This is a genomic window from Amycolatopsis sp. SB7-3, from assembly GCF_041021335.1.
GTDB lineage: Bacteria > Actinomycetota > Actinomycetes > Mycobacteriales > Pseudonocardiaceae > Amycolatopsis > Amycolatopsis japonica.
This window is the reverse complement of record NZ_JBFPJQ010000003.1, coordinates 52,897-108,297: the sequence shown is the minus strand read 5'-3', so window position 1 is coordinate 108,297 and position 55,401 is coordinate 52,897. Positions and strand designations below refer to the sequence as shown.

Sequence of the window (55,401 nt, the reverse complement as noted above, 5' to 3'; positions counted from 1 at the left end):
GGCGGCGATCTGCGGAGCCGGGAGCTGCACGCCGAGGTGGCCCGGCGGCGCGTCTACCTCCACACCGCGAGGTGGACGTCGCTGGGCCTTTCGCTGCTCGAAGCGATGCATCTGGGCATGCCGGTCGTGGCACTCGCGACCACCGAAGCGGTACTCGCGGTCCCGCCGGACGCCGGCGCCGTCTCGACGGACGTCGAGGCGTTGGCGAGGGCATATCGCGAGCTCATCCACGAACCCGATTTCGCCGTGCTGGCGGGGAAAACCGCGCGCGAGTTCGCGTTGAGCCACTACGGGCTCGACGCGTTCCTCAGCCGCTGGAACGCCCTGCTGGCCGAAGTGACCGCTTGATTCCGCCGCAGGCGGAGGGAAGGAGCCCGATGAGGATCGCGATGGTTTCCGAGCACGCGAGCCCGCTCGCCGCCATGGGCGGAGCCGATGCCGGGGGTCAGAACGTCCACGTCGCGGCCCTTTCCGCCGCGCTGAGCAGGCAAGGACACGACGTCACCGTCTACACACGCCGCGACAACCGCCGTGTCGCCGCGACCGTCGAGACGCCGGACGGCTACCGCGTCGTCCACGTTCCGGCGGGGCCGGCCAAAAAGCTGCCGAAGGACGAGCTGCTGCCGCATATGGGCGAGTTCGGCCGGGTGCTGCGGTCCCGCTGGGCCAAGGACCGGCCCGACGTCGTCCACGCGCATTTCTGGATGTCCGGCCTGGCTTCGATTCTCGCGGCGAAGGATCTCGGAATCCCGGTGGCACAGACCTTTCACGCGCTGGGCGTGGTGAAACGCCGCTATCAGGGTAAGAACGACACGAGCCCGCACGACCGGATCCGGCTCGAGCGGATGATCGCCAAACAGGCCGACCGCGTGATCGCGACCTGCTCGGACGAGGTCTTCGAACTCGTGCGGATGGGCTTGCCGCGTTCGCGTGCTTCGGTCGTCCCGTGTGGAGTCGACCTGACGACGTTCACCCCGGATGGTGGCGTGGCCGACCGGACGGCCCGGCGCCGGATTGTCAGCGTCGGCAGGTTGGTCCCGCGCAAGGGTTTCGACCTCGCCATTGCCGCGCTGCCGCCGCTCCCGGACACGGAACTGGTCATCGTGGGCGGCCCGGACGGGGGGCCGCTCGACAAGGCTCCGGAGGTCCGGCGGTTGCGGGCGATCGCCGAACGGGCCGGCGTCGGCGACCGCGTGCACCTGCCCGGGCTCGTGTCGCGCGAGCAAATGCCCGCCCTCTTGCGTTCCGCCGACGCGGTGGTCTGCACGCCTTGGTACGAACCGTTCGGCATCGTGCCGCTGGAGGCGATGGCCTGCGGTGTCCCGGTCGTGGCGACCGCCGTCGGCGGGCTGACCGACACGGTCGTCGACGGGGTAACCGGGATGCTGGTCCCTCCGCGCAGCCCCGGGGAGCTGGCGGCGGCGTTGCGACGCCTCCTCGGTGACGCTTCGTTGTGCGAGTCGTTCGGACTCGCCGGAGCGGATCGGGTGCGGGCGCGGTACTCCTGGGACAGGGTCGCTTCGGATTGCTTGCGCGCTTATGGGCGTGTTCTGACCGGGGAGACGGAAGTGGCGGCGGCCGCTTCACCTTCCTGAGGTCCGGCAGCGCCGGGCGTCACCCGACGTACCGGCGCGCGACCGAGTTCCGCTGCGATTCCTCCAGCAGGACCAGCCCCCGCTCGACCGCGGCCGGGACGACCGCCCGTTCCCGCACCACCCACGGAATCCCCCGTACCGCTTCCGCCACCGCCGCGAACGTCGCCCGGTCGAGGGGCGCCGAACGCAGCACCGCGACCATCCGGCGCAGGACACTGCCGAGCGGCCGCCGCAGCCACAACGTCCACAGCGTGTTGCGGATGCCGAGCTGACGACGGCGTCGCGGGTCGCGGACGGGCGAGGGAGCGTGATGGATCACCATCTCCTCGTCCCAGCACATCCACCAGCCCTTGCTCGCGAGGTCGAGGGCGAACAGCTCTTCCTCTCCTCCGAGCCACATCCGGTCGGAGAACCCGCCGACGTCGTGGAACGCGCGGACTCGGACGGCCGAAAGCCCAGCCATGACGCCCAGCAGAGCGGGGCCGGGCAGCCATTCCGGTCCGGGAACCGGCGAATGGCGCAGTTCCGGGGTGATCGGGTCTTCGGTCAGGGACGGCTCCACCAGGCACCGGCCGGTCACCACGCCCAGTCCGGGAAACGCGTCGAGCCGATCGGCGGCGCGGCGCAGGGCCCCAGGCTGCCATCGGGTGTCGTCGTCGCAGAAGGCGACATACGGCGTCTCCACTTCGCGGACGGCGAGATTGCGCGCGACGGCGCCGAGATTCCGCGGCGCGCGGATCAGCCGGATGGAGGGGAACCGTTCTTCGACGGCGTCCGCGGTGCCGTCGGTGGAAGCGTTGTCCACCAGCACGATCGGCGCCGCGTCGGGGAGCGCGGTCATCGAGGCGAGCGTCTCCAGCAACTGCGCCCGACGGTTGTGCGTGATCACCACGACCGTGATCCGGTCCTTCACTTCATCCTCCATGGGCGTGTTCCAGTACCCGGATCCGGCGTTCCACCGAAGCGGGCAGCCGCTGTCTGTCGGCGAGCGCCCACGGCAGGCGCCGCACCACCCCGGCGAGCGCGCCGAGTACGCGTGGCTCCCGCGGCGCCCTGGCCAGCGTCCGGAAGGCCTCGGCGAGGCATCGGCGCAGTGGCCGCCTCATCACCGTGATCAGCATGCGGTTGCGGAGTTCGGCACGCTCCCGCCAGGACGACGACGGCCGCACCGAAGACGGATGATGATGCGCGCGTACCGCCTCCGCATAACAGAGCCACCAGCCACGCGCCGCCAGGTCGTAGGACAGCAAACGCTCCTCGGCGCCGAAATGCAGCAGTGGATGAAAGCCGGCGGCCTGGAGATACGCGGTCCGCCGCACGATCGCGGAACAGGCGAGGAAGCCGAGCACGGCCGGTCCGGGAAGCCCCTCGGGCCTGCCGAGCGGGCTCGCGGCCATCATCGAGACGACCGGATCCTCCCGTTCTTCCTCACCCACCAGGGTTTTCGCGGCCACCAAGCCGACGTCGTCGTGGGTGTCGAGAATCCGTTCCGCTTCGGCGAGCGCACCTTCGGCCCACCAGGAGTCGTCGTCGCTGAAGGCGACATACGGCGTCCGAGCCACCGCGACCCCGAGATTCCGCGCCGCCACACCGATGTTGCGCGGCAACCGGATTACCCGTACCCCGTGGAACGCCGCGGCCCTGACCGCCGTGCCGTCGGACGAACCGTTGTCCACCACCACGATCGGCGGAGCCGGCCGCAACGCGGTCAGCTCGCGCAACGTCCGTTCCAGTTCCGGTGCTCGATCGCGGGTGGCGATCACCACCGTCGTCGAAGCGGCGTTCATCGGACCGGCCTGGTCTTGAGCGCCTTCACCATGTCCCGCATGAGCCCGTTGTCGGCGGGCAGTGCGCGGAGCGCGGCCACCGCCCGGCCCTGCACCGAAGAACACCAGCGCCACCAGGAGTCGAGTACATCCCGATCCCCCGCTTCTTCGGCCGGGACGAGCGCGGGCCAGCCGAGCGCGTCGGCTTGGGCGCTGACCTTGCCGCCACCCGCGACCGGGTCGATGGCCAGCGCCGGCACCCCGGCCTGGAGGCTCAGCACCAGGCCGTGCAGCCGCGTCGTGACCACGACGTCCAGATGCGACAGGATCGAGGTGAACTGATCCGGTGTCTCGCAGCGTTCCCAATCCGACGACGCCAGCCGCGTGTCGAGCGGCACCCGGGCGCAATCCACCCCGGCGATCCACTCGCGCACCGACGCGTGCACCTCCGCGTGGCGACCGGAATCGCCGTACTCCCGTTGCGGCGGTGCCAGGATCACGCCGGTCACCAACACCTGGTCGGTCGGCACACCGAGGGAGAGATCCGGCGCGCCGACCTTCTCCTGATCCCGTGGGAAAACCTGGTCGAACCCGGTGACCGTGTCGTCCTCCGGGTCGATCACCGACACCCCGACCGCGATCCGGTGGCAATGGGCGAAGCGCCGGTGCACCTCCCGGATCTGCCATCCGTGCGCCGGCCCGCAGACGAAGACCACGTGGCTGTACCGGGCCGGATCCACCTCTTCGTAGTTGACGTCCCCGGGCCGGTAGACCGCGCTCCACGCCAGATCGTGTTCCATCCCCATGGTGGACAACGCCTCGTCGACCCTGCGCATGCTGAGCACGTCTCCCGCGGTGGCCTCGCCGTGGCGGAAGCTGGCCCAGCCGATAACCAATGCACGCATACCCGAGACTTACCCGGCTTCTCCGCGTTCACACGGTTTTTTCCGGGCCCGCACCGGGTAGCCACTCGCCATGGACAGAGCGCTGGTGACCGGGGGCGCGGGTTTCGTCGGTTCGCATCTGTGCGAACGTTTGCTGGAGGCGGGAGCGGAGGTCGTCGCGGCCGACAACTTCGCGACCGCCGCCACGGTCAACGTGGCGCATCTGCTCGACCGTCCGGGATTCCGGCTCCTCTCCCGTGACGTCACCGGGCCGATGACCGCGCCGGGCCCGTTCGACGTCGTCTTCCACCTGGCGTCCGCCGCCTCGCCGCGGGACTACCTCCGCCTTCCACTGGAGACGCTGCGCGCGGGCTCGTACGGCACCGAACGGGCGCTGGACATCGCCGAACGCGACGGCGCCCGGTTCGTCCTCGCGTCGACGAGCGAGGTCTACGGCGATCCGCGGGAGCATCCGCAGCGCGAGGAGTACTGGGGGCACGTGAACCCGATCGGGCCGCGCAGCGTCTACGACGAAGCCAAGCGGTACGCCGAGGCGCTCACTTCGGCCATGCGCCGGGAGCGGGACGTGAACACCGGTATAGCGCGGATCTTCAACACCTACGGTCCTCGTATGCGTCCCGACGACGGCCGCATGATCCCGACGTTCATCGGGCAGGCGCTCGCGGGCGCGCCGCTCACCGTGACCGGCACCGGCGGCCAGACCCGGTCCCTCTGCTACGTCGACGACACCGTCCGCGGCCTGATCGCGCTCGCCGCTTCCGACGTGCCCGGCCCGGTGAACCTCGGCAACCCGCACGAACTCACCGTGCTGCGGATCGCGGAGGAGATCCTGGCCGTCACCGGCAGCGCGTCCCGGATCGAATACGTCGACGCCGCCGTCGACGATCCGGCCCGCCGGTGCCCGGACATCTCCCGCGCCCGCAGCGAACTCGGCTGGGAGCCGGAGGTCGCACTGGCGGAAGGACTTCCGCGCACCGTCGCCTGGTTCACGCGGCAGGGATCGGGCCCGTACCCGGCCGTCGGCGCGTGACTGAATGGCCGACACGCGTGATCAAACGGACGACACACGTGTCCAGGCGGACGACTCGGGGCCGGTTCCGAATCAGGCGCGTGTCGTCCGTCCAGTCACGCGTGTCGTCCATCTGATCACACGTGCCGCCTCCCCCATTTCCCCCTAGAGACGCTTCGCTCAGTAGCGACGTCCTGGGCTTTTGCGCCGCATCGTTTATCCCCGAACGCACCGGGTAGCGCTACAGGAGTAAGCGCGGGTCACGGCCCGCGGCCCCGACCGGAGAGGTGGCCCGGTGCGCATACTCGGTGTCAACGCCGTCTTCCACGACCCGGCCGCGGCCCTGGTCGTCGATGGCGAAATCGTGGCGGCGGCGGAGGAAGAACGGTTCAGCCGCCGCAAACACGGCAAACGACCGGTGCCGTTCTCCGCTTGGGAACAGCCCGTCGAGGCCGCCGCGTGGTGCCTGGCCGAGGCCGGGATCTCCGCTCAGGATCTCGACGCCGTCGGCTATTCCTACGATCCGGCGCTCGTGGAGCCGGGCATGGCGGGGCACGACGGGAAGAACGAATGTCTCCGCACCGACTTCGCCCGCCGGGCTCCCGCGTTCCTCAAGGCGGCCTTGCCGGGGCTGGATCCCACGACCGTCCGCTTCGTCCGGCACCACGTCGCGCACGCCGCCTCGGCCGCGCTCGCCGCGCCGTTCGACGACTGCGCGGTGCTGGTCGCCGACGGTCGTGGGGAGAGCACGTCCTATCTCGCGGGCGAGTACCGCGACGGCAAGTTCGAGGAGCTCGCCGAGCAACGCCTCCCCCACTCCCTCGGGCTGATGTACGAGGATCTGACCGAGCATCTCGGTTTCGCCCGGTCCAGTGACGAGTACAAGGTGATGGCCCTCGCCTCCTACGGCAAGCCCCGCTTCCTCGACCGGATCGCGGAAAGCGTGCACACCAACGGGATGGGGTTCCGCACCGACGAGATCGACTGGGCGTCGTTCGCTCCCGCCGTCGAGCCCGGCCAGGAACCGGGGCAGGTCCACGCCGACCTGACCGCGAGCGTGCAGCGGTGCCTGGAGGACGTCCTGCTCGACCTGACGACCAAGCTCCACGAGCACACCGGGCACGACGACCTCGCGCTGGCGGGCGGGATCGCGCTCAACTGCGTCGCCAACACCCGGCTCCACGCCGAGGGACCGTTCGACCGGATCTGGGTCCAGCCCGCCGCCGGTGACGCCGGCACCGCGCTCGGCGCGGCTTTGGAGCTCGCCGCGGAATTCGGCGACCGCGGCGGCCCGATGACCGGCGCGGATCTCGGCCGCGGCTGGACCGACGACCAGCTGGAGAACGCGCTCAAGACCGCGAACGTGCGCTACGAGCGACCGGACGACGTCGCCGAGGCCGTCGCCGAAGCACTGGCCGAAAACCGGATCGTGGCCTGGTTCCAGGGCCGGTCCGAGTTCGGCCCGCGCGCGCTCGGCCATCGGTCGCTGCTCGCGCATCCCGGGCACGAGACCAATCTGGAACGGCTGAACGACGTCAAGGGCCGCGAACAGTTCCGCCCGGTCGCCCCGATGGTGCTCGCCGAACGCGCGGGCGAGATCTTCTCCCGCGGCCCGCTTCCCAGTCCCTACATGCTTTTCGTCCACGACGTCGCTCCACAATGGAGGGACCGTATCCCGGCCGTCACCCATGTCGACGGTACGGCCCGGGTGCAGACGGTCGACGCGGACGACGAGCCGCTCGTGGCCCGGATGCTCGGCGCGTTCGAACGCCGCACCGGCGTCCCCGCCGTGGTCAACACCAGTCTCAACACCGCGGGCAGGCCGATGGTCGATTCCCCCAGGGACGCCTTGGAGTGCTTCGGTTCGGCCCCCATCGACCTGCTCGCCCTCGGACCGTTCGTGGTCCGCCGTCCCTGACCTTTGGAGGAGTGTCGTGATCGAAGAACACTTCGCGGCTTTGAGCGAGGCCGCCGGGAAGTCCGCTTCCTGGTCGCCGAAGATCCGTGGCTGGGGTGACCAGCTGGCCGCCGTGCTGTCCTCCGGCGGACGGCTGCTCGCGTGCGGCAACGGCGGGAGCGCCGCCGAAGCGCAGCATCTCACCGGCGAGCTGGTGGGCCGGTTCCGCAACGACCGGCAGCCGTTCTCGGCGATCGCCCTGCACGCGGACACCTCGGCCGTGACGGCGATCGTCAACGACTACGGCGAGCACGAGGTGTTCGCCCGGCAGGTGCGGGCGCATGGCCGCCCCGGCGACATCCTCGTCTGCCTTTCCACCAGCGGCGGCAGCCAGAACGTCGTCGCGGCCGCGAAGGCCGCCCACGAACTCGGCGTCACCACTTGGGCGATCACCGGGCCTTCCCCCAATCCGCTGGCCGCGCTGTGCTCCGACGCGATCCCGGTGGAGGCACCGTCGATGGCGACCGTGCAGGAGGTCCACCTCGCGCTCGTGCACGCCCTGTGCACCGCGCTGGACGACGCGCTCGGGGTGCCCACGTGAGGCCGCTGGTCGTCCTGGGCGACGCCTTCCTGGACGTCGACGTCGACGGCACGTCGGACCGCCTCTGCCCGGACGCGCCGGTCCCGGTGGTCGACCTGGTCCGGGAATGGCGGCGGCCGGGCGGTGCCGGGCTGGCCGCGTTGCTCGCGGCCCGGTCCACCGCCGAGGTCGTGCTGGTCACCCCGCTGGGTGACGACCCGGCCGGACGGGCCCTGACCGGGCTGCTGGAACACGAGGTCCGCGTGGTGCCGATGCCCTTGGACGGCACCACCGTCACCAAGAAGCGGGTGCGGGTCGCGGGGCAGTCACTGGTCCGGCTCGACAGCGGTGACGGCAGGGCCGAGTTCTCGCCGCTCACCTCCGGCGTCCGGACGGCGCTGCGGTCGGCGGGCGCGATCCTCGTCGCCGACTACGGCCGCGGCGTGACCGGTCATCCGGAGATCCGCGCGCTGCTCGCCGAACTGGCGGGCACGATCCCCGTCGTCTGGGATCCGCATCCCCGCGGGAGCGAGCCCGTCGCGGGAGTCACGCTGGCCACCCCGAATCTCGCCGAAGCCGAGCAGCTCACCGAGAGCCGCGCCGACGCCGGGGAGCTGGCGAAACGGGTGCACGCACTGTGGAAGGCCGACGCGGTCACCGTCACCACGGGCGCGCACGGCGCGGTGCTGACCGAGGGCGGGCGGTGCGCGACGTTCCGGCCGCCGTCGGGGATCGTCGCCAAGGACACTTGCGGCGCCGGTGACCGCTTCGCGTCCGCGGTCACCGCGGCGTTGCTCGACGGCGCGGCCACCGCCGACGCCGTCGCGGCCGGCGTCGAGACGGCGGCCCGGTTCGTCGCGACCGGCGGCGCCGCCACGCTGTCCACAGTGGACAACTCACCCGAACCGGAAGCCCACCACCACGGCACTTCGGCGTTCGACTTCGCGGCACGGGTCCGCGCACGAGGCGGCAGGCTCGTGGCCACGGGTGGTTGTTTCGATCTGCTGCACCCCGGCCACGCCGCCCTGCTGCGACAGGCGCGTGCCCTGGGCGACGCCCTCGTCGTGTGCCTCAACTCCGATGCCTCGGTGCGCGGCCTGAAAGGGCCGGGCAGGCCGATCGTGACCGCCCGCGACCGCGCCCGGCTGCTCACCGAACTCGCCTCCGTCGACGCCGTCGTGGTGTTCGACGAACCCGATCCGGCCGCCGTGCTGGACCGCCTGCGCCCGGACGTCTGGGTCAAGGGCGGCGACTACGCCGACACCGAACTCCCCGAAAGCGCCGTGGTGCGCCGGCACGGCGGCGAAATCGTCCTGATCCCGACCATCCGCGGCTATTCCACCACTCGGCTGGTGGCCGCGGCGGAAGGAGCATGATGCGCCCTCTCGGCAACGTCCTGATCACCGGCGGCGCCTCCGGCCTCGGTGCCGCGACCGTCGAAGCCGTCCGCGAGGCGGGCGGCACCCCGCTCGTCGTCGATCGCGCCGAACCGGCGGGTGACGTCGCGTTCGTCCGGGCTGACCTGGCCGATTCCGCCGCGGCCGCGCGCGCCGTGGACGAACTCGCCGAACGGGCGGGCGGGATCGACGGCGTCTTCACCGCGGCGGGCACCGACGCGTGCGGCCCGCTCGACGAAGTGTCCACTGAGGACTGGGAACGGGTGATCCGGGTCAACCTGCTCGGTACCGCCGCGGTCGTCCGCGCGGCGCTGCCCCATCTGCGGCTGAGCCGCGGCACGGTGGTGACCTGCGCGTCGACGCTGGGGCTGCGGGTCGCCGGGGACGCGAGTGCCTATTGCGCGTCGAAATTCGGCGTCGTCGGCTTCACCAGGGCGCTCGCCATGGAGCTCGCGGGCCGGGTCGGGGTGACGCTGCTCGTCCCCGGTGGGATGCACACGGCGTTCTTCGACGACCGGGCCGAGCAGTACAAGCCGCCGCCGGACGCGAAACTCAACCAGCCCGAGCACGTCGCGGCCTCGGTGGTCTTCGCCCTCTCCCAGCCGCCCGGCTGCGAAGTCCGCGAGCTCGTGGTGTGCGCTTCGGAAGAGGGGTCCTGGCCGTGACCGGTGGCATCCTCGTGCTGCGCGCCCTCGGCCTGGGGGACCTGCTCACCGCGGTCCCCGCCCTGCGGGCCCTGCGCCGCGCCTTCGACGACGAACGGCTCGTCCTCGCCGCGCCGGAGAACCTGCGCGATCTCGTCGAGCTGATCGACGCCGTGGACGAGCTGCTCCCGACGGCCGGGCTCGGCGAACTGTCCTGGCCCGGCGAGCCGCCGCGGCTGGCGGTGAACCTGCACGGCCGCGGCCCGGAGAGCATCCACGACCTGCTCGCCCAGGATCCGCTGGAACTGATCACCCACCGGCATACGGACTTCCCCGGCGTCGACGGCCCCGACTGGCCAGCCGAGGCGCACGAGGTCGACCGCTGGTGCCGTCTGCTCGAGGCCGCGCGCATCCCGGCCGACCGGGACGACCTCGCGCTGCCCCCGCCGCCCGGCCCCAGCCCGGCGGCGGACGCGGTGGTGATCCACCCCGGTGCCGCCTTCGCCGCCCGGCGCTGGCCGCCGGACCGGTACGCGCGGGTGGCGCGGGAGCTCTCCGCCCGGCATCGGGTGGTCGTCACGGGAAGCGCGCCGGAAGCGCCCCTCGTCCGCGCGATCGTCGAGGAGGCCGGGCTTCCCGGCGACGCGGCTCTCGTGGGCGGCGGGCTCGCCGAGCTGGCGGCGACCGTGGCCGAGGCACGGTTGGTGATCTGCGGCGACACCGGTGTCGGCCACCTCGCCACCGCGTACGGGACGCCGTCGGTGCTGCTGTTCGGGCCGACCCCGCCGCGGCTCTGGGGCCCGCCTGCCGGCGACCGGCGGCATACGGTCCTCTGGGTGGGCGACGTCGGCGACCCGCATGGTGGCGCGCCGGATCCGGGGCTGCTGCTGTTGCGGGAGGAACGCGTCCTCACCGCGGCCGAAGACCTGCTCCGGACGGGAGCCTCCCGTGGTTGAGCGGGTGGGGGTGATCGGCGCCGGGTACGTCGGGCTCACCAGCGCGGCGTGCTTCACTCATCTGGGCCACCAGGTGGTCTGCGTCGACAACAATCTGTCCAAAGTGGACGAGCTGAACCGGGGCGAGGTCGCCATCGCCGAACCGGGGCTGACGGAACTGGTCCGGGACGGGCTGGGCTGCGGGCGGCTCCGCTTCACCGGCGCACCGGAAGAACTGTCCGATGTGGACTTCGTGCTGCTCTGCCTGCCCACGCCGAAAGGGGAGAACGGTGACGCCGACGTCCGGATGCTGGACGAGGTCGTGGCCACGCTGCCCGGACTGCTCGCGCCCGGCTGCGTCGTCGTCACCAAGTCGACCGTGCCGGTCGGCACCGGGGCCCGGCTGACGGAATCGCTCGGGCCGGACCTGCCCGTGGTGAGCAATCCCGAATTCCTCCGCGAGGGGCACGCCGTCGAAGATTTCTTGCAGCCCGACCGGGTCGTCCTCGGCTCGGTCCCCGGGAACAGGACGGCCGCGGAGCGCGTCGCCGCCTTGTACGGGGAGACGAACGCACCGGTGTGGTTCACCGATCCGGCGAGCGCCGAGCTCGCGAAGTACGCCAGCAACGCGTTCCTGGCGCTGAAAGTGTCCTATGTGAACGTCCTCGCCGAACTCTGCGAGCACTACGGCGCCGACATCCGCGACGTCGGGCGGCTCATGGGGCTCGATTCCCGCATCGGACCGGCCTTCCTCGTCCCCGGCCCCGGCTGGGGCGGCTCGTGCCTGCCCAAGGACACCGCCGCGCTGCTGCGGACCGCCGAACACGCGGGGGTCGACTTCGGCATCCTCCGTGACGCCATGAAGGCCAACGCCCGTCAGCGGGCGGCCGTGGTGCGGAAGATCCGCCGCGCGATCACCGGGGTTTCGGACGGCTCGCTCTCGGGCATCCGTATCGGGTTGCTCGGACTGGCGTTCAAGGCGGGAACCGGGGATCTGCGTGATTCCCCCGCGCTCGCGGTCGCGCGGGAGCTCGCCAGGAGCGGCGCGGTGCTGACCGCGTACGACCCCGGCGTCGAAGCCGTCGAACCGGACACCGTCCAGGTCGTCGACGACCCGTACCTGGTGGCGAAGGACGCGGCGGCGCTGGTCGTGCTCACCGAGTGGCCCGAGTTCCGCGAGCTCGACTGGGACCGGCTCGCCGCCGCCACCGAACGCGCCGTCGTCGTCGACGCCAGGAATCTCCTGGACCCGGCGACCGTCGGCGCGGCGGGCTTCGTCCACACGGGACTCGGCACCGATCCGAACAGGAGGACAGGATGACCCAGCCGTTGAAGGCCCTCGCACTGGTGTGCTCGCTCAAACCGTCGCCCGCCCCGTCGAGCAGCGCCTTGATCGCGCAGCAGCTTCTGGACGAACTGGCCGGGCACGGCGCCACCGGCGAACTCGTGCGCGTCGTCGACCACGACGTCAAACCGGGGGTGGAGGGCGACATGGGCGACGGCGACGCCTGGCCGGAGATCCGCCGCAAGATCGCCGCCGCCGACATCCTGCTGATCTCGACGCCGACCTGGGTCGGCCACATGTCCAGCGTGGCGCAGCGGGTGCTGGAGCGGCTCGACGCCGAACTGTCCGAAACGGACGACGAGGGCAGGCCCGCGATGTTCGGCAAGGTCGGCGTCACCGCCGTCGTCGGCAACGAGGACGGCGCGCACAAGATCACCGCCGACCTCTTCCAGGCCCTCAACGACATCGGATTCACCGTGCCCGCCCAGGGCGGGACCTACTGGAACGGCGAGGCGATGAAGGGCGGGGACTACAACGACCTCGACGAAACGCCCGAAGCGGTCGCGTCGACCAACGCGACCCTGGCGCGTAACGCGATCCACCTGGCGAATCTGCTGCGCGAGCGCCAGTACCCCGCGTCCTGACCCCGAGGTGTGGTTGACGGCCGGGCCGGGTACCCGTCTTCCGTGATCGTCAAAACCCTGGCGTTCGGCGCGTGCCTGCTGCTCGCCGGTTGCGCGGGAGCGAGCGGGCAGGAGCCGGTGCGAGAGGCCGCCGGGCGGTTCCTCGGCGCGCTCGCGTCGGGTGATCACCGCTCGGCGTGCGCGCTGCTCGCGCCCCGGGTGCGGGATTCCTGGGCGCCGGAAAGCTGCGAACGCGGCCTGGCCGGCGCGAACGTCCCGGACGGCACGCCGGAGACGGTCTCGATCTGGAGCGAAGAAGCCCAGGTGAAGACCGCCCGCGACACGCTCTTCCTGCACGAGTCGTCCACCGGCTGGGTGATCACGGGAGCGGGCTGCCACCACCGCAACGAACAGGTCTACGACTGCGCGGTGGGTGGCCCATGAAAGCGCGTCCGGTGTTCACCGTTTACCTCGTCTTCGTCGTGGCCGTCCTCGGCTATTGCGTCCTGCTGGGCCTGCTGCACCGGTGAAGGGGGCGGATGATGCGGCGCTTTCTTCGTGACAACGCCCTTTCGCTGGGCTTCGGGCTGCTGTTCCTCCTGAGTCTCGCGGGGCAGGCGTTCTCCGGGCTCGCGGATTACAACGACGGGCGGCTCAGCCACGCCGCCGAGCCGGTCGGCCTGCTCGACTACCTGGCGTCCGCGGACTTCGCCGTCGACGTCGCCGAAAACTGGCAATCGGAATACCTGCAGTTCTTCCTTTACGTCTTCGCGACCGTGTGGCTGCTGCAACGAGGCTCCCCCGAATCGAAACCCGCCGACCGGGTCGGCCTGGAAACGGACGAGGACCAGCAGATCGGACGCCACGCGACGGCCGATTCACCGAAATGGGCGAGGGCGGGCGGCTGGCGCACGGGAATCTTCTCGATGTCACTCGGACTGGTGATGCTAGGGCTGTTCCTGCTGTCGTGGCTCGCCCAGTCCGTGGCCGGGATGAGCGCCTACAACGCCGAACAGCTCACCGAATTCGGTGATCCGGTGTCGTGGTACGGCTATCTGGCGTCGTCGGATTTCTGGAACCGCACCCTGCAGAACTGGCAGTCGGAATTCCTCGCCATCGGCTCGATGGCGGTGTTCAGCGTGTACCTGCGCCAACGCGGCTCCCCCGAATCCAAACCCGTCGGCGCGCCACACCGGGCCACCGACGAATCCGGGTGATTGAACCGCGGGGAACGGGTATCCGTCCGGCGTCGGACTGACGACCACGGACAGGAGTGTCCATGACCACCACCACGGAACACGACCTCGTCACGGTGATCACCGAAGATCACCGTGCCTTCGAACGGATCTTCAAGGAATTGGAGTCCGGCAAGGGCGGTGATCGGCACCGCAAAGACCTCGCGGACCACCTGATCGCCGAACTCGTGCGGCATTCGATCGCCGAAGAGCAGCACATGTACCCCGCCGCGCGGAAGCACCTCCCCGACGGCGACGAGGTCGCCGATCACGAGATCGAGGAGCACGCCGAAGCCGAACGCGTGATGAACGACCTCATCGGCCTGGAACCGACGGACAACCGGTTCGACGAACTCGTCGGCAAGCTGATCGAGGACGTCCGGCACCACATCGAAGAGGAGGAGAGCGACCTGCTGCCCAAGCTGCAGGCAGCCTGTTCTCCGGAAGACCTGCGGGAGCTGGGCGAGAAGGTGTTGCGGGCCAAGGAGATCGCCCCGACCAGGCCGCATCCCGCCGCTCCCGACCGGCCGCCGGCGAACCGGATCCTGGCGCCGGGGACGGCGTTCATCGACAAGATCCGGGACGCGCTGACGGACCGGGCGACCTGACCCTTCGCCGGGCGCTCACGCGTGGGTCAAGTCCGTGAAGGCCTCCTTCCCTACCTTGAAAGTAGGGAAGGAGGCCTTCACAGACTTCGAGCCTGTGCGGACGTCGCGGGCCGCTCGCCAAGAGGTTGCGAAAGCCACTTTCGCAACGCTGAATGTTGTGAAAGTGGCTTTCGCAACCTTGGCGAGCGGCATCGCTGCTCCAGCCACGAGGCCCAGCGCGTGAAGGCCTCCTTCCCTCGGCTGAGCCGAGGGAAGGAGGCCTTCACACGCAAAACCAGCGCGACCTCAGAGTTCAGCAGGCGCATCCCGCACGGAGGACTCCGGCAATTCCCCGGTGAGCGCGAAATCCACCCGCCGCGCCACCGACACCACCTGGTCCGCGAACCGCTCGTAGAACCGCGCCAGCAGCGCCACCGAGATAGCGGGCGCGACGCCGTCTGCCCAGTCCGGATCGGTCACCAGGGTCATCAGCTCCTCGTACAGCGCGTCGACCCGCTCGTCGGAGCGGGCCAGCGAGTGGAACACCTCCGCCGTCGAGCCTTCGATCGCGGCGCCGAGGTCTTCCGCCATCGAGCCGACGAGTCCGGCCATGTCGCGGAACTGGCCGGTGAGCGCGTCGGGGACGGCGAATTCCGGTGCTCGCAAGGCTTGGTCGGCGATGTGCTGGGCGAGGTCGCCCATTCGCTCCAGCCGGTCGGCGCAGTACACCGCCGCGAGCACGGTCCGCAGGTCGCCTGCCACCGGCGCCTGCAGGGCGAGCAGCTTCTGCGCGGACTCCTCGCATCGGGTCCGTGCCGCGTTCAGTCTCGCCTCGACCGTCGCCAGTTCGGCGGCGGCTTCGACGTCCCGGTCGAGAAAGACCCGGTTCGCCAGGTGCAGTTCTTCGCAGGCCATGCCGCACATACTCGACAGAAGCTCGCCGAGAACGCTCAGCTGACCGTGGAATCGTTCCCTCATGTGAGCACTTTCGCAGGTTCGAGGACGTACGTCGCGTACGCCGCGCGGATCACCGGTTGGGCGACGTTGCGGACCGGGACCCCGCCGGGGCTGACGCCTTGTTCGCTGCCGTAGTGCGCGTGCCCGTGCACGGCGAGGGCCACCTGGGCGTCGTCGATCGGCTCGCACAACAGGTACGACCCCAGGAACGGGTGGATCTCCGGCGGTTCGCCGTGCAGGGTGCCGGGAATCGGCGAGTAGTGGGTCAGCGCGACGGTCACGTCGGGTTGCTCGTGTTCGAGCCCTTCCAGCGCGGTGCGCAACCGTTTGGCCGCCGCCATGGTGTGCTCGACGAAATCCTTCATCTCGCGTTCGCCGAACCGGCTCGCGCATTTGCCCGCGAACCCGCCGCCGAAGCCCTTGACCCCGGCGACGCCGAGCTTCCCGCCCTCCAGGTCCACAGTGGTCGCCGAACCCTCGAGGACGGTCATCCCGCTTTCCTCCAGCAGCCCGCTGACCGCTTCGGCCTCGTCCGAGTGATAGTCGTGGTTACCCAGCACCGAAATCACCGGGACGGGGAGCCCGGCGAACTCGTCGGCCACCACCCTGGCCTCGTCGACGCTGCCGTGCCGGGTGAGGTCGCCCGCGAGCAACAGCACGTCGGCGTGTTCGGCGATGTTGTCCAGTGCCGGCCGCAGCAGGCCTCGGTTGTCCTCCCCGAGGTGGACGTCCCCGACCGCGGCGACCCGGATCACCGGATCTCCTCGGCGTGCGACGGCTCCCGGACGTCGGCCAGCCGGACGTCGTTGTGCACCAGCTCGGCCGCGATGTGTTCGCAGACGACCGCCTCGATGTCGGCCTTGCGGTTGGCGCACGGAACCTCGCCGCTGAGCCGGACCTGGTCTCCGCGCACGGTGACGTGCACGCCGAGTTCGGCGGTCCTCGGGTCTTCCGCCAGCGCCTTGGTCAGCCTGGCGACCAGGTACTGGGGCGCTTCCTCGGGCATCGGAAGCTCCTTTCCGTCGATGATGGACAGGGCCGCGAGCAGGGTCAGGAACGACCACGCGTACGGCGATTCGGCGGTCTCTTCGGCCACCCGGTGCCAATCGACCTGCTCGCGGAGGTCGCGCGCGATCCGCAGCAGCGGCGCGAAATCGCACCGGTGCGGGCTGAGCACGAGGATCTTGTCGACGAGCAGATCGGTCCCGTTGAGCACGGGGGCGGCGGTCGCCCCGACCCGCATCAGCGAGGCGCGGTCGAGCATCTCGTCGGTGACCGGCCGATGGTTGGGCCGGAAGATCAGGTCGACGAGGCAATCGCCGTCGTAGACCTTGGTGAGCCAGTCCTCCGGCGGGTGCTCCCGTCTCAGCCCCGCCGCTTCCAGGGCCTCCGCCGCCACCTCGATGTCCTCCTCCTTGAGGAAGAGATCGACGTCGTGATCGGACGGCGGCCCGCCGCGCGCGTAGACGGCGAGGCCGCCCGCGACGGCGAACCGCACGGCGGTCTGGTCCAAAGTGGACACCACCCTGGTCAGCGTGTGCAGGAGTTCCTTCTCGTTCACGGTCGCTCCCCTACCCCGGTGGCCAGTTCGTGTGCCCTGCCGACGTCCGGTTTCAGCGGTTCGGTCGGGAATCCTTCGCCTTCCCGCAGTCCCTTGAGGAAGGCTTCGATCGCGTCCTCCGACGAGTATCGCGGCGTCCAGCCCAGCTCTTCCCTGGCGCGCGTGCAGTCCATCACCGGCAGATGCAGGACGGCGTCGAAAAGCCCTGGCGTCGCCGGGATCAGGTGCAAAGACCAGGCCGCGGCCAGCGCTCGCCGGACGAACGGCGCCGGGACCTTCACCGGTTTGGCGCCGAAGATCCGCGCCAGCGCGCGGGTGTCCAGCACCGGATCGGCGGCGATGTTGAAGGCTCCCTTGACGTCCTGAAGCGCACAGCGGCGATAGGCGTCGGCCACGTCCTCGGTGTGCGCGGTCTGGATCCGCAGTTGCGGGATGTCGGGGAGCACCGGGATCAGCGACGGGCGCACGAGCTTGCCCGGTACGAACGGCCCGCCGAACAGCCGCCGCTGCTCGGGCGCGGCGGCCTTCTGGAAGAGGAATCCGGGCCGTACCCGGACCACCCGCAGCCTCGGATGACTCCGGTCGAACGCTTCGAGAACCCTTTCCACATAAGCCTTTTCACGCGTGTACGCCGCCTTCGGCGACCCGTGCGTCGGCCACTCCTCGGTCACCGGATGGTCGTCGTCCCTCGGCGAATACGCCCCGATCGACGACGCGTACACCAGCGACGGCACCCGCATCGCCTGCGCGGTTTCGAACACCCGGATCGAACCCAGCACGTTGGAACGCCAGGTGACCTCGGGCCGATGTGTCGGCTGGAAGAGCCAGGCCAGGTGGATCACCACGTCGGCGCCGTCGAACACGGCGCGGAGGTCGTCGCGGGCGACGTCCGCGGTGACGAACTCGGTCTTCGGGCTCTCCCATCGGCTCGGCCGCCTCGCCACGCCGACGATCGAGCCGACTTCGGGGTCCGCGCCCAGCGCGCGGACCACCGCCGTGCCGACGTTGCCGGTGGCGCCGGTGACCACGATCCGCTTACCGCTCATGGGTACGGTTACCCACCGTCGTCTCGCCTTAATCGGCGTGGAGCCGCTGGACGAGACGCCGGGCGGGCAGCGCCATCGCCCCCAGCCCGATCGAGGTGGTGACCTCGTCCGTGGGCGTCACGAGCAGGTGGTCGATCTCGCCGAGCAGGTCGCGACATCGATCGAGTTCGGCCGGATCACCCGAACGGGCCACCTCGGCGAGGGCTTCGAGCAGGTCGCCGACCACTCCGCGCGCGTGTTCGCCGGGATGCCGGAACGGCTGCTCGCTGTGGGCGGCCTCGCTCACGGCGTCGATCAGCTGGGCGAGCGGATGCCACAGGGAGACGAGGTTCGCCAATGGTTCTTCGCGGGTCTCACTCCGTCCACGGAGGTTCAGATACCGGCCCTCTCGGGTCCAGCCGATCGCGTCCTCCGCCTCCGCGACCAGGCTGCGGACGTCCTCCATCCGGTCGTCCAGGCCGTCGGCCGCCTCGCCGCCGCGAACCAGGTCCGCGGTCCTGTCGAGGACGTCGGCGATCGCCGACGCCAGCCGGGAGGTCGCCGCCCGCAGGCGTTCGCCGTGCAGCGGCGGCAGGATCACCGCGTTGAGCACGGCGCCGATCCCCGCCCCCAGCGCGGTTTCCAGCAACCGGTCGGCGAGCAGAATGGGTTCGGTCGCGTTGCCGTAGGAGATCAGCAGCATGCCGGTGATCCCGACCCATACCCCCGAATCGCCGAATCCCCGCCACGAGCCGATCAGCAGGCCGACGAAGATGACCAGCCCGAGCGCCACCGTCACCGAAGGAATGACCTGACCGGCGCCCGCGGCGAGCAGCACCCCCACGCTGACGGCGCCGACCTGCTGCGCCCAGCCACGCAGCGACCGGTAGACGGTGGCCTGCACCAGGAACACCGCCGCGTACGGCGCCAGGAAGGGTTGCGGCAACCGCAGGACGGCGGTCGCGACGATCCACGCGATCACGGCCGCGGCGGTGGCCTTCGCGATCTGGACGAGACTCCGGCGTTCTTCCCCCGGCACCCGGAACGCCCGCGCGGCCCAGGCGAACAGCGTCTTCGCGCCCATCACGGACCCGGCGGGCCGAGGTGGACGACCTTGGTCTGCGTCATCTCGTCGAGCAGTTCCGGCCCGTAGCCGTAGCCGCTGCCGCTGGCACCTCGCGGATGGGCGGCCCCGCCGGGCGCGCCGCCGAAGACGTTGTTGATCTTCACGGTGCCGACGGGGAGTTCGCGCCAGGCGCGCTGTGCGTGGGCCATCGACGAGGTGAGCACGGTGGCCGCGAGACCGTACTCTCCGGCGACCGCCTGTTCGAGTGCCTGGTCGAAATCCGCCGCCACGGTCACCGGTGCGACCGGGCCGAAGGTCTCTTCGGTCAGGACCCGCATCCCCGGGGTGCATCCGGCGAGGACGGTCGCCGGGTAGTGGGCACCGGGACCGTCGGGCACGAATCCTCCGGCGAGCGGGTCGGCGCCCTGCGCGATCGCCTCCGCGACCTGGGCGTGCACCCCTTCACGGTGACGCCGGTCGACGAGCGGGGCCAATTTCCGGTGACCCGCCTCGGCGACCAGCGCGGTGAGGAAGGCGTCCGCGACGTCCTGGTGCACATGGATCCGTTCGACCGAGACGCAGATCTGCCCGGAGTTGGCGAAGGCCCCGATCGCCGCCTGCTCCGCCGCCCAGACCGGGTCCACGCCGGCGTCGACGACGAGCGGGTCGTTCCCGCCGTTCTCCAGCAAGACCTTGGCGCCGGTCCGCGCCGCGCTGACCGCGATCGAGCGGCCCGCGGCCGTGCCGCCGACATGGGCGACGACGTCGACGTCCGGATGAGCCGCGAGTTCGGCGCCGACGCTTCCGTCGCCCTGGAGGGTCTGGAGCACATCGTCGGGAAAGGCCTCCACCAGCACGTTGCCCAGCCAGGCGCCGGTGTGCGGGCAGCGTTCGCTCGGCTTGTGCACCACCGTGTTCCCCGTGACCAGGGCCGCGCCCAGCAGCCCGCAAGCCACCGCGACCGGGTCGTTCCACGGCGTCAGCGCGACGACCACGCCCCGGGCTTCCGGCACCATCAGGTCGGTGGCCGACGGATCGCCCAACAGGGACCGGCCGCGGTGCACAGGCCCCAGTTCGGCGTACTGCTCCAAGGTCCCGGCTCCGGCCAGGACACCCTCTTCGGCCTCGTCGCGGGGTTTGCCCGTCTCGCTCTCGATGAGGACGGCGAGTTCGCCCGCTCGCGCCCGGAGCGACTTCGCCGCGTCCTTCAGCGCTATCCCGCGTTCGGCCGCCGGTGTGGCGGCCCAGTCCGGGGCCCGCCGCCTCGCCGCGGCGATCGCCGTGTGGACGCCTTCGGTCGTCGCCGCTTTGACGCTGCCGACGAGGCTGCCGTCGGCGGGATCGCGGATCTCCAGTACGGCAGGCCGTTCCACCGTCGTCATTCGCACCTCCTCGAAGTTTCCTGCGCGCCGGTTACCCGGTGTCGTTTTGCCGAAACGGTGCCGGGGTAGCCGCGAGGGAACCGACCACCGCGAAGGGGCGAGACCTGTGGCACAGCATCGAGAGGACGCGAAGAACGAGCAGCTGGACGGAAGCCGGGTGGATCCGGAAAAGTCCGTGCTGACGACCCAGCAGGGCGTCCGGGTCGACCACACGGACGACTCGTTGACCGCGGGCAGCCGGGGGCCGACGCTGCTCGAAGACTTCCACGCCCGCGAGAAGATCACCCATTTCGACCACGAGCGCATCCCCGAACGGGTCGTGCACGCGCGTGGCGCGGGCGCCTACGGCTTCTTCGAGGCCTATGACGACGCGCTGGCCGACTACACGGTCGCCGAATTCCTCACCAGTGGCGAGAAGATCCCCGTGTTCGTGCGGTTCTCCACCGTCGCCGGCTCCCGCGGTTCGGCCGACACCGTGCGCGACGTCCGCGGTTTCGCGACGAAGTTCTACACCCGCCAAGGCAACTACGACCTCGTGGGCAACAACATGCCGGTGTTCTTCATCCAGGACGGCATCAAGTTCCCCGATTTCGTGCACGCGGTGAAACCCGAGCCGCACAACGAGATCCCGCAGGCCCAGTCGGCGCACGACACCTTCTGGGACTTCGTCTCGCTCCAGCCGGAGAGCCTGCACATGGTGCTCTGGCTGATGTCCGATCGCGCGCTGCCGCGCAGCTACCGGATGATGCAGGGGTTCGGCGTGCACACGTTCCGGCTCGTCAACGCCGAGGGCAAGGGCACCTTCGTGAAGTTCCACTGGAAGCCCGTCCTCGGCACGCATTCGCTGGTGTGGGACGAATGCCAGAAGATCGCGGGCAAGGATCCCGACTTCAACCGGCGCGACCTGTGGGACGCCATCGAGTCCGGCCAGTACCCGGAATGGGAACTGGGCGTGCAACTGGTGGACGAGGACTCCGAGCACGACTTCGACTTCGATCTGCTGGACGCCACGAAGATCATCCCCGAGGAGCAGGTGCCGGTGCGCCCGGTCGGGCGGATGGTCCTGGACCGCAACCCCGAGGACTTCTTCGCCGAGACCGAGCAGATCGCCTTCCACACCGCGAACATCGTCCCGGGTATCGACTTCACGAACGATCCGCTGCTGCAGGCCCGGAACTTCTCGTACCTCGACACGCAGCTGATCCGGCTCGGCGGCCCCAACTTCTCGCAGCTCCCGGTGAACCGGCCGATCGCGCCGGTGCACACCAACCAGCGTGACGGGTACGGCCAGCAGAACGTCCACAAGGGACGGACGAGCTATTACCCGAACTCGCGCGGCGGCGGCTGCCCGGCGATCGCCGACTCCGGCGTCTTCCGGCACTACACCGAAGCCGTCGCGGGCCACAAGATCCGGGACCGCAGCGAGAGTTTCAAGGACTTCTACAGCCAGGCGACGCTGTTCTGGAACAGCATGTCGCCGATCGAACGCGAGCATATCGTCGCGGCGTTCCGGTTCGAACTCGGCAAGGTCGAGGACCGGGAGGTCCGGGCGCGGACGGTCGCCGAGCTCAACAACGTCGACCACGATCTGGCCGCCGAAGTCGCCGAGGGGATCGGGGTGAGCGTGCCCGCCGCTCCCGCCACCCCGCACCACGACCGCACCTCTCCCGCGCTTTCCCAGCTGAACCAGCCTTCCGGTACCGCGAGCAGCCGGAAGGTCGCGGTGCTCGCCGCCGACGGGGTGGACACGATCGGCGTCGGCCGCCTGGTCGAGGCGCTGACGGCGGAGGGCGCGATCGCCGAGGTACTGGCTCCCACCGAGGCCGAACTCCGGCCGGGCGGGGAAGGGGATCCGCTGCGGCCGGACAAGCAACTCAACACCATGGCTTCGGTGCTTTACGACGCCGTCGTCGTCCCGTGCGGCCCGAGCGCGATCAACGTCCTCGAACGCGACGGCTACGCGGTGCATTTCGTCGCCGAGGCCTACAAACACGGCAAGCCGGTGGCCGCCTTCGGCTCGGGTCTGGACCTGCTGCGCCGGGCCGGGGTGACCTCGAAACTGGCCGACGACACCGAAACCCTGATCGACCAGGGCGTGGTGACCACCACGGCGGCCGAGACGACCCTCCCCGACGGCTTCTTCGCCTCCTTCACCGCGCAACTCGGCGAACATCGCTCGTGGCTGCGGAAGATCGACGCGATCCCCGCGTGAGTTTGCCGCCGTGGCTCCCGGGTACCGGAAGAGGGTGACCGACCTCGACTACACGATCGTGATCCCGACGACCGGCCGGGACAATCTCCGCACGCTCCTGGCCGGGATCGAAGCCGCCGGAGAGCCACGGCCGGCGCGGATCGTCGTCGCCGACGACCGGCCCGGCGGCGGCGACCTGCGGCTTCCCCCGTCCACCGTGGACGTCGAAGTCGTCCGCTCCGGCGGGCGCGGTCCGGCCGCGGCGCGCAACGCCGGCTGGCGGCACGCGAAGTCCGAGTGGATCGCCTTCCTCGACGACGACGTGCTGATCGGCTCGGACTGGCCGCGGAAACTCGCCGAGGATCTCCTCTCCCTCGGCCCGGAGACGGCGGCGTCGCAGGCCCGCCTCGTCGTGCCGCTGCCGCCGGACCGCCGCCCGACCGACGACGAACGCGGGACGGCCGGGCTGGAGACGGCCCGGTGGATCACCGCCGACATGGCCTACCGCCGGTCGGTGCTCGCCGAGGTCGGCGGCTTCGACGAACGTTTCCCCCGTGCCTACCGGGAAGACTCGGATCTGGCGTTGAGGGTCGCCAAGGCAGGCCATCTCATCGCGCGCGGCGAACGCGTCACCGTCCATCCGCCCAAACGATCGGGTCCCCTGGCCAGCCTGCGTGCCCAGCGGGGCAACGCCGACGACGCGCTCATGCGGCACGAACACGGTGTCCTCTGGCGGCAGCAGACCGGGGCCGGACACGGACGGCTCGAACGGCACGCGGTGGCCACCGTGAGCGCGGCCGGCGCCGTGGCGTTGTTCGCGCTGGGACGCCGCAAGGCCGCCGCCGCCGCGGCCGGACTGTGGGCGGGACTGACCGCCGAGTTCGCGGCACGCCGGATCGCGCCGGGACCGCTCACCCCCGGCGAGGTGGGACGCATGCTCCTGACCAGCGTGCTCATCCCGCCCGCGGCCTGCTATCACCGGCTGCGCGGGGAGCTGAAACACCGGCTGTCGCGGCGGCCGCAGGCCCTGCTGTTCGACCGCGACGACACCCTCATCGTCGACGTGCCCTACCTCGACGATCCCGACGGTGTCCGTCCCGTACCCGGCGCCGGAGAACTCCTGCACGGTGTGCGTGCGGCGGGGATCAGGATCGGTGTGGTCAGCAATCAGTCCGGGGTGGCCAAAGGCCTGATCACGCCGGACCGGCTGGCCGCGGTGAACGCCCGCGTCGAAGAGATGCTCGGCCCGTTCGGCACCTGGCAGGTCTGCGTACACGACGACGGTGACGGCTGCGCCTGCCGGAAACCCGCGCCCGGACTGGTGCGGCAGGCCGCGGAGGCACTGGGCGTGGACGTCCGGCGCTGCGTGGTCATCGGCGACACCGGAGCCGACGTCGACGCCGCCCTCGCGGCCGGGGCGCGCGGAATCCTCATCCCGACCGCGCGGACCCGGCCGGAGGAGATCGATCGCGCCCGCCGCCGGGCGACCGTCGCGCGCGATCTCGCCGAAGCCGTCCACCTGGCCGTCGCGGGTTCCCGATGAACGTCCTGGTCGCGAGGATGGACAACCTCGGCGACGTCCTGCTGGCCGGTCCCTGTGTCCGCGCGGTCGCGGCGGGTGCCGAACGGGTGGTCCTGCTGGCCGGTCCCCGTGGTCGCGCGGCGGGCGAACTGCTGCCCGGCGTGGACGAGGTCGTCACCTGGTGCGCGCCGTGGATCGATCCCGAGCCGCCGCCGGTCACCCGGGAAGACACCGAAGCGCTGGTCCGGCGTCTGCGCGAATACTCCTTCGACGCGGCGCTCGTGCTGACGTCGTTCCATCAGTCCCCGCTCCCGCTGGCCCTGCTGCTGAGGATGGCGGGCGTGCCGTGGATCGGCGCGATCAGCGAGGACTACCCCGGATCGCTGCTGGATCTGCGGCACCGGGTGCCCGGTGATCCGCCGGAACCGGTGCGGATGCTTTCCCTGGCCGAAGCGGCGGGCTTCTCGTTGCCGCCCGGCGACGACGGCGGGCTCGCGATCCAGGGGCCGCTGCCGCCGGTGGAACGGCTGGTCGGCGACGAGGACTACGTGGTCGTCCATCCCGCCGCGTCGGTGCCGGCGAGGCAACCGTCCGCCGACCGCTCGGCCGCGATCGTGCGGGCACTGCAGACCGCCGGACGGCGTGTCGTCGTGACCGGCTCGCCGTCCGAAAGCGCGCTGACCAGGCAGGTCGCCGGGGACGCGCTCGATCTGGGCGGCCGTACGACTTTGTCCGAACTGGCGGCCGTACTGGCCGCGGCCGACGTGGTGGTGGCGCCCAACACCGGCCCCGCCCACCTCGCGGCCGCCGTCGGCACCCCGGTGGTCTCGTTGTTCGCCCCTGTCGTGCCGTCGTCGCGGTGGGCGCCGTACGGGGTGCCGTCCGAAGTGCTCGGCGACCAGCACGCGGCGTGCCGGGACAGCCGGGCCCAGGTCTGCCCCGTGCCCGGCCACCCGTGCCTGGACCGCGTCGCGCCCGAAGCCGTCGCCGACGCCGTGGCGCGCCTCAGCCGGGCGTGGTCTCGCCGCCCAGCGCGGCGATGACCTCACCGCTGTAATACGACGAAAGCCGGTTGGACGCCAGGAAGACGTACGACGGCGCGAGGTCGTCCGGATGAGCGGCGCGCTCGAACGGCACCTGGAGGCCGAACTTCTCCACCTTCTCCGGCGGGAACGTCGACGGGATCAGCGGTGTCCACACCGGACCGGGCGCGACACAGTTGATCCGGACACCGCGATCGGCCAGCGCCTGCGCCATCGCGTACGTCCAGGCGTGCACGGCGCCCTTGGTCGCCGAATAGTCGATCAGGGACTTGTTGCCCCGCAAGCCGTTCACCGAGCCGGTGTTGATGATGACCGAGCCCTCGCCCAGATGGGGCAAGGCGGCGTTCGTCACCCGGAAGAAGCTGTGGATGTTCACGTCGAAGGTATGCGTCCACTGCTCGTCGGTGAGCTCCTCCGGGGAGTCGACCGGCCACTGCGTGGCGACGTTGTTGACCAGGATGTCCAGGCCGCCGAGCTCCTTCACGGTCCGGTCGACGATCTCGCGGCACTGCGCCGCTTCGGCGAGATCACCCGGTAGGAGGAGGCACTCGCGCCCTTCGGCGCGGACGCGTTCCTCTGTGTACTTCGCGTCCTCGTGCTCGTTGAGGTACGCGATCGCCACGTCGGCGCCTTCTTTCGCGAAGGCGATCGCGACCGCGCGGCCGATCCCGGAATCGCCGCCGGTGATCAAGGCACGCTTGCCGGCCAGCAGCTCGCGGCCCTCGTAGTCCTCCATGGAGTCACGAGGCGGCGGATCCATCTTCGACGTCACGCCCGGCGGTTCCTGCTGCTGCGGCGGCCGGAGTTTCTCTGCCATCGGGTTCCCTCCCGTCGGGTGCTTACGGGGAGGGTTACCCGGATGGCCGCTCGGCTGAACATGGCCCTTGCGGTGGCCGGAGGCGTCGCGTGGGGTGTCGCGAAAGCCACTTTCGGGACGTCTGATGTCCCGAAAATCGCTTTCGCGACATGCTTCCCGGCAGACCTCGTCCGCAGGTGTTGCGAAAGTGGCTTTCACAACGTTCAAGGTTGCGAAAGTGGCTTTCGCAACCACCTACGGCAGGCTGGGTCGAGCGTTGTCGATGAAGGATTTGGGACGTTCACTGTCCCAAATCCTTCATCAACGAATCCAAGCGTGGACGGGCCACGACGTTCAACGCCCCGAAGCAAACAAGCCCCTCAAAGAGGCCTTCACGGACTTGCGCGACGCCACACAAGCCCCACGAGCACCAGCAGTCACAACGGCCGCGCGTGAAGGCCCCCTTCCCTCGGCTCAGCCGAGAAAAGGGGGCCTTCACGTACCACGAGCCCAAGCCTCAGTGCACCCGCCGATCCCCGGCAATCCCCCGGTACCGGATCGTCCACAAGCTCCGCCGGATGTAAGTACGCTGCAGCCACCGATCCCGCCCGTTGTGCCGCGCGAAGAACTGCGACCGCGCGTGCAGGCCCTTCCGGTTGTTGATCAGCAGGGCCGTCCCCGGCTCGAGCTTGACCTGGTGCGCGACCTCGCGACAGACCCGCTGCAGCTCCTCCAGCGCCTGCTCCGCCTCGACGGTCTCCCCCACCACCCCGTTGGCCGACACCGCCACTTCGGGCGATTCCGCCGGCCCGGAGATCACCGGCACGAGGTCGGAGAGCACGTCGGCTCCCTTGGCCACGTCACGCACGTAGCTGCCGGGCGCGTTGAGCCGGAACAGCGGACGGCGCAGGACGTCGAGCACTTCCGGCGCCAGCGCGGCCGAGATGTCCCTGCCATCGGCGTAGTAGGTGACGGCTTCCTTGTTGCCGTCCTGGCGGACGCAGTTCAGCACCAGGAAGTCCGGGTTGGACACGTCGTAGCGACCGACCTCGTCGTGCACGATGTCGTTGTGGAAGTTCAGGAACACGTGCGAGCTCTGGTTCGTCTGGCTGCGCGCCCCCGCCGACACCGGGACGACGTCGTGCACGAGCCGCCCGCTCTTCTCGGTGGTGAACCCGACGGGCTCGCCGAGCAACTGGCTCAGTCCCAAAAGGACGGTCTCGGCGACGAACGTCTTCTTGTCCTTGCTGGGTTCCCCGTCGATGGGCGTCTCCGGCAGTTCCGGGTCCACCGGCAGGTTGCGCACGAGCGCGACGCCGGGGGTGTCGACGTGCCTGCCGAAGTCCAGGATCGTCTGGAGCTGGTCGATCGGCAGCTTCGAGAACGTGACACGGAGCATCGCCAGCGAACGGTCGATGTCGTCGACGGGGTTCGGGAAGGACCGCAGGTCGCTCCCGATCGTGTCCCGGACCTCGTCGTCGAGGACGACCTCGGCGAAGGTGCTGACTAGGGTTTCCTTGCTGGTCATGGTGTCCTATCCACTTTCCGCCGCCGCTGGACCGGCGGTCTCGTCTTGAACTTGGAGATGAGGGTGAGCGCGGGGGCGGTCGCGATCGTCGACACCAGCGTCATGATCACGAGCATCGCGAACACCGCCGGGCTGATCACCTTCAGCTGGAGGCCGACGTTGAGCACCACCAGTTCCGTCAGCCCCCGGCAGTTCATCAGCGCTCCGAGGGAGAGCGATTCGCGCCAGCCGACACCGGTCAGCCGCGCCGCCGTCGTGCTGCCCGCCCATTTGCCGAACACCGCCACCGCCGTGATGAGCACGGTCCAGAGCCACAGCGAGCCGGAGCCGAGCAGGCTGAACTCGGTGTGCAGCCCCGTGTAGGCGAAGAAGAGCGGCAGCAGCAACGTCAGGGTCACGCTGCCGAGCTTCCCGGCGGCGCGGGCGACGACCGGATCCTTCCTCGGCGCGATCACCCCGAACAGGAAGGCGCCGAAGATCGCGTGGATGCCGATCTCGTTGGTGGCCAGCGCCGACAGCATGATCCCGCCGAGCAGGATCGCGAGCACCGCGGACTCCGGCACTCGCGCGAGCACCCTGGCGAGCAGCGGCTTGACGACGTAGACCATCGCCACGACGAACACCAGGGTGAGCCCGACGGTCAGGAAGACCTCCGACGGCGTCCCGCCCTGGCTGACGGCGACCACCACGGCCAGCAGGCACCAGGCGGCGACGTCGTCGACGGCGGCACAGGTGAGCGCGAGCGCACCCAGCGGCGTCTTCGCGATGCCGCGGTCGGTCAGGATCCTCGCCAGCACGGGGAACGCCGTCACGCTCATGGAGACCGCGATGAACAGGCCGAAGGCGAGGAAGCCGACGTCACCGCCGAAGGCCGGGTACATGCCGAGCGCGAGCACGATGCCGCAGACCATCGGCAGCGCGATGCTGACCTGGCTGACGGTCACCGCGGTGAACCCGCGCCGCCGTACCGCGTCGAGGTCGATCTCGGAGCCGACCAGGTACATGAAGAAGATCAAACCCAGCTGCGACAGGATGTTGATCGCCGAGACCACGCCGCCGGGGAACAGCCAGCCGAACGCGGCGGGCCAGACGATCCCGAACAGCGACGGTCCCAGGAGGATGCCGGCGACGATCTCGCCGATCACCGCGGGCTGGCCGAGCCGCCGGGCCAGGACACCCGCCAGATGGCAGGCGCCCAGGATCACCGGGAGCGCGACCAGCAGGCGCGCGTAGGTGTCGGGCCCGCCGCCCGCGGCCTTGGCCCCGGTGCTCGCGACGGGCGCGTAGGCCGATCCCAGGCCGAGCACCACGACGACGACCGCCGCCGGAACCGCGATCAACGCGGCCCCGACGAAGATCCGGCGCAGCGCGGTACGCCCGCTCCGCTCCTGTACAGCCGATTCCATCTATTCTCCTCGAGCGGCACGCAGTTCCAGCGTGCAGCATTTGACACTGCCGCCCGCCTTGAGCAATTCGGACAGGTCGGCGCCGATCGGTTCGAAGCCGTGTTCCCGCAGTTGCGCGGTCAGCTCGGTGGCCGCCTGCGGAAGCACGACGTGCTTGCCGTCGGAGACCGCGTTGAGCCCGAACACGGCCGCGTCGGCTTCGGACGCCAGGATCGCGTCGGGGTACAGCTCTTTCAGGAGCAGACGGCTTTCTTCGGAGAACGCCCCCGGGTAGTACATGACCGTGTCGTCATCGAGGACGGCGAGCGCGGTGTCGAGGTGGTAGTAGCGCGGGTCGATCAGCGTCAGCTTGGTCACCGGACGGCCGAAGAACTCACGGGATTCGTTGTGCGCCTCCGGGTTCGTGCGGAACCCGGTCCCGGCGAGGATCGTCTTCCCGGCGACGAGGTAGTCGCCCTCCCCTTCGTTGACCCACTGCGCCTGCCGCACGTAGCGGTATCCGTTGTCGCGGAACCACTTGAGATACGCGTCGGACTCCCCTGCCCGCTGCACGTGGTGGAACCGCGCGACGAGCACCTGCCCGTCGACCACGGTGGCACCGTTGGCCGCGAACACCATGTCGGGCAGACCGGGCAGCGGATCGAGCAGCTCGACCCGATGCCCCAGGTCGGCGTACAGGTCACGCAGCCACTCCCACTGCGCGATGGCCAGCTCGGTATCCGTCGGTTTCTTCGGGTCCATCCAGGGGTTGATCGAGTACTCGACGTCGAAGTACGTCGGTCTGACCATCAGGTAGTGCCGTTGGGTGGCAGTCCGTGACACGCTTCCTCCACGCGGTTTTGGGCGTCTTTCGCCACCGGCCCCTGGGTGAGGGCCCGGTTTCGTCGAACAGGATCCGTTGCTACTTCTGGGTTTCGGAGAGTTTGACCTCGATCTTCCCGGCCAGGTCGTTCGCGTTGCGCATGGCTTCGTCGAAGGACGCGCCGAGCGCGCCGATACCGCCGAAGATGTTGTTTCCGAGCGGCGGCCGCTTGATCAGGTCACCCGGCTTGGCGAAGATCTTGAGGTAGTACAAGGCTTCCGATTCGTTCACCGCGGGCGGGACGTCGATCGAGGCGATCACCCCGCCGGGGCAGATCAGGCACATCGCGGCGGTGTGCAGCCCGGTCGGGCTGAAGTGGTGGACATCCGGCCGGACACCGCGGGAGACGTCCATGAGTCCCCTGATCGGGTCGTACCCGGCGGAAAGCCGTGCCATATGGTCGAGTCCGCCGCCGCCCGGGCGCACGGCGATCTCCAGCAGGAACGGTTTGCCCTGGTGGAAACGGACTTCGGCGTGCAGCGCGCCGCGGGTGAGGCCCTGGGCCCGCACGCCGGCGGCCACCACCGCGTGCACCTCGGCCACCTGCTCGGCGGTGAGCGACGTGGGCGCGTGGTGCACGTCGTCGTCGAAGGTCTCGCCTTCCGAGGTGACTCTGTCCACAATGGAACCGAGGTAGACCTCGTCGTCCCAGGCGACGGCTTCGATGAGATGCTCGTGACCGTCCAGAAAGGACTCGACGAGCAGGCCGTGCGGGCCGAGGTCCAGCCCTTCGGCCTCCATGTTGTACCAGGTCATCCCGTCGATGCCTTCGCGTGCCTGCGCGTAGCGTTCCCGCATCTTCTCTTCGTCGTCGACCCGGAAGACGAAGTTGCTGGCCGCGCCGAGGGTCGGCTTGAGGATCACCGGATAGCCGAAGTCCTCGGCCGCCCGCAGGGCCGCGTCGAGGTCTTCGACGAACCGGAAGTCCGGATGCGCGGCCCCGCCCTTTTCGTGCGCCTGCCGCATGATCAGCTTGTTCCGGCTGGTGCGCGCCGCGTCCACGCCGATCCCGGGCAGGCCGAGCGCCTCGGCGACCGCGGCGACCAGGACGACGCCGGACTCGGAGAAGGTGAGCACACCGTCGAAGGATTCTTCCGCGTGCCAGGCCTTCGCGTGCCGGATCAGGTCGTCGATGTGGTTGCTGCCGGCGATGCGGTAACGCTCGGACGGCCAGAGATCCTCGGTGCCGACGCCGTTGAGCACGTACAGCACCCCGCCGAAGTCCTCGATCTGCTGGTACCGGGGCAGGTAGTAGTAGGAGTTCTGGCTGGCTTCCAGCGCGAGCAGTTTCACGACACACCTCGTAGGGCAGGACGGATCGGGTGGACACCGCCCGCTCGCACGAGCGGCCGGTCGAGCGGTTCGAGTCCGGTCTGGACCGGGTCGGCGCCGGTCAGGCGCGCGGCCAGGGACCGGGCGATCAGCGGGGCGAATTTGAACGACGAGCCGCCGCACGCCGCGTAGGACAGGACCCGGTCGCCGAGGACGGCGAGCATCGGGCCGAGGGTGGAGCGCCGGGCCAGGTAGTGGCAGTCCCGGGTGTCGACCAGCCAATCCCGGCGGAAACCGGGGATCAGCGCGGCGAACGTGTCGATCAGGTGCTCCCGCCACCACGAAGGCACGGTGGCGCCGCCCAGCTCGTCGACGACCCGGCACGCGCTCGCGGCGCTGAGCTTCAACGGCGTCCCGGCGACGGGCGGCACGAGCCACGCGCCCCCCGCCGAGCCGAGCGACGTGATCGCCGGGGTGGCCGCCCACGCGGCGGCGTCGGCGGGCGGGACGTCGCAGTAGAGCATCGTCTGCCGGTGCAGCACGAGTTCCCTGGACAGCGCGGGGGCCAGCAGCTCCCGGGACCACGGGCCGGCCGCCACCAGGACGGCGTCGCCACGGAGGATCCCGCCGTCGGCCAGCCGGACCTCGGCCCGGTCGGCGTCGATCCCGATCACCTTGCGGTGCGGGTGGAGTTCCGCGTTCGCGTGCCACCGCAGGCGGGTGGCGCACGCCGTCAGCACCCGATCGGCGAGCAGGACCCCCGCGTGCGCTTCGAAGACCGCGCCCGTCCCCGGCACGAACCCGGCGTGCGGGAACTCCGCGGCGAGTTCGTCCACGCCGAGCACTTCGGCCTTGGAACCCGCCGTGGCCAGCAGATCCCGCGCGGCCGCCGCCTCGTCGGCCGTCATCGCGGTGAGCGCGCCGACCTGTTCGTAGAACGACGTGGACAACGAATGCTCCAGTCCGAGCCACGCGTGATGCGCGGCGACCGCGGCCGCCGTGGCCGCGAGGTCACCGGGATGCAACGCGCGCAGCACGCGGTGCCGGTCGAACGAGGTCGCGCCGGAGAACGGGATGTCCGCCTGGTCGGCGAGTACCACTTCATGCCCGGCCGACACGCATTCCAGCGCCGTCAGCAGCGCGATGACGCCACCGCCCGCGAGCACGACTCGCATGGTCTTCCCCGTTCGTTCGGGCGCCACGAGGTACCCGGATGCCACTGCTGGGACGGTGGCATCCGGGCCTTACCCCCGTTGGGCAAGGATTTCAGGAGGCGCGCGGGGTCACGAACGTGTCGTTGATGACGTAGCCGTCGAGGCCGTACGTCTCCCCGTACTCGATGAGATCGCTGGTGCGGTTGAGGAAACCGCGCCCGTTGTTGTTCAGCGAGGTGTTGCACAGCACGCTGAACCCGGTCTGCTCGCGGAACGCCTCGAGCAGGTCGGTGATGCCGGCGTTGCGTTCCCGCGTCACCGTCTGGGTGCGGGCCGTCCCGTCGACGTGCGTGATGGCCTTCAGCTCGTCGGACGTGACGTGGTTGAAGTACAGCATGTACGGGTCCTGCACCGAGCCGACGAACCACTTCGGAGCGTCGGATTCCAGCGCGATCGGGGCGATCGGTCGGTAGTCCTCGCGGCGCTTGATCTTGTTGAGCCGCACGGTGGTGTCCACGGTGAACGGCGCGGCGAGGATCGACCGGTTGCCCAGCGCCCGCGGGCCCATCTCGTACCGGCCGCGTGCCCAGCCGATGATGTTGCCGTCCTTGATGTACTTCGCGACCTCGCTCGCCACGAGCGGCCGCGTCTCGTACTTCGCGGGATCCGGGACGACGTCCTCGACGAAGTTCTCCCCCGCGTAGACGTCCCACTCGATGGTCGCCTGTCCGGTGTAGAACCATTGCGCGTCGATGGCCGTGCCCAGCGCGGAGCCGCTGTCGTTCGGGCAAGGCGGCACGAACACCGAGGAGAACAGGCCGCTCTCCCGCCACAGCCGGTTCCAGTCGCAGTTCAGGCCGCAGCCACCGGAGATCAGCAGCGGCAGGCCTTCGGTGAGGTTCTTCTCCGCGTAGTCGTAGAAGCGGTTGAAGATCGCCTGCGAGTGCTTCGCCGCCGCGTTGCGGTATTCCTGCGACCACACACCCGCGTTGTACAGATGGGACCAGGACATCTCCTCTTTGGACAGACCGAGGATGATGCCGTCGCGGTCCAGGATGAAGTCGATGGTCTTCTGCTCGTCCGGCGTGAGCGGGCCCGGCTCGGCGAACCCGGTCAGCGCCATCTGCTTGCCGGCGTCGTTGAACCGGAACTTCCCCTTGCCCAGCGGGAAACCCGGGTCGGCCAGCGCGAAGAGATACGCGTACTTCGCGCCGGGGTCGGTCAGGACGTGCTGCAGGTGGGTGGCCTCGCCGCGCTCGTCGATCCGGTAGAAGTCACCGATGTTCCCTTCCCACACCAGGGAGTAGTACGCCTGGCCGGGTGCCGCGGGGGCCATCCCGAGGGAGGTGTAGATATGCGAGCGCTCGTGGGTGGAGGAGAAGTACCGCACGTCCTTGCCGAAGAACTTGCCCGCCTCGTCGGAGATCGCGCCCTCGCCGACACCGAAGTATCCGGTGCGGGACGGCGGTTCCACCGAGAACTCCCCCTTGACCCAGCCGCCGAGCGCGACCACGTCGGGCTGCTTGTCGAGCATGCCCGCCGCACGCGCCATCAGCTCGCCGGTGATCCGGTCGTAGCGCGGGTAGTTGTCCTTTTCCGACTCCAGCGCGAACAGCAGCTTGCCGTCCTCGATCGCCACGATCCCGCCATCGTGGCCCTCCTTCATCGACAGAATCAGCATTGTGTCACCGAATTTCGCTCGCCTTCATTCGTCGACTCATTCAAGCCGCGCGGCCCGTTGACCGGAAGCTCGGCGCGGGGAGAACAATCAACCTTCGGACGAGCCACCCGGCAGGGTGCGCACGGCCTCGTGGCGCAGTGATTCGAACGCGTTCTTCCGGGCCCGGTGACCGGCCATCGGGACGGCGGCGGCGAACGCGCCCGGCTCCCGTTGCCGTTCGGAGGCGAACGCGCTGACCAACCGGGAAACCGCGTACCGGCCGGCGACGTTGGCGCGCTGGAGAAGCCCGGCGTCCACCACGGACTCGAGGAGCTCGTCGGCCGTCTCGATCATGATGCCCATCGCCGCGGCGACGCCGATCGACGTCGTCCAGCCCGCCCCGGTCTGCCCGAAGTGGTGGATGGCCTCCCGTTCGGTGGGTGAAAGCTGTTCGTACGCCGCGATGAACCGGTCCCGCACGTTGACGTCACCGACGCAGAGGCTGTCCATGAGCCGTTCGCGATCGGCGAGCTGACCCGCCGTGTACGCGATCGCCCACTCCGGACGGGCGGCGATCTTGCGGCCCACGATGTTGATCGCCAGCGGGAGGTCCCCGCACAGTTCGGCGATCATGTCGGTGGCGTCGTGTTCCGCCCGCACCCGGGCCGGTCCGGCGATCCGGCCGATCAAAGCCAGGGATTCCTTGCGGGAAAACGTATCCAGCTCGACACGGTTCGTGTCCTCCAGCCCGAGCAGCCGGGCGCGGCTGGTCACCACGACCTGGCTGTGCGGGGCCTGGCCCAGCAGTGGCCGCACCTGACCCTCGTCCCGGACCCCGGCCAGGAGCACGAACAACCTGCGCTCCGCCAGCAGGGATCGGTACAGCCCGATCCGCTGCATCGGATCGTCGGGCACGAGATGCGCCGGCACGCCGAGCGCGCGCAGGAATCCACGCACGATCCCGTTGGCCGACCGGCCGCCGGTTCCGCTGCCGCCCAGATCGGCGTAGAGCTGCCCGTCCGGGAAATCCGCCGCCACCTCTTCCGCCAGCCGCAAGGCGAAAGCCGTCTTCCCCACCCCGATCGGACCACTGACGAGCAACGGCACCTTGACCGGACCGCTCGCGCCGATCATCTCCGCGGCGTCGGCCAGATCCCCTTCCCTGCCGACGAAAGTCCTCGATCCCATCGGCAGCTGGGCCGGACGGGCGAGCCGGATGACGCCGGATGCCAACGCGTGCACGCCATCCGGCGGTGCTTCGGCCTGCTGCGGCACGGACGCGCGTTCCTCACGCACCTCCGCGCCGCCACCCGTCTGTCCCGCGACACTCCGCCAACGCCGTTCCCACGCCGCGCGATCCCCACCGCACGCGGAGACGAACGCCAACGTCACGGCGAGAGTGGGCAACCGGTGGCCACTCGCCGCGCTGGACAGCACGGAAGGTGCGAACAGTGCCGTCCTGGCGAGTTCCCGGTAACTCGGGTTTCCCGCCCGGTTCCTCAAAACGCGCAGATCGTGAGCGAATGCGGCGATCGGACCAGTGGAGCCGTCCAACGGTCGCTCGGGTCTGCCCATGCCAACTCCTCCCCTGGATGGGGTAACGCAATCGCACTGCGTGACCGTCATCCTTGCAGCCTTCCTGGCCACAACCCTAAAGGACCAATGAACGATGCAGCAGATACAAATAGGTGACTCAATGTACAAAGTCCAATAGTTGGACGCGGAAATTCACCCCCTTGGTGGCACCGGATAGGGTTCGCCCATGTCTGACCCCCTGCCGCCACTCGCCGAACTCCGGCGAGCCGCCGAAGTGTTCAACGGCTTCGCGAATGTGGACGCCTCATGGCTTCGACTCCTGGAAGAAACGCAGTCCGCGATCGACCTGTCACAGCCCGCACATCGCACAATTCTTCTTCGCTGGCTCAACTCGTGGGGATGCCGGATCCGGTACCCGCGGGAAGGCGAGCCGGCCCCCTTCGACGACGGGGTCCTGGCCTGGTGGGAGACCTGGGGCGCCACCCTGCCCACCGCCGACCTCGCCGACCTGACCGACGAGGGGATCGACACCGCCGCGAAGGCGTACGCGGACCTCGCGGGTGTCGCCGTCTCAGCGGGACGGACGAGGCGTACGCTGGGCCCGACCGCCGCGGCCAAGGCACTGTATGCGTTGCGGCCCAACACGATCATGCCGTGGGACGCCGCCATCGCGGCGGCCCTCCACGGCGCGCGTGACGGCGCCGCGTTCGGGAGACATCTGCGACTCGGCCGCGCGTGGGCCGCCGCGGTGATCGCGGAGGCGGGAGACGGCGGGGCGGGGATCCCCGCCCTGATGGGCAGGCCCGTGTCACTGGCGAAGATCCTCGACGAGTACCTCTACGTCGTCTTCACCATGGACGCCAAGGGTGACTGGGGAACGGACAGCGGAGAATGGTGGAAATATGGTAACCGGGGATGACGTCAGAGAGATCGTTTCGGGGCTGCCCCGCGCCTATGAGGCGCTGGTCCGGGACCGGGCGAAGTTCCGCGTGGGGCGAATCGTCTTCCTTTCGCTCTCGCCCGACGAAACCGTGATGGGATTCGGCTATCCCAAAGAAGAGCGGGAAGCGCTGGTGGCGGGCGAGCCGGACAAGTTCATGATGCCGATTCCGTCCGATATGCGCTATCAGTGGGTCCGCGCCCGGCTGTCCGCGCTCGATTACGAAGAGTTACGAGAGCTGATCGTCGACTCGTGGCGAATGTGCGTCCCGAAGAAGGTCTGGGCCGAATACCTGGAAAAGAACCCGAGCTGAACTACTCCTTTCGGAGTGCGCCGTTCAGCCCCCTCGATTGCCCTTTTCGGTCCCGTGAATTGCCTTTCGGGTGACCGAAAGGCGGAACTCGCGTGATCAGGGACGTGCCTCGCGTGACTGGGGACGGAACTCACGTGTCTGGAGGCTCCACGCGGTGTGCGGCTTCCGATCACGCGAGTTCCGCCTTCGATCACGCGAGTTTCGCGCCCGAGCACGCGAGTTCCGGGCCCAAGCACGCGTGAAGGCCCCCTTCCCTCGGCTGAGCCGTGGGAAGGGGGCCTTCACGCGCGAAAGGGGCTACTCCGCGACTTCTTCGATCGCCGAGGTGCCGCGGGAGCCGGGGTTCCCGTATCGCTCCCAGACCTCGTTCAGGCGGATCCGTCCGTCCGGCAGGAACTCCGGGGTGTTGGTGCTGTGCCCCGAGATCACCTGACCGCTGGCCAGCACCATCGTGTAGGCCATGTCGATCGTCCCGTCTTCGCCGCATTTCCCGGTCAGCGAGCCGAGCCGCACGCCGCCGCCGGTCAGCTCGGCCCACACCAGATCGTCCTTCTGCCGGTACAGGGTGACCGGCGCGTCCGGGTCGGTGCTGACCTTGCGGAACCGTTTCCCGTCGTAGTTGATCATCCGTCCTGCTCCGTCCGTGCCGGTGAACCAGGGAACCAGAGGTCGTCCGTGGTGAGATCCGCGAGGTCGTACTTCCCGAGCGCGCTGGCGAGCAACCGCAGCTCGAGTTCCAGGCACCGCACCAGCCGCACGAGCCCATCGGTCGCGTCCTCGTCGACGGCGAGCAGCGCCGCCCGGCCGAGGCCGACCGCGGAAGCACCCATCGCCAGGCACTTCAGCGCGCGGGCGCCTTCCCAGATCCGCCCCGACACCAGCAGCGACGCGTCGTGCTTGCCGACCCGCCGCAGGCATTCCACCAGCGGCAGCCCGACCTGGTCGAGGAAGACCGAAGGCGCCCAGCCGGTGCCGCCTTCCGCACCGTCCACGGTGACGGCGTCCGCTCCCGCCGCCCACGCGACCCGCGCCGCCTCGCCGACGTCGCGACCCGGGTGCAGCTTCACCCAGGCACGGGCCCGCGGGTAGTTGTTGCGCATCAGGTGGATCTGCTGGCGCAGGATCTCCCCGGTGAACGTGCCGGGACTGCTGGACCGCAGCACCATGGCCTGATCCCTGCCGAACGCTTCGTCCACTGTGTACTGTTCGGCGATCTCGCCGGCGGCGGTGCGCGAGAGCACGGTCATCCCTCCGAGTCCGGGCTTGGCGCCCTGACCGACCTTGAGCTCGAACGCCAGCCGCCCGGTCTCCAGCAGTTTCGTCGCGGACGGGTCGCTGTAGACGAGGTTCCACACCTCCGCGTCCGCGTCCTCGGTGCTCTGCTGGACGACGACGCCGCCCAGCCCGTCCGGTACGGCGCCGGCGTACGCGCGGATCCGCCCGAGCAGACCGTCCTCGACGCTCTCGCCCATCCGGCCGTAACCGTGCATCGGCACGACGTTCTCGCCGATCACCATCGGCATCCCGAGCCTGCCCGCCTGCTCGCTCGCGGCGATCCCGAGCCCGCTGCCCGCGACCTGCGTGGATCCGAACGCGCACAGGAACACCGGCGACGGCGCGGTGAACCCGCCGAGCACGGTCGACAAACCGACGTCGCCGTACACCGGTTCGCGCGCGAGGTCGAACATCTTCTCCAGGCGCCGCGGGACGAACACCGGCGGCACGATCCGCGCGCGGTCGAGTTCGTCCGGCGGGGTGTCGACGTCCGCGCCGAACAGCGACCGGCCGTATCCCGCGACGTCGGGGAAGATCGCCGCGCTGCCTTCTCTCGCCCTGGCCCGGATCGCGTCCTCCGGGAGCTGCCGCGCGGTGATCACGGCGTCGCGATCCCGGGCAGCTTCGGATACGCGTTCGCCTGCCAGATCGCGTCCAGCCCGGCGATGTAGCGCGTCACCCGTTCCAGCCCCATCCCGAACCCGGCGCTCGGCGGCAGCCCCTCGCGCGCGAGGTCGAGGTACCAGGCGTACTTCGCCGGGTTCTCCCCCGTCTCCCGCATCCGCTCGATCAGCCGCCGGTACTCGTGCGTGCGTTCGCCACCGCTGCAGAGCTCGCCGAACCCGTCGGAGGCGATGAGGTCGAAGTTCCGCAGGACCCCAGGTTCGGTGCTGGACTCGCCGTCGGTGAACCCGCGCGACCCCTTGGGGTAGTCGACGATGAAGAACGGCCGGTTCGTCTGCTCGGAGATGATCCGCTCGCCCTGCCAGTCGATCTCCGCGTCGGCGCTCTGCCCGTGCCGCAGGCCCTGCAGCCGCGACACCGCCTCGCGGTGCGTCATCCGCTCGAAGTCCTCTTCCAGCAGCGCCGTGAACGCCTCCTGGTCCCGGCCCAGTGTGGCGAGGTCCACTTTGGACTCCCGCAGCGTGTGGGCGACGATGTGCCGCAGCAGGCCCTGCGCGATGTCGAGGACCTCCTCGCGGCTCGCACGGGCGACCTCGACGTCGATCTGGGTGAACTCGACCAGATGCCGTCCGGTGGTCGAAGTCTCCAGCGGCTCCAGCCGCACGTTCGGGGCGACGTAGAAGATCTTGTCGAACGCGAGCAGCGAGGCCTGCTTGTACAGGATGACGCTGGTCATCATCTTGTACTTGTGCCCGTAGTAGTCGACGTCGACCTGTTTGGCGCCACGGCATCCCGGGTCGGTGACCGGCCCGATCAACGGCGGCTGCAGTTCCACGAACCCGTTCATGCCGAGGTACTCGCGGGTGCCGGCGGTGATGCTGTTCTGGATGCGCAGGGCCGCCTGCGTCACCGGCGACGTCAGATGTTCGCGGGTGCCCGGCGGCAGCGCCGCTTCCGGTGTTCCGGTCATGTCCTACTCCCCTGTGTCAGTCGGTTCACGGTCTCGATTCCGGGTAACCCGTACTTCTCGTCGAACGACCGCTCGACGTACCGGAGCGCGTCCAGCAGATCGTTCGAGGTCATCCGCCGGTCGCCGGGCAGGTCGACGAGATCGCCCAGCGGCATCGCGCCGATCCGCTGCCACTCCAGGCGGCCGCCGTCGGCCAGCCGCCCGCGGGCGCGGCCGGCGTTGTCCGGATGCAGGCAGAACGGGACGTCCAGCTGGCCGCGCGCGAACGCGGTGACCAGCGCCCTGCCGAGGTCGTTGTCGAGTGAAAGAACGTTGTCCACCAACGCTTTCGCCTGCGCGTGGATCCCGGTGTCGCCGAGCCTGCCGATCCGGGAGACACCGCGCGCGGCCTCGGCGGCGTGCTCCAGTGCCGTCACGTTCTCCGCCACGGTCGGCAACCGGTGTGCTTCGGCGGTGGTCTTGACGATCAGCCTGCTCGCGCCGGTGCGGGCCGCCAGCCGCGCGGACTCCGCGATCAGTTCCAGCGCGCCGCCCGGTGTCCTCGGATAGACGCCCATGTAGCCGTAGATCACCACGTGCGTCCGCGCGTGCGGCACGTATTCCCTGATCAGCGCCTGCAGTGCGGCGACGGCCTCCTCGTCCTGCCCGGCGTGGGTCTGCTGCGCGTAGCTGAAGGACAGGCAGCGGATCCCGTGCCGCCAGAAGAACATCCCCTCCAGCACGCTCAGCGCGACCAGCAGCGCGGGCGGGCACAGCTGGCCCATCATGCAGCCGCCGAAGGTCTCCAGATGCGGTTCCAGTTCGGGACCCCGGGCCTCGGCCAGCGTCTCGCAGGAGCGCCGCCAGTTGTCGACGGCCGCCGAAAGCGGCATCCGGCTGTACGGCAGGCAATACGACACCGGGCCGCCCTCGGTCGCGTGCAGCCCGAAGTCCAGCAGCGCCCGCACGATCCGGCGGGGATCCGCCGAACCGTGCCGCACCTGCACCGGGAAATCCCCGGTCAGCACGCCGTCGAGCAACGCCGACGTCGTCACCGGATCGTGGTCGACGAGCGGGTACCCGTTGAGATCGGCGCCCGCCGCCAGCGCCGCGCGCGCCGCCTCGTGATCGCCGACCCTGGTGTAGCTGTCGATCGTGATCGTGCCGACCGTCGCGGCCCGCGCCGACCGGGTCGCCAGCAGCCCCCTGGTCATCCGCCCCGGATCGGCGAACCCCATCCGGGGCTGGACGACCAGCTCCCCCTGCGCGTGGTGGCGCGCGACCACCTCGCCGAACGAATGTCCCCGCCGCGGGGCGAGCACGTTCATCCCGCGCCCAGCGGGACACCGGGGGCGCGGACGGACAAGGTGCGGAGGAACGTGCGGAACGGGGTCAGCCCGGCGGAGTCCTCGAACACCGCGTCGAAGCCGGCCTCCAGCAGCCGGGCGGCGTTGCTGCCGCCCGTGACGTCGAGCTTCCCGCCGATGACTACCGGCGTCGTGACCAGCTCCGGCCGGGCACGGAAGGCTTCCATCAGCCGGACGCCGTCCTGACGGCCGTGCCCGTTGAGGCTGCTGATCACCAGCAGATCCGGCCGCCGGGTGACGCATTCGCGCACGATGGTCGCGTCCGGGACGCAGGCGCCGAGGTTGGTGACCCGGCAGCCCAGTTCCTCCAGCAACAGCTCCAGGTACACCAGGTTCCAGGTGTGCGCGTCGGACGAGAGCCCGGTGACGATCACGTCGAGACCGGCGTCCGGGAGCGTGGGCTGGACGGCTTCGATGGTCATGGTGCGGCGTTCTCCCTCTCTCCTCGGTCCGGCCGCACGTCGATCTCGATCAGCGCGACCGCCTCTTCGGCCAGGCGCGACGCCTCCGCCGGGCTGTCCGCGGTCACCATCAGATCGCCGACGCGGTCCCACGAACTGCGCAGCCCGTCGAACCGGTCGCCCGCCGAAACACTGACGTCGCACAGGAACACGCCTTCGGACTGCGCCGCCTTCTCCACCCCGCGCACGTCCTCGATGAACCCGGGCTCGATCGACAGGAACCGGACCGCGGCGCCGCCTTCGGCCTTGCGCGGCAACAGGTCCACGACCGGCTCGTCCTTCATCACCGAGAAGTAGGCGCGGTTGAGCTCCACCGGATAGGCGCGCTGGATCAGCTCGATGATCCCGTCGCCGGCGAACCGGCCGGCGCATTCGACCAGGTACGGGACACCGTCCGAGACGATCCACTCGCAGTGGACGATCCCGGTGCGGAACCCGGTCGCGGCGGTGAGCAGCCGCGTCTCCTCGGTCAGCGTCGCGGTCAGCTCGTCCGGGATGTCGGCGGGGACGACATGCGCGAGTTCGATCGGCCGCGGACCGGGGAAGAGCCGTTTGCCGGTGACGTTGGCGAACAATGGCTCGCCGTCGCGCAACAGCATCTCGACGCTGAACTCGTCTCCCTCGACGAAGCTCTCGGCGAGCATCTTCAGCTCCATCGCGCGGTCCGGGACGAAGATCCCCTCGTCCTGCACGACGCAGTTCGTCCACGCCTGCTCGGCCTCGGCCGGGTCGGTGAGCACCTGCGTCCCCACCGACGCCTGCCGGTTCGACGGCTTCAGCACGGTCTTCCCCGGATGCCGCGCCATGAACTCACGGACCTGCTCCGGGCTTTCGACCCGCGCCGACGCCGGGTTCGCGATCCCCGCCGCCCGGCTGACCAGGCGCAGCACCGCCTTGTCCCGCAGGATCTGCGCCGCGCCGAAGCCCGCGCCCGGCAGGCCGTAGCGTTCCGCGAGCCGGGCCGCGAACGGGGTCGCGTACTCGGTCAGCGGGACCACCGCGGCCGGATCGAGATCGTGGTGGACGTGGTAGAACTCGTCCGCCTTGCCGGGCAGGTGGAACTCCCACTCGATGAGCTCGCGCACCAGCGCCGAACCGGCCACCGTCTTCCGCGCGTCGCGTTTGCGGACGACGTCGGGCTCTTCGACGAAGATGACCGAACCGTCCGGCTGGAAGTCCTTGATGGACGAACCCAGCGCCGCGGCCACGAACCCGACCAGCACCACCGGGCGCGTCATGACTGCTCCTCGACGTAGTACCAGTTCTCCGGGTTGATCAGCCCGTACGGGTTGATCGGCGAGAATCCGCGCAGATTCCCCGCGACCTCGAACAACCGCCGCGGGAACGTCGGCATGAAGATCACCGGCGCCTGCTCGGCGATGTACTCCTGGTACTCGTACAGCGCGTCGAGCGAGTCCGTGGTGACGGTCTTCGCGATGAGCTCGTCCGCCTTGGCGTCGCGCCAGTTGCTGAAGTTGCAGGCGGCGCCGCTCTGGAAGAGGTTCTCGCCGGTCGGGTAGTTGTAGACCCAGCCGCCGCCCCAGCAGGACAGCTGCCACATCCGCTTCTCGCCGGGACCGTCCTCCGCCACGAGGACCGATCCCATCACCTCTTCGAGGCGGATCTCGATACCTGCCTTGGCCGCGTCGTCCCGGAACTGCGCCATGAGCCGTGCCAGCGACGGCCTGCCTTCCCAGTAGCGCAAGGAGAAGCTCAGTTCGGTGCCGGCGGGGATGCCCTCGCCCGCTTCACCGGGGCCGGTGCCGGGACGCACGCACACCGCGGGCGACGTGCTGACGTCCCAGCCGTTGTCGGCGAGCAGCTGCCGCGCCTTCTCCAGGTCGAACGGCCAGAACCCGCCGCGCTCGGCGATCTTCGGCGAGACCAGGTCGCTCTTGGGCAGCACCGGGATCGATCCCGTCTGGCTCCAGCCGTAACCCTGGTAGACCTCGCGGGCGCCGTACTCCTGGTCGAAGCAGCTCTGCAGCGCCTGCCGGACATAGGGCTGCCTGATCATGTTCCCCGCGACGGTCGGGTTGCTGAAGTTGACCGCCATGAAGTTGATGTTGAACAGGATCTGCGGCTCCAGCTGGAACCCGTCGCCCAGCGGGTTCGGCCCGCCCTTCGTCGGGTCGCCGTCGGGCTGGACGCCCATCCCCGGCGGCAGGAAACCGACCTGGACGTCGCCGGACCGCAACAACTCGTACTGCTGCTCGTCCGACGTCGTCGAGACCTGGCGCAGCTCGTCGAGATGCGCCGGATTGGGCCCGCTGTAGTGCTCGTTCGGGACGAAGGTGACGACACCTTCCTCGGTGTAGCTCTTGAGCCGCCACGGCCCGTTCACCACACTCCACACCGGACTGTCGGCCCAGCGTGTGCGGTGCGAGTTGTCCTCCTCGACGACATCGCCGTTCTCCGCCATGAGGAACTCGTAGACCGCTTCGGCCTGCTCGATGTCGTGCGTGGCGTCGGCCGGGCCGTCCGCGGTGCGGTCCCACGCCTTCGGCATCGGCGTGATCATGGTGAGCTGGTTCAGCAGCACCCAGTTCTTCGAGTACGCCTTGTCGAAGGTGAAGCTCACCTTGTCATCGGCGACCTTCTCGAACGACACCAGGTTGTCCGGGAAGTAGCCCTCGGAGTAGGCGCCGAACTTCGGCCCCTTCACCTTCAGCATGTTCATCCAGAAGATGACGTTGTCCGCGCAGACCGTCTCGCCGTTGGACCACTTCCACGGTTTGATCCGGACCACGCAGGTGCGGCCGGTCTCGTCCCACACCGGCTCTTCACCGACACTGAGGTCCCAGTCGATCTCCGGCGCGCCGTCCCGGCCCAGCCAGTACAGCGGCCGGTACATCAGCATCTGGAACTCGTAGAGGCTCCGCACGCCGAAGCGCTCGCCCGGGGTGAAGGGGAAGATCACCGCGGGCGGGAACCCGGGCAGGCAGGCCCAGGTCGCCACGCCGCCCTTGATCGGCTTGTCCGTCATGACTTTCGCTTCCTCCGAATGTCGGCCGCGCTCAGGCGGCGGTCGCCTCGAGAACCTCGGCCGGTCGCTTCTTCTCCTGCGCCGACAACGGTTTCGCCAGACTGAAGTAGGTGCCGATCACGATCGCGCCCTGCAGGATCGCCAGCCCCCAGAACGCGTAGGGCACGGTGGACGCGTCCGCCAGCGCGGACAGCCCGACCGTCGCCCCGACACCGAGCCCGAGTCCGAGCGCCTGGGTGCTGCCGAAGATCCGGCCGACGCGTTCCTCCGGGCTGGCCCGCATCAGCAGCGTGCGCGCCGCGATCCGGCCCTGCGCGAAACAGAAGCCGGCGAAAGGGATCGCCGCCATCAGCGCGATGTAGTGCAGCGGCTGGATCGCCAGGCAGATCAGATTGCCGAGGGTGCCGAGCACGGCCAGATGGATACCCTTGACCCGCTTGCTGACCTTGCCGTACGCCGCCGCGCCGACGATGAACCCGACGCCAGCCAGCGCGTCGACCACGCCGATCATCCACGCGCCCTGGTTGAACGTCTGCAGGATCAGCGTCGTCAGGATGACGTTGGCGACCATCAGGCCGATGTTGCCGTTGGCGTACAACAGCGCGAGCCGCTTGATCGGCTGCCGCACCGGGGCCTCGACCGGCGCCGACGGATCGGTGGTGACGGCCTCCTCGACGACCGGTGCCTTGGCGGGCTTGCGGCCGATCGCGTAGACCAGTACGGCCGAGAGGACGAAGCTCAGCGAGTTGAACACGAACAACGGCGTGGCACCGAACCAGATCACCAGGAAGCCGGCCAGCGAAGACGCCAGCAGCATGCCCGCGTTGCTCGCCATCTCGAAGTGCGAGTTGAACTTCCCGAGCCGCTCGTCGCGGATCCGTTCCTTGATGAGGCCGTTGCTCGCGGGCATGAACAACGCCGCGGTGCAGGCGAGCATGAAGTTCGCTATGTAGGAACCGAGGTTCGCCGGACCGCCGATCCACAGCCACACCGGCAACGCGAACGCGGTCATCGCGCTCACCAGGTCCGCCGCCACGCACAGCATCCGGCGGTCGACCTTGTCGACCAGCTTCCCGAACAGGACCGCGAGCGCGACCTGCGGGATGGACACCGCGATGAACAGCCAGCCGACCGCCAGGGTGGTCTGCTCGGCGTGGAAGACCAGGATCGCGGCGGCGGTGATCTGGAAGGCGTTGCCCGCCGTGGTGATGAACCCCGCCGGGACCAGCAGGCGTTCGGCGAGCCGGGAACTCCGGACCGCGTCGGTGGTTGGGGTGCTGTCGAGTGACATGGTGGGTCAGACCTCGCTCGTCGGGGGGAATTCCAGTGAGGGCACGGGGAAGGCCGTGGTGTGCGTGACGTCGAAGGCGGCCGCGGTGATCCGGAGGGCGAACCCGCCCGCCGCGGCGGCGCGTTCGGCGAGGTCGATCAGGATCGGTGAGGCACAGCCGATCAACGCCCGCAGTTCGAGGAAGAGGTCGCCGAGCCGCGCGCGGAGCATCTCCTGGTCGAGGTTGCCCTTCAGGGTGCGTTCCGTCGCCGCACGCAGGCGTTCGACGTGCTGCACGATCAGATCGGCGGCCCGGCTGAGGCTGAAGTCCTCGAGCTCGTAGTTCAGGGCGAACCGGGAGACCATCGCGGCGGCCCGTTCGGTGGCTTCGGTCGACACCGGGAGCGAGCCGTTCTCACCGCCGACCTCGGCGGTGAGCTTGGCCAGGGTCTCGGCGAGCTCGTTCCAGGGCGTGACGAGCCGCTCCCCCGCGACCTTTTCCAGTGCGGCGCGGGAGAAATTGGTCCGCGCGAACTCGGGCGCGGTGAGGTTGAGGTGGAACCGCGCGATGTCGCGGGGCACCTCGGCCGCCAGGTCGCGGGCCCAGACCACGTGTCCCTTGCTGGTGGAGAACTTCTCGTTCTCCAGCTCGTAGAACTCGTTGACCAGCAAGGTGTCCGGGAGGACGTAGCGGCCTTCGAGGGCGATCAGCTCGGCGACGTGGACGACGCCCCAGGTGAACAAGGGGTCGAAGCCCATGAACACCACGACCCGCGCGTCGTTCTCCGCGAGCCAGGCGTCGTCGTCGGCGGCCTTCGGCTTGCCGTTGCGCCGCAACGCGTACTCGGTGCAGTACATCGAGGCGGGCATTCCCTCGACCCACGCGTTGAGCCGTTGCCCCGGCGTCTGGAGGAACGGCGCCGGCAGACCCCATTTCACCGGGTACGTGATCGCGAAATCGGGCAACGGCCCGGACAGCAGTTCCCGCATCAGCCCGAGCACGTGCGGCCGCCACGCGGGACCGCGCTCCTCGTAGTAGGCCAGAAGCTGCTCGCGGTACTCCGAGACCGGGAAGACCATGATCTCGGTCTCGCGGTAGGTCACCTCGTCGGCCGGGTCGAGCACCGAGTACGGCTCGATCAGCGCGTCGAAGTCGATCGGATGCCCGCAGCCCTCGCAGAATCCGCCGCGGCTGTCGGCGAGGCACGTCGGGCAGCCACCGCCGACGAAACCCTCGACCAGGAACTCGCCCTTGCTCTCACTGTAGGGCAGCCGCACCTTGCGCAGGCGCAGCTTTCCCTTGTCGTACAAGCGTTTGACGTAGTCGTAGACGAGTGTCTTGTAGCCGTCGTCGGTCGGCGAGAAGCCGTCGACCTCGACCCCCATCGCCTTGAACGTGCGCTGGATGTTCTCGGTCGACTGCTCCACCAGTTCGGGCGGCGTCAGCCCGACCCTGGCCGCGCTGGTGACGAGGTAGGTCTGGCTGTCGTCGGTGCAGGAGGCGAACACGGCCTCGCGGCCTGCCGCGCGCAAGTACCGGCGGTGTACGTCGGCACCGAGGTACGGGCCGGCGATATGCCCGATGTGCAGGTCGCCGTTGGACGTCGGCGGGCCGCCGATGATCACGACCGGTCGCTTGTCGGCCATTCTCACGCCTCCGCCTCATGCCGGGCGGCGAACTTCACCGTCATGTCGGAGTCCCACCAGATCGCGTACATCTCGAAGTCCTCGGCACCGTCGTTGAGGATGCGGTGCTCGGTGCCGGGCTTGTGGAACTCGATGTCGCCGGGACGGAAGGCGCGGCGCTCTCCCCCCGACTCGACGACCGCCTCGCCGCTGACGGCGATGAAGATCTCGTACTCGTGGTGGGAATGCGCACCCGTCGCGCCGTGCGCGGGCACCGTGACCCAGGCGCCTTCGAACGGCGCGTTCAGCGCCGCCCACGGCAGCAGCCGCTGGCCGTAGGCACCGTTCTCGAAGACCATCTTTTCCCGCTCGAGCGGACGGATCTCCATGACTTCCTCTTCCTTCGTGGGTCAGCGGGTGGCGACGATGGGGGCGGTTTCCGACGTCGGCTGCGGCGGCACCGAGGGGTTCTCACCGCGATGGGCGAGGATGTCCTGCAGGATGTCGTTGGCGCGCGGGGCGAGGACGCTCAGCAGCGAGTCCGCGATCCCGTGCGTCGCCTCGTTGACGCCCTGGAGGTAGACGGCCGCGGTGGCGGGCTGCTCGATCTCCAGCCGGTAGTCGCGGGTCACCTTGATCTCCGACAGCCCGATCGACTTCGCGATCTCCTGCACCATCCTCGGCATCTCCGGGGAGAAGCCGGTGCCGAGCAGCACGAGATCGGTGCGCAGCTCCTGGACCTCGCCGGTACGCCGGTCCGTCAGTTCCAGCACGATCTCGTCGCCCTCGTCGCGGGCGTCGGTGATGTCGCTCATCGTGATCATCGTCAGCCGCGAACGGCCGGAGAGTCGGTCCAGGTAGATCGAGCGGTAGAGCGCGTCCATCGTGCCCGGCGCGAGCCCGGAGTAGTTCGTGTGGTGCATCTCCTTGAGCATCTGCTCGCGCGCTTCGGGCCGCGCCTCGAAGAACTTGTCCACATGGGACGGGAAGAACAGCTCGTTGTTGAACTTGCTGCTCTCGTAGTAGTTCAGGCCGATCGACCGCATCACCATGGTCGGCTTGCATTCGGGCAGGTCCTTCTGCACCGCGCTGAACAGTTCCGCCGCGCTCTGCCCGGCACCGATCACCGCGACGCGGTACGGGAGGTCCTTGCGCAGTTTGGCGATCCTCGGCAGGTACTGCGTGCTGTGGATGACGCGGTCCTGGTTCACCGTCCGGAGCCGGTCGGGGATCCGCGCGTCGCGACCGGCGCCGACCACCAGGTACCGGCTGCGAATGGTCTCGCCGTCGGCGACGTGGGTGTCCCAGCCGGTGAGCGTGCCGTCCGTCCACACGGGAGTGATTTCGAGGCACTCGCGGCCGCGCTGCAGATCCACCAGGGAAAGCGAGTCGGCCGTCCACTTGAGATAGTCGGCGAGTTCCACCCGGTACGGGACGAAGCTGCCCATGTTGACGAACTCGTTGAGCCGATTGGTGGCGTGCAGGTAGTTGAGGAACGAGAAGCGGCTGCGCGGATTGCGCAGGGTCACCAGGTCCTTGAGGAACGAGACCTGCGACAGGGCCTCGGGCAGGAGCATCCCCCGCTGCCAGGAGACCTCTTCGTCGCGTTCGAGCAGGACCGAGTCGCGGGCCAGTCCGGGCGCGAGCTCTTCCAGCGCCACGGCCAAGGCCAGGTTCGACGGTCCTGCTCCGACTGCGAGCAGCTCGACATCACGGTTCGCCATTTGTTCGCTCCGCCATCTTTGTGAGTGCTGGGAAGGTGTTCTGTGGTTCCGGTGCGCGGTCAGCCACCGGCGGCCACCGAGGGCAGCAGGGGGTGCGCGGTCAGCCGGACCTGGGCCATGGCCTTGTCCAGCACCGCTTCGCAGTCGTCGGGATCGACGCCCGCGCAGATCACGTACGCGTGGCGCGAGATGAACTCCGCCGGCGGCAGCCGCAGGCGCGAACCCGGCTCGACGAGGCTGTCCGAAGCGAGGATCCCGTTGTTCCGCAAGGAATCCGGCACGGAAACCGACTCGACGACACAGTCCTGTTTCGGGTAGCCGAACCGGACGCCTACCCACCGGGGCTCGGCCTCGTGCGGGATGTGGGGGCGCATGCCGAGCGCGACGTCGACCGCGGCCGCGCCGGGGTCGATCCCGGTCGCGAACTTGGCGAGCAACGGGATCAGGTCGCCGCCGAGCCTGCCGTTGATCTCCACGATCACCGGCCCGCGTTCGGTGAGCTTGAGCTCGGTGTGGGTGATGCCGTACCGGAAGTCGATCGCGCCGTGCGCGCGGGCCAGCGTCGAACGCAGAACCGGGTCGGCGAGCAGTTCGTCGGCGGAACTGACCAGATGGCCGAGCTCCTCGAAGTACGGATGCATCCCGACCGTCTTGCGCGCCACGAACATCGGCGTGTACTCGCCGTCGACGACGGCGCCGTCCACACTGATCTCCGGGCCGGTCAGGTACTCCTCGACCAGCGCCCCGCCCTTGTAGGCGGGAGAGCCGTTGAAGCTGGCGTCCTCCGCGGTCCGGAACGCCTTCCGCACCGCCTCGGCGTCTTCCGCGAGACTGACACCGATACTGGCCCCGCCGCCGCGCGGTTTGACGACGACCGGGTACCCGATCCGCTCCGCCACGCGGACCGCCTGCTCGTCGTCGTGCACGAACCCGAAATCGGGCTGCGCGACACCGGCCGCGGTGAGCGTCCGCCGGCTGAACCACTTGTCACGGCAGCCTTCGATCGCGGAGACCCCCGCGCCCGGCACGCCGAGTTCGTCCGCGACATGCGCCGCCGCCACGATCAGCGCCTCGTCCCAGCACACCACGCCGAGCACCGGCGTGGTGGCGTGGAGCGCGCGGGCCGCGGCCAGCACGGCGTCCTGGTCCTGCGTGTCCAGCACGGTCGCGCCGGTGATGTAGCGCTCCTGCCAGGTCGGTTCGGTCCCGTTGAACAACCACAAGGGATGCCGGTGCCCGGCCGACGCCAACAGGTACTCCCGGTACGGCCGCATCCCGCAGCCGATCACCAGGACAACACCCTCCGCTGAGCTCATTCCCTCTCCCCACCAGCCCGTCACTTCGTCGCGGGCTACTACATCCCGGGGGCGGGTTGACCGGAACCCTTGATTCGGGAAGAACAATCAACGGGATGCGTGGTGAGGGCGCGGGTGCTACGAGGAATGCCCAGTCGGCTTTTGGAGAGCCGCTTCGTAAGCGGCGGCGAGGCGGTCCAGCACGCTGGGGCCTTCCTTGGCCGGGGCTCCCAGGTGGACGACCCGCAGTTCCGCCATGAACTCGGCCCACAGTTCCGGCCCGCCCTCGGCGAGCAGTTCGGCCCGCACCCTCAGGCGCTCGGTCGTCGGACGATGCCGGATCCCCCAGGAACCGAGGTGCGCGAACACGGGGACCAGCTGGATCGACGCCTCGGTCAGGCTGTACGCGGCCCGTTTGCCGGGGCCGGCGTCCTCGCGGGTCAGCAGGCCGGCCTTGACCAGCCGCTTCAGCCTGTCGGACAGGATGTTGGAAGCGATCCCCTCTTCGGATCCGGCGAGCAGCTCCCGGAAATGGCGCCGGGTGCCGAACATGATGTCCCGCAGCACGAGCAGGCTCCAGCTGTCGCCGAACGCCTCGACCGCGGCGTTGATCGGACAGCCCGAACGGGCGGGTTCCGCCATCCCTTCACCTCCCGAAGAAGTGGTTGCAAACCACCATCGGTCACCTTATCGTGAAGCAACCGATTGCAGAACGCAACCAGTGGGAGGCCGTGATGCTCGAACCCCAGACAGCGGCGGGAAAGGTGCTCTGGCACTTCACGATGTCGCTCGACGGTTTCGTCGCGGGCCCTGGCCACGGCATGGACTGGATGACCGGCACCACCTTCCGGCCGGGACTGACCGGCGAATACGCCGCCACCACCGGCGCCGTCCTCGGCGGCCGCGACGGCTGGGACGCCTACCCCGATCCCGGCGGGATCTACGGCGGCGCTTGGAAAGGACCGCTGTTCGTCCTCACCCATCACCCCGAGGACGCCACGCCCACCCCCGGGGTCACGTTCCTGAACTGCGGCGTGGACGAAGCCGTCCGGATCGGCCTGGACGCGGCGAACGGGAAGAACCTCGAAGTGTTCTCGCCGGACATCGGCCGCCAGTTGCTCGCCTTGGGGTTGATCGACGAGATCGACCTGCACATCGCGCCGGTACTGCTCGGTGATGGCGTCCGGCTGTACGACAACCCCGGCGGCGCGCCGATCCGGCTGTACGGGCTCGGTACGGAAGATCCGCGTGCGGCGATCGACGTGCGGTTCCGGCCGGCTTAGTTCCGGTTGCCGTACGACTGCTCGCACGGGTACCCGTCGCGGTCGGCGTCCCAGCTCGCCGGGCGCCCCGCGTTCACCCAGGCGTTGTACGCGTACGTGTACGAGAACCCTTCGGCGAACAGGCGCTGGCACGACGTGAGCGAAGGCGCCCGGGTGACCGTCACCGGCGGCTCGACGACGACCACCGAAGTGGCGGGCGGCGCGACGACGGCGGTGGTCGTGGTGTTCGGCGGTGGGACGATCTCCCGCACCACGGTGACCGGCGTCCCGGCCGTCGTCGTCCCGCACCCGCTCAATGCCGCGACGGCACCCGCCGATACCAGCAGTGCCGCGACCATCCTGTTCATCTTCTCGCCTCCCGATGGAACCGCCGAATCCTCACGCGAGGAGAACGGCGGTTTCACCGGTGACATAACGGGTTTCGCGCGATCGGAGCCGCAAGTCCCCGGAAGTCGGGAGCTTCGGCACGGACCGGGCAGGGCCGGAAGACCCTAGGATTGAATGACGTTCACCATCCACGAGATGCCGAACTTGTCGGTGCAGGCACCGAATTCGTCACCCCACATCTGCTTTTCGAAGGGAACCGAAACGGTACCTTCGGCGGAGAGTTTCTCCCAGTATCCGCGCAATTCCTCACCGTCGTCGCCACTGAGGCTGACCGACACGTTGGTGCCCGGTCGGTGCTCCATTCCCGGCGGCGTGTCCGACGCCATGATCGTGTAGCCGCTCGGGGAATCGAGCTGGCTGTGCATGATCTGATCCTCCGCCGGCGTTCCCGCCATACCGGACTCACCGAACGTATTCAGCGTCAGTTCTCCGCCGAACACCGACTTGTAGAACTCCATGGCCTGCCGGGCGTCGCCGGCGAAGCTGATGTAGGGATTGAGACGAGAAGCCACTGGAACGCTCCTTCTGGTCGGGTCACGAGCATCCTGACAGACGCCTCCCGACGCGACAACGGCTGGACTACGGCCGGGTGAATCCTTCGCGCAACGAAAATTCACCGCCGTTCACCGAATTCGTGAGCGATTTCCCGAATGCCGCTTTAATGTCGGCACATGCCCGCGTTCCGGATCCACCCCGCGACGGCCGACCGCTTCGGCGACGTCGCGACCATCCTCAATCCGAACGGGAACGACCGCGCCTGCTGGTGTCTCGCCTACCGCGCGAAACCCGCGGACTACAGCCGGTTGCGCGGCGACGAACGCGCCGAACACGTCCGCGCCCTGTGTGCGGCGGACCCTGCGCCCGGCGTGCTCGCCTACGACGGCGCCACCCCGGTCGGCTGGTGCGGCGTCGGCCCGCGCGCGCACCTGCACCGGATGACGCGTTCCCGCACGATGCCGCCCATCGACGACGTTCCGGCGTGGACGGTCGTCTGTTTCGTCGTGCGGGCGGGCCATCGCCGGAAGGGCGTGGCGCACGCGCTGCTGGACGGCGCCGTCTCCTACGCGCGCTCGCATGGCGCCCCGGTCATCGAGGGCTATCCCGTCGATCCCGGCGGAGGGCGGATCAACTCTTCCGCGGCCCACGTGGGGACCATCGGCCTGTTCGCGGCCGCGGGGTTCGAGCTCGTCGAGGAGACCCAGGCGCGGTCGGACCGGAAACCACGCTGGCTCATGCGGCTGGACCTGCGCTCTTGAGCGACGCCTCTGCGGCCGAAGGAGGCCCTTCACCGCATCAGACGCGGCGAAGGACGCCTTCAGCCCACCACAGTTCCACCCTCACAGTCGACCGCTCCCCGATAGCTACCGATTGACTTTCGATAGATAACGCGCGAAACTCGATGCATGATCACAGGTCAACGGGCGGTCGCGCCCCTCCGGGTGTTCCTCGTGCTGCTCTTCGGGATCCTGGTCCTCTTCCAGACCATGTCCCTGCCGGGTCAGTTCGCGCACATGGCACGGCAAGATCCGGAAATGGCGTACCTGCGCTGGCCCGCGACGGCGATCTCCGTCTTCTGGGTGCTGTGCGTCCAGGTCGTGGTCGTCGCCACCTGGCAACTGCTCTCCCTGGTCAAGAAGGACCGCATCTTCACCGAAGCGTCCTTGAGGTGGGTGGACGCCATCGTCTGGGCGATCCTCGCGGGCTGGGTCGTGCTGGCGGGCGTGTTCCTCTACGTCGGCTTCAACGCCGACGACCCCGGCCTGCCGCTGCTGTTGTTCCTGGCGTTGATCGGCGTCGCCGTGCTGGGGCTGCTCATGATCGTGATGCGCACCCTGCTGCGGCAGGCCACCACCCTGCGCTCCGACCTCGAACAGGTGATCTGATGCCGATCGTCGTCCGCATCGACGTCGAACTGGCCAAGCGCAAGCTGAGCGTCGGCGAGTTCGCCGAACTCGTCGGGCTCACCCCGGCGAACGTCGCGGTGCTGAAGAACGGCCGCGCCAAGGCCGTCCGGTTCAGCACCCTCGAAGCGATGTGCCGGGTGCTCGAATGCCAGCCCGGAGACCTGCTCGAGTGGGTCCCAGACGAGCCTTAAGCCGCCGAGAACTTCAGGTGGAAGTTGTCCAGCGTCGCGGGCAACGGCCGCTCCGGCCCGAGGACGGCACCGGAGGCCAGCTCGAAGCGCCGGTCCTTGATCAGCCACGCCAGCATCGTGCTCGCGCAGAACAGCACCAGATCCCGGCCGGGGCAGATGGCGGGACCGGCGCTGAACGGCACCAGCGCGGGATTCGCCGCCGCGCTGCCGTCCAGCCAGATCCCGGGTTCGAACCGGTCGGCGTAGGGCAGCGATTCGGGATCGCGGTGGAAGAACGGGGTGAAGATCAGCACCGTGGTCCCCGCGGGTCCCCACGCCGTCTCGGCCGTGCTCTCGCGCAGCAGCGCGGGAGTGGTCGGCCACAGCCGGACCGATTCGAGGGCGCAGGCGCGCAGGTACGGGAACTGGCCGGGCACGGTCAGGTCGGCGTCCGCGACCTCCTCGTCGGCGCGTTCACGGGCGGCCGGATGGGTGGCCAGCAGCGCGAGCGCGCGGAAGGTGACGATCCCGGCGGCGTCGAAGGCGAAGAGCCAGTGGGCGACCTGGTCGGCGACGACCTCCATCGTCCGCTCGCCCGCCGGGCCCGCCGCCGCGATGGCCTCGGCGAGGCTCCCCGGCTCCGCCCGTTCCAGATGGCCGATGAGCCGGGTGCGGAACTGATCGTGGAGCCGGTCGCGCCGCGGGTGCGCGTACGCCCAGTTCGCGTCCTTCCGCAGCCGGGCGAGCATGTCGGTGAGACCGTCGTCGCCCGCCGCGGACTCGCCGAGCGTGACCCGGCGGACGATCCGCCACCAGGCCACGTTGAAGGTGTCCCAGTCCAGCGTGCCGCCGTCCCAGAGCGACGCCGCCTCCTCGCCGATCGCCGCGGCGAAGGGAGCGGCCAGATCGTGCAACGGCTTGCCCGGTTCGAGGACCTCCTCGTTGAACTCGCGGCGCGGCGCCCGCTCCACCGCGTCGGAGATGAGGACGCCGTGGGGCTGGAAATGTCCCAGTGCCGCCCGCTTCTCCTTGGTCGACGGGCTGAACGGGACGGGCGCGGCGGCGAGCACGTCACCGACGTCGTCCCCCGACAGCGCCAGGTCGATCGTCCGGCCGGGCACCCGCAGACGCAGCGGCCCCGGACCGTACTGGGACCGGAGCCGGCACAACAGCCGTACGGCGGGACGGTCCAGCTGGAGTTTCTGCGCCGCGGCGAGCCCCAGTGGCCGCCGTTTGATCACCCCGCCGGCGAGCGTGGGCAGCACGACCCGCAGCGCGACACGCACGGTGTCCTGGACGGAAGCGATGGCTGGTTCGGTCGTAGTCGCCATGACGAAGGGCTACCCGGCGCGGCACGCGCGTAATCGGTTTGTCCCACGGCCGGGCGGGGCATCCGGCGTCCATGGCG

56 protein-coding genes (2 of these 56 cut by a window edge) are annotated in these 55,401 nt (G+C 69.6%); 23 read left to right on the top strand and 33 right to left on the bottom strand.

Going from position 1 to position 55,401, the window contains the following annotated elements:
* Together AB8M46_RS25200 and AB8M46_RS25195 are read left to right on the top strand one after the other, a co-directional pair.
* Nucleotides 1-348 carry the 3' portion of a glycosyltransferase gene (locus AB8M46_RS25200; RefSeq protein ID WP_394361816.1) on the top strand. Its footprint begins 618 nt before the window's first position, so only the last 348 of its 966 coding nucleotides appear in the window; its start codon lies off the left edge, out of view; the stop codon is at nt 346-348.
* A 29-nt stretch (nt 349-377) separates the two neighbouring features.
* Entirely contained in the window at nt 378-1,595 is a 1,218-nt protein-coding gene (locus AB8M46_RS25195; RefSeq protein WP_394361815.1) for a glycosyltransferase, read from the top strand.
* Nucleotides 1,596-1,614: 19 nt separating this feature from the next.
* Here the strand turns inward: AB8M46_RS25195 and AB8M46_RS25190 are convergent, their stop codons facing one another.
* From AB8M46_RS25190 to AB8M46_RS25180, 3 genes are read right to left on the bottom strand one after another with little or no spacing between them, the layout of a single operon-like run.
* On the bottom strand, nt 1,615-2,520 hold the full coding sequence (locus AB8M46_RS25190) for a glycosyltransferase family 2 protein (RefSeq protein WP_394361814.1): 906 nt from the start codon (nt 2,518-2,520) through the stop codon (nt 1,615-1,617).
* Nucleotides 2,510-3,382, bottom strand: coding sequence for a glycosyltransferase family 2 protein (locus AB8M46_RS25185; RefSeq protein WP_394361813.1), 873 nt, complete (start codon nt 3,380-3,382; stop codon nt 2,510-2,512). The genes AB8M46_RS25190 and AB8M46_RS25185 overlap by 11 nt, the downstream gene beginning before the upstream one ends.
* Nucleotides 3,379-4,266, bottom strand: a complete 888-nt coding sequence (locus AB8M46_RS25180; protein WP_394361812.1) for a polysaccharide pyruvyl transferase family protein — start codon at nt 4,264-4,266, stop codon at nt 3,379-3,381. Before AB8M46_RS25180 ends, AB8M46_RS25185 begins: the two co-directional genes overlap by 4 nt.
* A gap of 70 nt (nt 4,267-4,336) precedes the next feature.
* Between AB8M46_RS25180 and AB8M46_RS25175 the strand changes: the two genes are divergently transcribed.
* The 11 genes from AB8M46_RS25175 (at nt 4,337) to AB8M46_RS25125 (ending at nt 14,479) form a co-directional block, all read left to right on the top strand.
* Nucleotides 4,337-5,296 (top strand): NAD-dependent epimerase/dehydratase family protein, encoded by a 960-nt coding sequence (locus AB8M46_RS25175; protein ID WP_394361811.1) that lies wholly within the window; start codon nt 4,337-4,339, stop codon nt 5,294-5,296.
* Between the two features lie 274 nt (nt 5,297-5,570).
* Complete coding sequence (locus tag AB8M46_RS25170) at nt 5,571-7,193, top strand: carbamoyltransferase (RefSeq protein WP_394361810.1); 1,623 nt, start codon at nt 5,571-5,573, stop codon at nt 7,191-7,193.
* Nucleotides 7,194-7,209: 16 nt separating this feature from the next.
* The gene (locus AB8M46_RS25165; RefSeq protein ID WP_037344347.1) at nt 7,210-7,773 is read left to right on the top strand and encodes an SIS domain-containing protein; all 564 of its coding nucleotides are present in this window, start codon (nt 7,210-7,212) and stop codon (nt 7,771-7,773) included.
* Nucleotides 7,770-9,128 (top strand): PfkB family carbohydrate kinase, encoded by a 1,359-nt coding sequence (locus AB8M46_RS25160; protein ID WP_394361809.1) that lies wholly within the window; start codon nt 7,770-7,772, stop codon nt 9,126-9,128. The genes AB8M46_RS25165 and AB8M46_RS25160 overlap by 4 nt, the downstream gene beginning before the upstream one ends.
* Nucleotides 9,128-9,814 carry an SDR family oxidoreductase gene (locus AB8M46_RS25155; protein WP_038515187.1) on the top strand — a complete coding sequence of 229 codons (687 nt, stop codon included), beginning with the start codon at nt 9,128-9,130 and terminating at the stop codon, nt 9,812-9,814. The genes AB8M46_RS25160 and AB8M46_RS25155 overlap by 1 nt, the downstream gene beginning before the upstream one ends.
* Complete coding sequence (locus tag AB8M46_RS25150; RefSeq protein ID WP_394361808.1) at nt 9,811-10,749, top strand: glycosyltransferase family 9 protein; 939 nt, start codon at nt 9,811-9,813, stop codon at nt 10,747-10,749. Before AB8M46_RS25155 ends, AB8M46_RS25150 begins: the two co-directional genes overlap by 4 nt.
* The gene (locus AB8M46_RS25145) at nt 10,742-12,049 is read left to right on the top strand and encodes a UDP-glucose dehydrogenase family protein (protein WP_394361807.1); all 1,308 of its coding nucleotides are present in this window, start codon (nt 10,742-10,744) and stop codon (nt 12,047-12,049) included. The genes AB8M46_RS25150 and AB8M46_RS25145 overlap by 8 nt, the downstream gene beginning before the upstream one ends.
* Complete coding sequence (locus tag AB8M46_RS25140) at nt 12,046-12,657, top strand: flavodoxin family protein (protein ID WP_037344339.1); 612 nt, start codon at nt 12,046-12,048, stop codon at nt 12,655-12,657. Before AB8M46_RS25145 ends, AB8M46_RS25140 begins: the two co-directional genes overlap by 4 nt.
* Before the next feature lie 42 nt (nt 12,658-12,699).
* Entirely contained in the window at nt 12,700-13,080 is a 381-nt protein-coding gene (locus AB8M46_RS25135) for a hypothetical protein (RefSeq protein WP_394361806.1), read from the top strand.
* A 98-nt stretch (nt 13,081-13,178) separates the two neighbouring features.
* A complete protein-coding gene (locus tag AB8M46_RS25130; protein WP_394361805.1) occupies nt 13,179-13,853 on the top strand; it encodes a DUF6766 family protein in 675 nt (224 codons plus the stop codon).
* Nucleotides 13,854-13,915: 62 nt separating this feature from the next.
* Entirely contained in the window at nt 13,916-14,479 is a 564-nt protein-coding gene (locus AB8M46_RS25125) for a hemerythrin domain-containing protein (protein WP_037344337.1), read from the top strand.
* 285 nt (nt 14,480-14,764) lie between these two features.
* Here the strand turns inward: AB8M46_RS25125 and AB8M46_RS25120 are convergent, their stop codons facing one another.
* From AB8M46_RS25120 to AB8M46_RS25095, 6 genes are read right to left on the bottom strand one after another with little or no spacing between them, the layout of a single operon-like run.
* Nucleotides 14,765-15,436, bottom strand: coding sequence for a PhoU domain-containing protein (locus AB8M46_RS25120; protein ID WP_037344335.1), 672 nt, complete (start codon nt 15,434-15,436; stop codon nt 14,765-14,767).
* Nucleotides 15,433-16,170: a metallophosphoesterase gene (locus tag AB8M46_RS25115; RefSeq protein WP_394361804.1), complete on the bottom strand. Its 738-nt coding sequence runs from the start codon at nt 16,168-16,170 to the stop codon at nt 15,433-15,435. Before AB8M46_RS25115 ends, AB8M46_RS25120 begins: the two co-directional genes overlap by 4 nt.
* A complete protein-coding gene (locus AB8M46_RS25110; RefSeq protein ID WP_378429079.1) occupies nt 16,167-16,976 on the bottom strand; it encodes a nucleotidyltransferase in 810 nt (269 codons plus the stop codon). Before AB8M46_RS25110 ends, AB8M46_RS25115 begins: the two co-directional genes overlap by 4 nt.
* Nucleotides 16,973-18,022: an NAD-dependent epimerase/dehydratase family protein gene (locus AB8M46_RS25105; protein ID WP_378429078.1), complete on the bottom strand. Its 1,050-nt coding sequence runs from the start codon at nt 18,020-18,022 to the stop codon at nt 16,973-16,975. Before AB8M46_RS25105 ends, AB8M46_RS25110 begins: the two co-directional genes overlap by 4 nt.
* A 28-nt stretch (nt 18,023-18,050) precedes the next feature.
* Nucleotides 18,051-19,085, bottom strand: a complete 1,035-nt coding sequence (locus tag AB8M46_RS25100; protein WP_394361803.1) for an FUSC family protein — start codon at nt 19,083-19,085, stop codon at nt 18,051-18,053.
* Nucleotides 19,085-20,449: an aldehyde dehydrogenase family protein gene (locus AB8M46_RS25095; protein ID WP_394361802.1), complete on the bottom strand. Its 1,365-nt coding sequence runs from the start codon at nt 20,447-20,449 to the stop codon at nt 19,085-19,087. The genes AB8M46_RS25100 and AB8M46_RS25095 overlap by 1 nt, the downstream gene beginning before the upstream one ends.
* A gap of 106 nt (nt 20,450-20,555) precedes the next feature.
* Between AB8M46_RS25095 and AB8M46_RS25090 the strand changes: the two genes are divergently transcribed.
* Genes AB8M46_RS25090 through AB8M46_RS25080 form a run of 3 tightly spaced genes read left to right on the top strand, consistent with a single transcriptional unit; the run spans nt 20,556 to nt 25,205 of the window.
* Nucleotides 20,556-22,661, top strand: a complete 2,106-nt coding sequence (locus tag AB8M46_RS25090) for a catalase (RefSeq protein WP_394361801.1) — start codon at nt 20,556-20,558, stop codon at nt 22,659-22,661.
* 34 nt (nt 22,662-22,695) lie between these two features.
* Nucleotides 22,696-24,183, top strand: coding sequence for an HAD-IIIA family hydrolase (locus AB8M46_RS25085; protein ID WP_378429074.1), 1,488 nt, complete (start codon nt 22,696-22,698; stop codon nt 24,181-24,183).
* The gene (locus AB8M46_RS25080) at nt 24,180-25,205 is read left to right on the top strand and encodes a glycosyltransferase family 9 protein (RefSeq protein WP_394361800.1); all 1,026 of its coding nucleotides are present in this window, start codon (nt 24,180-24,182) and stop codon (nt 25,203-25,205) included. The genes AB8M46_RS25085 and AB8M46_RS25080 overlap by 4 nt, the downstream gene beginning before the upstream one ends.
* Here the strand turns inward: AB8M46_RS25080 and AB8M46_RS25075 are convergent.
* The 8 genes from AB8M46_RS25075 to AB8M46_RS25040 form a co-directional block, all read right to left on the bottom strand.
* The gene (locus tag AB8M46_RS25075) at nt 25,168-26,022 is read right to left on the bottom strand and encodes an SDR family oxidoreductase (protein WP_037344327.1); all 855 of its coding nucleotides are present in this window, start codon (nt 26,020-26,022) and stop codon (nt 25,168-25,170) included. The two genes, AB8M46_RS25080 and AB8M46_RS25075, sit on opposite strands and share 38 nt — an antisense overlap.
* A 496-nt stretch (nt 26,023-26,518) precedes the next feature.
* Nucleotides 26,519-27,529 (bottom strand): TauD/TfdA family dioxygenase, encoded by a 1,011-nt coding sequence (locus AB8M46_RS25070; RefSeq protein WP_350598603.1) that lies wholly within the window; start codon nt 27,527-27,529, stop codon nt 26,519-26,521.
* The gene (locus tag AB8M46_RS25065) at nt 27,526-28,935 is read right to left on the bottom strand and encodes a cation:proton antiporter (protein ID WP_394361799.1); all 1,410 of its coding nucleotides are present in this window, start codon (nt 28,933-28,935) and stop codon (nt 27,526-27,528) included. Before AB8M46_RS25065 ends, AB8M46_RS25070 begins: the two co-directional genes overlap by 4 nt.
* Nucleotides 28,936-29,757, bottom strand: a complete 822-nt coding sequence (gene ddaH, locus AB8M46_RS25060; protein ID WP_037344325.1) for a dimethylargininase — start codon at nt 29,755-29,757, stop codon at nt 28,936-28,938.
* Between the two features lie 79 nt (nt 29,758-29,836).
* Nucleotides 29,837-31,090 carry an ATP-grasp domain-containing protein gene (locus AB8M46_RS25055; protein ID WP_394361798.1) on the bottom strand — a complete coding sequence of 418 codons (1,254 nt, stop codon included), beginning with the start codon at nt 31,088-31,090 and terminating at the stop codon, nt 29,837-29,839.
* Nucleotides 31,087-32,244, bottom strand: a complete 1,158-nt coding sequence (locus AB8M46_RS25050; protein ID WP_394361797.1) for an NAD(P)/FAD-dependent oxidoreductase — start codon at nt 32,242-32,244, stop codon at nt 31,087-31,089. Before AB8M46_RS25050 ends, AB8M46_RS25055 begins: the two co-directional genes overlap by 4 nt.
* Before the next feature lie 91 nt (nt 32,245-32,335).
* Nucleotides 32,336-33,904 (bottom strand): carbamoyltransferase C-terminal domain-containing protein, encoded by a 1,569-nt coding sequence (locus tag AB8M46_RS25045; protein WP_037344321.1) that lies wholly within the window; start codon nt 33,902-33,904, stop codon nt 32,336-32,338.
* Nucleotides 33,905-33,991: 87 nt separating this feature from the next.
* Nucleotides 33,992-35,458, bottom strand: a complete 1,467-nt coding sequence (locus tag AB8M46_RS25040; RefSeq protein ID WP_394361796.1) for an NB-ARC domain-containing protein — start codon at nt 35,456-35,458, stop codon at nt 33,992-33,994.
* 187 nt (nt 35,459-35,645) lie between these two features.
* Between AB8M46_RS25040 and AB8M46_RS25035 the strand changes: the two genes are divergently transcribed.
* Together AB8M46_RS25035 and AB8M46_RS25030 are read left to right on the top strand one after the other, a co-directional pair.
* The gene (locus AB8M46_RS25035; RefSeq protein ID WP_394361795.1) at nt 35,646-36,338 is read left to right on the top strand and encodes a hypothetical protein; all 693 of its coding nucleotides are present in this window, start codon (nt 35,646-35,648) and stop codon (nt 36,336-36,338) included.
* Entirely contained in the window at nt 36,322-36,672 is a 351-nt protein-coding gene (locus AB8M46_RS25030; protein WP_037344315.1) for an MmcQ/YjbR family DNA-binding protein, read from the top strand. The genes AB8M46_RS25035 and AB8M46_RS25030 overlap by 17 nt, the downstream gene beginning before the upstream one ends.
* A gap of 297 nt (nt 36,673-36,969) precedes the next feature.
* On the opposite strand, the gene AB8M46_RS25025 is transcribed toward AB8M46_RS25030, so the two are convergent.
* The 13 genes from AB8M46_RS25025 to AB8M46_RS24965 all read right to left on the bottom strand — a co-directional run bounded on the left by AB8M46_RS25025 (nt 36,970) and on the right by AB8M46_RS24965 (nt 50,891).
* Complete coding sequence (locus AB8M46_RS25025; RefSeq protein ID WP_037344313.1) at nt 36,970-37,299, bottom strand: hypothetical protein; 330 nt, start codon at nt 37,297-37,299, stop codon at nt 36,970-36,972.
* Entirely contained in the window at nt 37,296-38,549 is a 1,254-nt protein-coding gene (locus tag AB8M46_RS25020; RefSeq protein WP_394361794.1) for a glutamate synthase-related protein, read from the bottom strand. The genes AB8M46_RS25025 and AB8M46_RS25020 overlap by 4 nt, the downstream gene beginning before the upstream one ends.
* A complete protein-coding gene (locus AB8M46_RS25015; protein ID WP_394361793.1) occupies nt 38,546-39,541 on the bottom strand; it encodes an asparagine synthetase A in 996 nt (331 codons plus the stop codon). The genes AB8M46_RS25020 and AB8M46_RS25015 overlap by 4 nt, the downstream gene beginning before the upstream one ends.
* Complete coding sequence (locus AB8M46_RS25010; protein ID WP_394361792.1) at nt 39,538-40,848, bottom strand: methylaspartate mutase; 1,311 nt, start codon at nt 40,846-40,848, stop codon at nt 39,538-39,540. The genes AB8M46_RS25015 and AB8M46_RS25010 overlap by 4 nt, the downstream gene beginning before the upstream one ends.
* Complete coding sequence (locus AB8M46_RS25005) at nt 40,845-41,309, bottom strand: cobalamin B12-binding domain-containing protein (RefSeq protein WP_073842209.1); 465 nt, start codon at nt 41,307-41,309, stop codon at nt 40,845-40,847. Before AB8M46_RS25005 ends, AB8M46_RS25010 begins: the two co-directional genes overlap by 4 nt.
* Nucleotides 41,306-42,586: an ATP-grasp domain-containing protein gene (locus tag AB8M46_RS25000; protein ID WP_037344303.1), complete on the bottom strand. Its 1,281-nt coding sequence runs from the start codon at nt 42,584-42,586 to the stop codon at nt 41,306-41,308. The genes AB8M46_RS25005 and AB8M46_RS25000 overlap by 4 nt, the downstream gene beginning before the upstream one ends.
* Entirely contained in the window at nt 42,583-44,334 is a 1,752-nt protein-coding gene (locus AB8M46_RS24995; RefSeq protein ID WP_394361791.1) for an ABC transporter substrate-binding protein, read from the bottom strand. Before AB8M46_RS24995 ends, AB8M46_RS25000 begins: the two co-directional genes overlap by 4 nt.
* A gap of 31 nt (nt 44,335-44,365) precedes the next feature.
* On the bottom strand, nt 44,366-45,625 hold the full coding sequence (locus AB8M46_RS24990; RefSeq protein ID WP_394361790.1) for an MFS transporter: 1,260 nt from the start codon (nt 45,623-45,625) through the stop codon (nt 44,366-44,368).
* Between the two features lie 6 nt (nt 45,626-45,631).
* Nucleotides 45,632-47,251, bottom strand: coding sequence for a class I tRNA ligase family protein (locus AB8M46_RS24985; protein ID WP_394361789.1), 1,620 nt, complete (start codon nt 47,249-47,251; stop codon nt 45,632-45,634).
* Nucleotides 47,252-47,253: 2 nt separating this feature from the next.
* Nucleotides 47,254-47,619: a cupin domain-containing protein gene (locus AB8M46_RS24980; RefSeq protein WP_037344297.1), complete on the bottom strand. Its 366-nt coding sequence runs from the start codon at nt 47,617-47,619 to the stop codon at nt 47,254-47,256.
* Nucleotides 47,620-47,640: 21 nt separating this feature from the next.
* Nucleotides 47,641-48,954: a lysine N(6)-hydroxylase/L-ornithine N(5)-oxygenase family protein gene (locus tag AB8M46_RS24975; protein ID WP_394361788.1), complete on the bottom strand. Its 1,314-nt coding sequence runs from the start codon at nt 48,952-48,954 to the stop codon at nt 47,641-47,643.
* A 59-nt stretch (nt 48,955-49,013) separates the two neighbouring features.
* On the bottom strand, nt 49,014-50,270 hold the full coding sequence (locus AB8M46_RS24970) for an ATP-grasp domain-containing protein (protein ID WP_394361787.1): 1,257 nt from the start codon (nt 50,268-50,270) through the stop codon (nt 49,014-49,016).
* Between the two features lie 117 nt (nt 50,271-50,387).
* Nucleotides 50,388-50,891 carry a winged helix-turn-helix transcriptional regulator gene (locus tag AB8M46_RS24965; RefSeq protein WP_394361786.1) on the bottom strand — a complete coding sequence of 168 codons (504 nt, stop codon included), beginning with the start codon at nt 50,889-50,891 and terminating at the stop codon, nt 50,388-50,390.
* Nucleotides 50,892-50,983: 92 nt separating this feature from the next.
* Between AB8M46_RS24965 and AB8M46_RS24960 the strand changes: the two genes are divergently transcribed.
* Nucleotides 50,984-51,532: a dihydrofolate reductase family protein gene (locus tag AB8M46_RS24960; protein WP_394361785.1), complete on the top strand. Its 549-nt coding sequence runs from the start codon at nt 50,984-50,986 to the stop codon at nt 51,530-51,532.
* On the opposite strand, the gene AB8M46_RS24955 is transcribed toward AB8M46_RS24960, so the two are convergent.
* Nucleotides 51,529-51,879 carry a hypothetical protein gene (locus tag AB8M46_RS24955; protein ID WP_233629991.1) on the bottom strand — a complete coding sequence of 117 codons (351 nt, stop codon included), beginning with the start codon at nt 51,877-51,879 and terminating at the stop codon, nt 51,529-51,531. The two genes, AB8M46_RS24960 and AB8M46_RS24955, sit on opposite strands and share 4 nt — an antisense overlap.
* 144 nt (nt 51,880-52,023) lie before the next feature.
* The gene (locus AB8M46_RS24950; protein WP_037344292.1) at nt 52,024-52,431 is read right to left on the bottom strand and encodes a VOC family protein; all 408 of its coding nucleotides are present in this window, start codon (nt 52,429-52,431) and stop codon (nt 52,024-52,026) included.
* 159 nt (nt 52,432-52,590) lie between these two features.
* On the opposite strand from AB8M46_RS24950, the gene AB8M46_RS24945 reads away from it, so the two are divergent.
* The 3 genes from AB8M46_RS24945 (at nt 52,591) to AB8M46_RS24935 (ending at nt 54,014) form a co-directional block, all read left to right on the top strand.
* Nucleotides 52,591-53,175: a GNAT family N-acetyltransferase gene (locus tag AB8M46_RS24945; RefSeq protein WP_394361784.1), complete on the top strand. Its 585-nt coding sequence runs from the start codon at nt 52,591-52,593 to the stop codon at nt 53,173-53,175.
* A 147-nt stretch (nt 53,176-53,322) separates the two neighbouring features.
* Nucleotides 53,323-53,802 carry a DUF2975 domain-containing protein gene (locus tag AB8M46_RS24940; protein WP_394361783.1) on the top strand — a complete coding sequence of 160 codons (480 nt, stop codon included), beginning with the start codon at nt 53,323-53,325 and terminating at the stop codon, nt 53,800-53,802.
* A complete protein-coding gene (locus AB8M46_RS24935; RefSeq protein ID WP_016333493.1) occupies nt 53,802-54,014 on the top strand; it encodes a helix-turn-helix transcriptional regulator in 213 nt (70 codons plus the stop codon). The genes AB8M46_RS24940 and AB8M46_RS24935 overlap by 1 nt, the downstream gene beginning before the upstream one ends.
* Here the strand turns inward: AB8M46_RS24935 and AB8M46_RS24930 are convergent.
* Nucleotides 54,011-55,324, bottom strand: coding sequence for a cytochrome P450 (locus AB8M46_RS24930; protein WP_394361782.1), 1,314 nt, complete (start codon nt 55,322-55,324; stop codon nt 54,011-54,013). The two genes, AB8M46_RS24935 and AB8M46_RS24930, sit on opposite strands and share 4 nt — an antisense overlap.
* Nucleotides 55,325-55,395: 71 nt before the next feature.
* Here AB8M46_RS24930 and AB8M46_RS24925 point away from each other — a divergent pair, with 71 nt between their 5' ends.
* Nucleotides 55,396-55,401, top strand: partial view of a UdgX family uracil-DNA binding protein gene (locus AB8M46_RS24925; RefSeq protein WP_394361781.1) — the start only. The gene runs 615 nt beyond the window's last position; the window shows 6 of its 621 coding nt (coding positions 1-6); its start codon is at nt 55,396-55,398; its stop codon lies beyond the right edge, outside the window.

Bases quoted from the DNA above. Each gene is read 5' to 3' on its own strand.
- AB8M46_RS25195 (WP_394361815.1), top strand. From the start codon at position 378: ATGAGGATCGCGATGGTTTCCGAGCACGCGAGCCCGCTCGCCGCCATG.
- AB8M46_RS25190 (WP_394361814.1), bottom strand. From the start codon at position 2,520: ATGGAGGATGAAGTGAAGGACCGGATCACGGTCGTGGTGATCACGCAC.
- AB8M46_RS25185 (WP_394361813.1), bottom strand. From the start codon at position 3,382: ATGAACGCCGCTTCGACGACGGTGGTGATCGCCACCCGCGATCGAGCA.
- AB8M46_RS25180 (WP_394361812.1), bottom strand. From the start codon at position 4,266: ATGCGTGCATTGGTTATCGGCTGGGCCAGCTTCCGCCACGGCGAGGCC.
- AB8M46_RS25175 (WP_394361811.1), top strand. From the start codon at position 4,337: ATGGACAGAGCGCTGGTGACCGGGGGCGCGGGTTTCGTCGGTTCGCAT.
- AB8M46_RS25155 (WP_038515187.1), top strand. From the start codon at position 9,128: ATGCGCCCTCTCGGCAACGTCCTGATCACCGGCGGCGCCTCCGGCCTC.
- AB8M46_RS25140 (WP_037344339.1), top strand. From the start codon at position 12,046: ATGACCCAGCCGTTGAAGGCCCTCGCACTGGTGTGCTCGCTCAAACCG.
- AB8M46_RS25130 (WP_394361805.1), top strand. From the start codon at position 13,179: ATGCGGCGCTTTCTTCGTGACAACGCCCTTTCGCTGGGCTTCGGGCTG.
- AB8M46_RS25125 (WP_037344337.1), top strand. From the start codon at position 13,916: ATGACCACCACCACGGAACACGACCTCGTCACGGTGATCACCGAAGAT.
- AB8M46_RS25120 (WP_037344335.1), bottom strand. From the start codon at position 15,436: ATGAGGGAACGATTCCACGGTCAGCTGAGCGTTCTCGGCGAGCTTCTG.
- AB8M46_RS25105 (WP_378429078.1), bottom strand. From the start codon at position 18,022: ATGAGCGGTAAGCGGATCGTGGTCACCGGCGCCACCGGCAACGTCGGC.
- AB8M46_RS25100 (WP_394361803.1), bottom strand. From the start codon at position 19,085: ATGGGCGCGAAGACGCTGTTCGCCTGGGCCGCGCGGGCGTTCCGGGTG.
- AB8M46_RS25095 (WP_394361802.1), bottom strand. From the start codon at position 20,449: ATGACGACGGTGGAACGGCCTGCCGTACTGGAGATCCGCGATCCCGCC.
- AB8M46_RS25080 (WP_394361800.1), top strand. From the start codon at position 24,180: ATGAACGTCCTGGTCGCGAGGATGGACAACCTCGGCGACGTCCTGCTG.
- AB8M46_RS25075 (WP_037344327.1), bottom strand. From the start codon at position 26,022: ATGGCAGAGAAACTCCGGCCGCCGCAGCAGCAGGAACCGCCGGGCGTG.
- AB8M46_RS25070 (WP_350598603.1), bottom strand. From the start codon at position 27,529: ATGACCAGCAAGGAAACCCTAGTCAGCACCTTCGCCGAGGTCGTCCTC.
- AB8M46_RS25065 (WP_394361799.1), bottom strand. From the start codon at position 28,935: ATGGAATCGGCTGTACAGGAGCGGAGCGGGCGTACCGCGCTGCGCCGG.
- AB8M46_RS25050 (WP_394361797.1), bottom strand. From the start codon at position 32,244: ATGCGAGTCGTGCTCGCGGGCGGTGGCGTCATCGCGCTGCTGACGGCG.
- AB8M46_RS25045 (WP_037344321.1), bottom strand. From the start codon at position 33,904: ATGCTGATTCTGTCGATGAAGGAGGGCCACGATGGCGGGATCGTGGCG.
- AB8M46_RS25040 (WP_394361796.1), bottom strand. From the start codon at position 35,458: ATGGGCAGACCCGAGCGACCGTTGGACGGCTCCACTGGTCCGATCGCC.
- AB8M46_RS25035 (WP_394361795.1), top strand. From the start codon at position 35,646: ATGTCTGACCCCCTGCCGCCACTCGCCGAACTCCGGCGAGCCGCCGAA.
- AB8M46_RS25030 (WP_037344315.1), top strand. From the start codon at position 36,322: ATGGTAACCGGGGATGACGTCAGAGAGATCGTTTCGGGGCTGCCCCGC.
- AB8M46_RS25025 (WP_037344313.1), bottom strand. From the start codon at position 37,299: ATGATCAACTACGACGGGAAACGGTTCCGCAAGGTCAGCACCGACCCG.
- AB8M46_RS25015 (WP_394361793.1), bottom strand. From the start codon at position 39,541: ATGACCGGAACACCGGAAGCGGCGCTGCCGCCGGGCACCCGCGAACAT.
- AB8M46_RS25010 (WP_394361792.1), bottom strand. From the start codon at position 40,848: ATGAACGTGCTCGCCCCGCGGCGGGGACATTCGTTCGGCGAGGTGGTC.
- AB8M46_RS25005 (WP_073842209.1), bottom strand. From the start codon at position 41,309: ATGACCATCGAAGCCGTCCAGCCCACGCTCCCGGACGCCGGTCTCGAC.
- AB8M46_RS25000 (WP_037344303.1), bottom strand. From the start codon at position 42,586: ATGACGCGCCCGGTGGTGCTGGTCGGGTTCGTGGCCGCGGCGCTGGGT.
- AB8M46_RS24995 (WP_394361791.1), bottom strand. From the start codon at position 44,334: ATGACGGACAAGCCGATCAAGGGCGGCGTGGCGACCTGGGCCTGCCTG.
- AB8M46_RS24990 (WP_394361790.1), bottom strand. From the start codon at position 45,625: ATGTCACTCGACAGCACCCCAACCACCGACGCGGTCCGGAGTTCCCGG.
- AB8M46_RS24985 (WP_394361789.1), bottom strand. From the start codon at position 47,251: ATGGCCGACAAGCGACCGGTCGTGATCATCGGCGGCCCGCCGACGTCC.
- AB8M46_RS24980 (WP_037344297.1), bottom strand. From the start codon at position 47,619: ATGGAGATCCGTCCGCTCGAGCGGGAAAAGATGGTCTTCGAGAACGGT.
- AB8M46_RS24975 (WP_394361788.1), bottom strand. From the start codon at position 48,954: ATGGCGAACCGTGATGTCGAGCTGCTCGCAGTCGGAGCAGGACCGTCG.
- AB8M46_RS24970 (WP_394361787.1), bottom strand. From the start codon at position 50,270: ATGAGCTCAGCGGAGGGTGTTGTCCTGGTGATCGGCTGCGGGATGCGG.
- AB8M46_RS24965 (WP_394361786.1), bottom strand. From the start codon at position 50,891: ATGGCGGAACCCGCCCGTTCGGGCTGTCCGATCAACGCCGCGGTCGAG.
- AB8M46_RS24960 (WP_394361785.1), top strand. From the start codon at position 50,984: ATGCTCGAACCCCAGACAGCGGCGGGAAAGGTGCTCTGGCACTTCACG.
- AB8M46_RS24955 (WP_233629991.1), bottom strand. From the start codon at position 51,879: ATGAACAGGATGGTCGCGGCACTGCTGGTATCGGCGGGTGCCGTCGCG.
- AB8M46_RS24945 (WP_394361784.1), top strand. From the start codon at position 52,591: ATGCCCGCGTTCCGGATCCACCCCGCGACGGCCGACCGCTTCGGCGAC.
- AB8M46_RS24940 (WP_394361783.1), top strand. From the start codon at position 53,323: ATGATCACAGGTCAACGGGCGGTCGCGCCCCTCCGGGTGTTCCTCGTG.
- AB8M46_RS24935 (WP_016333493.1), top strand. From the start codon at position 53,802: ATGCCGATCGTCGTCCGCATCGACGTCGAACTGGCCAAGCGCAAGCTG.
- AB8M46_RS24930 (WP_394361782.1), bottom strand. From the start codon at position 55,324: ATGGCGACTACGACCGAACCAGCCATCGCTTCCGTCCAGGACACCGTG.